This is a genomic window from Collinsella sp. AM12-1 (assembly GCF_003472325.1).
In the GTDB taxonomy this organism is placed as follows: Bacteria; Actinomycetota; Coriobacteriia; order Coriobacteriales; family Coriobacteriaceae; genus Collinsella.
Genome location: NZ_QRLS01000001.1, coordinates 288357 through 338384 on the forward strand (window position 1 = coordinate 288357; position 50028 = coordinate 338384).

The following is a 50028-nucleotide window of genomic DNA, read 5'->3' on the forward strand; positions in this document are numbered from 1 at the left end:
GGCCGCCACGAGGACGGTACCGCCGATGACGAACGTCTCGCCGATGAGGCCCGTGCGGTCACCGGTCTGGGCGAGGCTGCCGGGCTGGGCGGTATCAGTGCCGGCGAGGTGCTTCGGGGTGTATGCCGCCTGCTGCTTTGCGGCCTGCTGCTTTGCGGCCTCCTCCGCATCCTGTCGGGCAATCTCATCGGAAAGCTTCTGCTCCGCTGCGATGCGGTCGGACTTCGCCTGCTCGTAGGCAGCGAGCGCCGCATCATAGCCGGGTTGGAGCCCGTCCACCGCGGCCTGCTTCTCGTCCAGGATGGCCTTGGCGGGCGCGACCTTGGCACGTGCCTCGACTGCTGCGGCGAAAAGCGCGTTGAGGGCGTCATCCGCGTTCACATCATGGCCGGAAGCGATCGCCGCGCCGGCATCGATGGAGTTCAGCTTCGACAGCTTGGCGTCTGCCTGCGCCTTCGCCTGCTCGGCGGCGGAGACCAGGGACTCGGCGGCGATGGTATCCGCCTTCGCGGCATCGAGCGCGGCCTTGGTGTCATTGACGGCCTTTACTGCATCCTGCTCGCGCTGCTGTGCCTCTGCGAGCTTCGCGGCAAGACCGGTGAGGATGTCGAGGTTCGACTGTGCGTCCTCGAGATCGGTCTGGGAGCCGGTGAGCTTGTCGGCGGCAACGCCAGTGTCGGTCCTTGCGGCATCGACGGCACGCTGGGCATCCGCGAGGGTGCTTGCGGTGCCGTCCGCCTTTTGCTTGGCGGCTGCGAGGACCGCCGTCTTCTCGGCCTGGTCGGCTGCCGCCGCATCGTGGACGCTCTTTGCGGTATCGACCGCCTTCTTGGCGTCGGCGACGTCCTGGAAGAACTTCGCGAGGTCGGCGTTCGCATCGTCCACGCCCTGCTGCTTGGCAGCGGTGTCCTCCTTGGCGGAATCCAACTTAGACTGTGCGGTCGTTACGGCTGCGTTGGCGGCATCTAAGGAGACCTGCTTCTGCTGGACGGTCGACTTTGCCGTATCGACTGCCGCGTTGGCGACTTCGAGGTCCGATTTCGCCGCATCAAGCTCGGTCTGGGCATCCGTGACGCCCTGCTGCTTGGCGGTGACATCAGCCTTTGCGGCATCGACGGCATGCTGGGCATCGGTGACGTCCTGCTTCGCGGCATCGACACCTGCCTGTGCGGAATCCACCACGCCCTGCTTCTGCTGGACGGTTGCGGCGACACCGGCGGCTGCCTGCTTCTTGGATGCGAGATCGGCCTTGGCTGCGTCGAGTGCGCTCTTGGCGTTCTTGAGACCGTCGATGTAGGAGGTCAGCTTCTGCTCGTACTCGTCGACGGACATGGGGTTCATGTTCCAACCGGAGCCTGCCCAACCCAGGTTTGCGGTATCGAAGCTGTCGGTCTTCCAGCCGTTCATGGTTCCCTTGCTGCAGACTGCCATGCCCATATAGCCGATTTCAGGGCTGATGACATGCAGGTAGTGACCGACGGTTGCGGGATATCCGGCAACCTTAAAATGCTGGTTGACATAGGATTCAATTCCACTGTGCGACTTGTAGAAATCTGTGGCATCCTTACCGATTAGACCGGTGACGCCATAGAGCTCCTGAACCGCCTGATCGAAGAAAGCCTTTTCCTGGTCCACCCACTGCGGTTTCGGATCGGTTCCATAGTTCCATGCGAGGTTTTCGCTCGTATCAAACTGCATGGAATGCCCAAACTTGACATCGGAATAGTTCGCGTTGGCAATCGCCGCCGCAATGAGCTTGTACGTGACCTGGAGCTCAGAGAGACCGACGGACTTGCGATACTCGTTGATGGACTTCATGTACGGGATTGCCGCGAGCATGTTGTCGAGACTGGTCGCGTCGAGGCTGTTCCCCACCTCGGTGTAGTCCTTGTATGTGCAGTTCTGAATGATCTCGATGGCTGAATCGGCACCCATAGCACGGAAGAAGCCGATGGCTCCCTGCTTGAGCTGCGCGTCGGCGGAATCGAGTTTCGCCTGGGCCTCATCGACCTTCTGCTGCGCGGCGGTCACGGCGGCGTCTGCAGTATCCTTTGCGGCCTTGGCGTTCGCGAGCTCTACGTCGGCGGCTGCCTTGGCGGACTCGGCGTCCTTGAAATCCTGCTTCGCGGCATCCAGCTTGGCGACGGCGTCGGCATTCGCCTGCTTGGCCGCATCGAGGGCGGCGTTCGCGGCATCGAGGGCGGACTGGGCGGCGTTCACACCGGATTCGGCATTGGCCGCGGCCTGCTGCTTTACGGAGAGGGCCACCTGGGCATCATTCAGGTCGGCCTGTGCCGTTGCCGCAGCGGGCTGTACCTGCTCGAGCTCGGACTCGCACTGGGACTGTGCCGCTCGTGCGGCAGCGAGGGCTGCCTCTGCGTCCGCGACCTTCTGTTTTGCCGCATCATACTCTGGACCGCTCGCACCGGCCTCCGCTGCGGCGAGGTCTGCTTTCGCCTTCTCGTAGGCGGCGCTGGCGGCTGCGGCCTTCGCATCCGCCGTGTCCTTGTTCTGCCTGGCTGCAGCGAGGACAGAATCGGCGGAATCCTTTGCAGACTGGGCCGCAACCAGCTTGGACTGGGCGGCGGCAAGCGTCGCGTTGGCGTTGGCGAGCTCGGTCTGCGCCCTGCTCACGGCATCCTGGGCGTCGCGCACGGCCTGCTCGGCGGCACTGATAGCCTCCGGGGTGGCGCCTACGGCATCGGCCTTGGCTTTATCGAGGGCGTCCTTGGCATCCTGGGCCGCCTTGAGGGCGGACTGGTACGCTATGTCCTTCTCGGATGCATCCGCCTTGGCGTCTGCGAGACCCGCCTTCGCCTGCTCGAGGTCCTTGCCGGCGGCATCGGCGGCGTCCTTGCCCTCCGCGACCTGACGGGCGTACTCGTCCATCGCCGCACGGTCGGCTGCCGTGCCGGCGCTGACTGCAGAATCGTAGGATGCCTTGGCCTGGTCGCGGGCGGAAGCCGCCTCGTTGTAGGGACCGGCGGCCTCATCGTAGGATGCCTTAGCGGCGTCTTCCTTCGCCTTCGCCTCGTCGACCGCCTTCTGCAGGTCCGCGATGGTCTGTGCGGCGGATTTCGCGCCGGTACCGGATGCCGCGCCGGCATGGGCGGCGATCGGCGACATCACGGCGGGGTGCTGCGTGCCCCCGTCACCGGTCTGGGCGAATGCCGCGAACGGTGAGATGAGGCTCGATCCGGTCATGGCGGCCATGGTCGCCGCGGTGACGGTCAGACGCGCGATCCCCTTCGGGGTGTGAATCTTTTTGCCTGGCAGTGCGGCGAAGTGATCGCCGCCGGCAGCGAAATGCTTTCCCTGGGTCATTGTGCTGTTCCATTCCTTTTCCGTGCCCTATCCGACTGGGCATCAGAGTTCTTTCCAATAGAGATAATTATGCGCCTTAACTGGGATTGTTGTATATAGTCCGTTGGCTTTTATACAACAATCCATGACTCTTTTTGTCATGGATACGAAGACGCTTCATAAATCATTCGGCATGAGATGCAAAGAGCTCCGCGCTGGACTCGGGTACAGCCAGGAGCAGTTCGCCAATTTGATTGAGATGGATCGTTCCTACTACGCGAGCATTGAAGTCGGAAGAAGAAATGTCAGTCTTTCAAACCTCTGTAAAACTGCCAATGGATTCAACATGTCGATTGCTGCGCTGATGACTGGTGTCACCGATAAAACGGATTGGTCAATCAATCAGCGAACGCAGTGAGCGAATCAATCGACGGCGTAGCCGGCGGCAAGGTCACGGCACGTGACCGCGCAGCGAGCTCAGCGAGCGAAGGGGGCAGCATCGCTGTCCCCATTCTTTATCGACGGCTCAGCCGGCGGCAAGGTCACGGCACGTGACCGCGCAGCGAGCTCAGCGAGCGAAGGGGACGGCATCGCCGTCCCTATTTCTTTAATGTATATTTCTCTATTAATTGGTTTCACCAAACTGGGTATTACACAAGCTTCTGAACAGGCATTTTTATCAAAAACTCAATGCAGTCGAATCATCAAAATGGTGAAAATTTTTACCCAAATTGAGGAAGCGCTTCACCAAAATGGAACCGACTAACGGCTGTTGAAAACTTTTTATCCCCAAAATGGTGATTTCCTGTTTTCAGTGGAAAACTCGGTAAGTTAAATTATTTACTTACCAGATTTACAAACAAAAGCAGCTCTTAACCCTAAAACCAGAACAGGCCAGAAGCAAAATTAACTCCTGACCTGCGATTTTTCTGGTGCCCCCGGGCGGATTCGAACCGTCGACACCCGCTTTAGGAGAGCGGTGCTCTATCCCCTGAGCTACGGAGGCATGTTGTACTAGTGTAGCAGATTTACACCGCTACCAACGACTAGTTGCCTTTGTGGAAAAGGTTCTTGATGACGGAGGGGATGCTCTTGGCGCCCTTGGCCGTCACATCGATAAAGTCGGGTGAACGAACGAGCTTGTCCTCGTCAATGTACTTACGCACCGCGCGAAGCGTTTCCTTGTCATTGCGCGTCGAAAACGTAAAGTGGCCATTCTCTTTGGTAAAGATGGCAAAACGCGTAATCTTCTTGGTGCCGCGCAAAACCTCGGCGGCAATATAGTCGACCTCGTCCCACGGGATTTGGATATAATCCTCCGGATTGCGCTCGTTATAGTACTCAAACGCCTTATTGCCCACCATCACGTTACCGTGACTGGTAAGCCCCATCAGGCAGGTTGCCGGCGTTGCCAGATCGACCGTGCTGTTCTGAGATTGCGCCATGCGCGCCTCACCCTCCAATAAAAACAATCGGACCGCATCCAGTGTACCCACCGGGTGCGGTCCGTTTCAATGGCTCAAAAGCCCTTGCCTAGCAACTCTCGGTCTTAAGCCGAAGCGTGCTTACATGAAGCCGCAGACGCGACCGATGATGCCGACGGCGAAGAGAGCCAGGATGATGACGATCGGGCTGACCTTCTTCTTGAGGAGCTTGCAGACCAGAAGGGTCAGGCACACGGCGGCAAGGCCGGGGATGAGCTGATCGAGGTTGGCCTGAAGCGTGGTGACCTTCACCGGGTCGAGTGCGTTGGCACCGACAGAGCTGTACATCGTCAATGCCTGCTTGATGCCCTCAGAACCGGCGGGCAGGTTGGCCCAGTCGATATAGGCGCCAGCAGACTGCGTGACCTTGGAGACGACCGGGGTGAAGGAGATGGACACCCAGCGCTCGACCAGGGCGCCGATGATGAACATACCCAGGATGGAAGCACCCTCGGTGACCTTGCCCATTAGACCGCCGGAGAGGTCCTTGGCGATGGAGGAGCCGACCTTATAGCCAAACTCCTGCGTGTACCACTCGAAGGCGTAACGAATAATGTTCCACGCGAAGAAGAACAGCAGCGGACCGGCAATGCTGCCAGACAGAGCCAGGGAAGCACCCAGAGCACCCAAGATCGGGCGAAGGGTGAACCAGAAGGCGGGGTCGCCGACGCCGGCGAGCGGGCCCATCATACCGACCTTGACGCCCTGGATGGCGACGTCGTCGATCGGGGCACCGTTGGCGCGCTCCTCCTCGAGGGCGAGGGTAACGCCCATGACGGGGGAGGAAACATAGGGGTGCGTGTTATAGAACTCCAGGTGGCGCTTAAGCGCGGCAATCTGGTCGTCCTTGCTGGTGTAGAGCTTCTTGATCGCAGGGATCATTGCGTAGCACCAGCCACCGTTCTGCATGCGCTCGTAGTTCCACGAGCCCTGAAGGAACTGATGACGGAAGCAAACCTTCTGACGATCGGACTTAGAAAGCTGAATCTTGTTCTCTGCCATATGTATCACTCCCTTCCTACTCGTAATCGTTCAGAATGTCGCCGAGCGGGTCGCCGGAACCACCGCCCATGCCGCCACCCTGCTTGGCCAGGTCCTTAAGGCCAAGGTAGATGAGGGCAAGGGAGATGCCGATGAGGCCCAGGGCAATCAGCGTGAGCTGAGGGATGGCAGCCAGGACAAAGCCGAGGATAAAGAACGGCCAGGTCTCCTTGGTGGCCATCATGTTGATGACCATGGCGTAACCGACGGAAGCGACCATGCCGCCGCCGACAGCCATGCCGCCGGACAGCCAGTCGGGCATAGCGTTAAGCGCGTTGGTAACGGCCTCGGCCGGGATGATGCACAGCAGCACTGCCGGGATGGCGATACGAACACCCTGCATGAGGATGCCGGCGTACTGCCAGCGCTCGATGCCGGCGAAGTCGCCCTTCTCGGCGCAGGCGTCCATGCCGTGGACCATAGCGGTGGCCAGGGTACGGCAGATCATGGTCAGGAACAGGCCGGCGACGGACAGAGGCACGGCGACGGCGATGGCGGCGGTAACTGCCTTAGCCGAATCGGTGGCGCCACCGTTGAGGGCGAGCACCATGATGATCGAAGAAGCGACCGAGGCCAGAGCGGCGTCAGGCGCAACAGCGGCGCCGACGTTAGCCCAACCAAGAGCCATCATCTGAAGCGAGCCGCCCAGGAGGATGCCCTCCTGAAGGTGACCGGTTACGAGACCGATAAGCGTGCACGCAACGAGCGGCTGATGGAACTGGAACTGATCCAGAATGCCTTCCATACCGGCAAGCAGCGCGATAATCGCGATTAGAAGAATAGTAAGCGCGGACATGTATCGGACCCTCCTTTACTATGCTTGAGCGGCCAGTTCGGCCTTAGCTTTCTTCAACATGGCGTCGAGATCCTCGGAGGAATCCGAAGGAACCTTGCGGACCTCGAACTTGACGCCCTTGGCCTTGAGGGCCTCGAGGGTCTTGACGTCGTCATCGCCCATAGCGACGGCGTTGGTAACGACGACCTTGCCCTTGGAGTGGGCCATAGAACCGATGTTGACTTCCTTGATGTCGACGCCGGCCTCGATGGCCTTGAGCAGATCCTGCGGGTTCTCGAACAGCAGCATCGCCTTGGTGTCACCAAAGCGGGTGTCCTTGACGACCTCGGCCATCTTCTTGATAGGCACGACGTTGGCATGGACTCCCGGAGGGGCAGCCTGCTCGATCATGGTCTTGCGGAGCTCGTCGTGAGCAACGCCGTCGGAAACCACGATGATGCGGTTGGGGTTGATCTGCTTGGTCCACGTGGTGGCCACCTGACCATGAAGCAGACGGGTGTCGATACGGACGTGGGCGATCTTGATGTGCCCGTCGCCGATGACCGTTCCCGGAGGGATGGCGCCTGCAGGAGCAGCGGCGGCCGCAGCCGGCTTCTTCTCCTCGGGCTCCAGAGACTCGGGCTTGACGCGCACGCCGGCCTTAGCCTCAGTCACGAGATGTTTTGCGATCGCATGTGCAGTGTTCTTTGCGTCAAAGCGCTGCGAATATGCCTCGATGAGCATAGGCAGGTTGACACCGGTGACGATAGCCCAGGAATCATGGCCCTCGATGAGACCGCTGATCTGGTTGAAGGGCGTGCCGCCCCACAGATCAACGAGGAAGAGCACCTGCTCCTGGTCCTCGAAGGAAGCGATTGCCTCCTCGACCTTGGCGCGGAAGTCGTCGGGGCCCATGCTCGGCTCGAGCGAGACCACGGCTACAGACGGCTGATCGCCAAAGACCATCGAGCCCGTCTGCTTGATTCCAGCCGCCAAGTCACCATGGCTAGCAAGAACAATACTTACCATCACATAACCTCCTTTTTGTCTACGTAATTCCTACACGACAAAAAAGAGTATAGCTGCAAATACAGCAGAATTGTTTGAAAAACTGCAAAAGGTAGCATTATTTGTTTAAACGTCTTGTTTTGTTACAAGTTGATTACATTCCAGTATTTTGGCTGATTTGCTGCTGAGGATTGATAGCTGATCTATTTACATGACCGAATTGAGCACGCTGTTCATTATTGCCGGTTTTAAACAGACACAAATGTGCTCGCGTTGAGGCTATTTCGTTTAAACAGATGGTGCTTGACTAATGGTAAGAAATATGCTCTAGCAAAGTAGTCGTTAGGGACGTTCTTTAATGACTAGTCGTTTAAGAACGTCCCCAACGACTAAGTTAGGCGATGTGGAGGGGGTTGGCGGCGTCGACGGCATCGGGGGCATCGGATAGGCCGTCGGGGGCAGCGTCTGTCGGGTCCTCGTCGGGGGTCTCGATCTGCTTGATCATGACCTCCTGGCCCTGCAGCAGATAGGTCTCGCCGCTACCGCAATGGGGGCAGGTCTTGCCGTGCTCGACCGTCGCGTAGTCGCAGCCGCACGCCTCGCAATGCGTCACGGCCTCGACAGGCTCCACAATAAGCTCCGCGCCCTGCGTGATAGGCTTTTTATCTGCCGCCCAGCGCCAAGCATCAAGCAGCAGATCGGGAACGACGCCCGAGACCTCGCCCAGGAGCAGCGTCACGCTCGAAACGCGACTCACGCCATTGGCGCGCGCCACATTCTCGACATCGCGAATGATGTGATAGACGATTCCTAATTCATGCACTTTTTCTTCCGCCGTTCTAACGAACGGCGGTCGACTTGACGCTGCGCGAGCCCCAGACGGACGATCTGCCTTTCAATCGTCGGGCATGGGCAAAAGCCCTATGCCCTCCTCTTTCAAGGCACCTCGCCACGCTTGGGACTCGCTCGCTGTCCAACCGTTCTCTACGCCGTTCTCTTGTTTGTTGCGTTTTTTATTTCTTCCCAAATTTGATTTTGATCGCACGCTTCAAAGCGTACTTGCCGAGGCTGGGGAGCTTTTGCTCGTATTTGACCATCGTGGAGCACTCGGGGCGGTCGCGATCCAGATGGATGGCGTCAAACGCGCACTTGGTGGTGCACAGGCCGCAGCCGATGCACTTGTTGGGGTCGACGATCGAGGCACCGCAGCCCAAGCAGCGAGCGGTCTCGGCGCGCACCTGCTCCTCGGTAAAGGTCTCGACGTACTCGCTAAAGGGCGCAGCCTTCTCGCGCTCGCGGTCGACACGTGCCACCTCGCGGCTTGCGTTGTCATAGCTCTCAATCACAACATCGTCGCGGTCAAGCGCGGTGTAGCGGCGCTGGTTGCGGCCGATGGTGAGCGTGGAGCCCGGCTGCACAAAGCGATGGATGGACACCGCGGCCTCGTGACCGGCGGCAATGGCATCGATGGCAAAGCTGGGGCCAGTGTAGACGTCGCCGCCCACAAAGATGTCGGGCTCGGCGGTCTGGTACGTCTGCGGATCGGCAAGGGCACCCTGGCCGCGGCCGAGCTCCACCTTGGAGCCAGCCAGCAGGTCGCCCCACACAATGGACTGGCCAATGGACATGACGACACGGTCGGCATCGACACGGCGCAAGTCGTTCTCGTCATACTCGGGCGCAAAACGGCCCTCGTCGTCAAAGACACGCGTGCAGCGCTTGAAGGTGATACCGCACACACGACCGGCCTCGTCCAGGTGAATCTCCTTGGGGCCCCAGCCGCAGCTAATGTGCGCGCCGTCCTCAATGGCCTCGCGACGCTCCTCCTCGCTGGCAGGCATCTGGGCCTCGCTCTCCAGGCAGAACATCTCAACGTGCTCGGAACCCAGACGGCAGGCGTTGCGCGCGACGTCGATGGCCACGTTGCCGCCGCCCACCACGATGGTGCGCCCGGGCAGCGCGTCGATCTTGCCGCTGTTAACCTCGCGAAGGAAGTCGACGGCCACGGTCACATCCTCGGCATCCTCGCCCGGAATGCCGGCAAGGCGGCCGCCCTGGCAGCCAATGGCCACGTAGAAGGCCTTAAAGCCCTGCGCGCGCAGCTCGTCGAGCGTCACGTCGCGGCCGACTTCCACGCCATAGCGGAACTCGGCACCCATCAGGCGAATGACCTCGACCTCGGCCTCGATAACATCCTTCTGCAGCTTAAAGCTGGGAATGCCGTAGGTGAGCATGCCGCCCGGGCGCTCGTTTTTCTCGAACACGACGGGCTTGTAGCCCTTCTCGGCCAGATAGAAGGCGCAGGACAGACCGGCCGGACCGGCGCCGATGATGGCGATCTTCTGGTCGAAGCCGCCGGCACGCGTCGGGGTCACCACAGGTGGGACATAGCGAGTCGCGGCATCCAGATCGCGCTGGGCGATAAACTTCTTGACCTCGTCGATAGCCACGGCGGCGTCCACACGGCCGCGGGTGCAGGCATCCTCGCAGCGGCGGTTGCACACACGGCCGCAGATAGCGGGCAGCGGGTTCTCGCGCTTGATGAGCGCCAGAGCCTCGTCGCAGCGGCCCTGCGCCGCAAGCTTTAAGTAGCCCTGAACGGCAACGTGAGCGGGGCAAGCCGTCTTGCAGGGCGCGGTGCCAGACTCGTGCGTCTCGATGCGGTTGTCGTTGCGGTAGTTGGGCGACCACTTGGTGTGATCCCACTTGGTGGCATCGGGCAGCTCCTGGCGCGGATACTCGGGCACGCGGCCGCCGGCCTTTTTGCTGCAGAGCTTCTGGCCCAGTTTGGCGGCGCCGGCCGGACACACCTCAACGCAGCGACCGCAGGCCACGCACTTGTCTTTCTCGACCTTGGCGACATAGGCTGAGCGCGACAGGTTGGGCGTGTTGAACAGCTGCGAAGTGCGCAGGGCGTAGCACACGTTGACGTTGCAGTTGCAGATGGCGAAGATTTTGTTCTCACCGTCGATGTTGGTGATCTGGTGCACAAAGCCGTTGTCCTCGGCCTGGCGCAGGATGTCGTAGACCTCCTCGCGCGTCACATAATGGCCGCGGTCGGTCTCGACCACGTAGTCGGCCATATCGCCCACGGCGATGCACCAATCGGCCGGGTCGTCGGCGCAGCCCTCTCCCATCACGCGACGGCTCGCGCGGCAGCTGCAGGTGCTAGCGGCATATTTGCCATCGTATTTGTCGAGCCAATGCTCGATATGCTCGATCGGCACCGAGGTGCTCGCGGCATCGATGGCCTTCTCGACCGGAATGACATGCATGCCGATGCCGGCACCGCCGGGCGGCACCATCGGCGTGGCCTTGGACAGCGGTCCCTTGGACGCCTGCTCAAAGAACTTGGCATAGACCGGATGCTCCTCGAGCTGACCCATGCGCATGTTGAGGAACTCGGCAGAACCCGGCACCAGCATGGGCAGCACCCACTGCTTGGCGCGCTCGGGGTTTTCCCAGTTGTACTCGAGCAGACCCGTGTAGCTCATGTCGTCGAGCATCTTCTCGATATCGGCTTCGGGCATGCCGGTGAGCTTGACCATCTCGGGCAGCGTATAGGGACGGCGCATCTTCATCTTGCAGAGCACTTCGGCCTGCTCGTCGGTTGCGGCCTCGGCAAACGACCAGTACTCGTAGCCCAGCAGCTCGTCGCGGTGCAGCAGGCGGTTGGTGCAGTGCTCACACAGTTTGACGATGGCCTCGCGCGGATGCTCCGGTATCGGCGGCACGAACTCCGCGCCGATATCGGGCTCGGTATAGCTAATCCCCGGTCCGTTGAGAATCATAGTCGTCCCTTCTCTTGCCACAGCCCGGCGAGACCGCAGCGCCCCTCTTTTTTTGCAGGCCGGGCATGCCCCCATGCCTTTCACCCGCCATTGTTGACATTGTGTCAAAAATAGTATTGACGAACCGTCAACAATATTCAAGACTGTTAGGCGAACGGTCAGGCAAAAGAGGATGAAAGGCGGCAAAACATGGGCAACAACGCAGCAGATATCTCTGTGGTCGATGCCGTCCCCGCATCCGATAGCGCGGCAAAACGCCTGACGGGCGACGAGCGCCGTCGCGAGATCCTCGCCGCTGTGCGCGCCGTGAGCGCCGAGCTTGGTGTGTCCCATCTTTCGGTATCGGCCGTGACCAAGCGGGCTGGCTGCACGCGTTCGCTGTTCTACCACTACTTTGCCGATATGGATGCCGCCGTCACCGCCGTTATGGACGAGGCAATCGACGGCTTTATCGCCGAGCTCGAGCAGTGGAACGCCAGCCGCACGGTTGGCGACATCGAAGGCGCACTCGACACCGTTGCTCCGCTCTTTAAGCGCCTGGTCGTGAGCGGCCACGAGTTGCCGAGCACGCTCACCTCGAGCAGCGGCGCGCTCTACGGCGGCTTTTTGCATAACGTGGTCCAGCGCGTGGCGCAGTATATCTGCGATACCACCGTGGTGGATTTTGTCGCCCATCACGAGCTACGCATCGACCATGTCTACGAGACGTTCTACACCCTCATCATGGGGCTGCTGATGTATATCCGCACGCACCCCGATGTGCCCGACGAGACAGTCAAGGAAATCATCGCCTCGACGCTCCATATCGAGGGCTATACCGCCAAGTATCAGGAGCGCAAGCCCCAGAACTGACGACATTTGGCCAAACTGCCCGCGATCAGAAGAGGGGCCGCGGGCTTGTGAAAGGAGAGCAGCATGCTGTTCGATGTTTGGGGTAGCAATACCCTTATCCACTGGGCCGGCTGGGCCATGGTCTTTATTGGCCTGATCGTGCTCAACGAGGTCGGCCGCCGCACCAAGCTGGGCGCGGCCATCATCTTTGGCGTGGCTCCGCTGGCCATGACCATCTACTGCGTCGCTATCGCCATCGGCGTCTCACAGGGTGCCGAGTGGGCGCTCACCAACCCCACCCATGTGTACCAGAACAGCTGGTTCCACTACGCCAAGGTATACGCGGCGCTGGCCGGTTGCTGGGGCTTCATTGCCATTAAGTACCAGTGGGGCAAGATCGGCAAGGCGCATTGGTTCCGCGCGTGGCCGTTTGTGATCGTTGCCATCAACATCATGATCGCCGTCGTATCCGACTTCGAGAGCGCCTATCACTTCTTTGTCCTGGGCGAGTCCACCTGGGTCACCTCCGAGGGCGCCACGCAGCTTGCCGGCTGGAACAACGTGTTCAACGGCATCGCCGGTATCATCAACATCTTCTGCATGACCGGTTGGTGGAGCGTCTACGCCTCCGAGGATCAGACCGACATGCTGTGGCCCGACATGACCTGGGTCTACATCATCGCCTACGACATCTGGAACTTCTGCTACACCTACAACTGCCTGCCCACCCACTCCTGGTTCTGCGGCTTTGCGCTGCTGCTGGCGCCCACCGTCGCCGCCTTTATCTGGAACAAGGGCGGCTGGATCCAGAACCGTGCCTTTACGCTGGCCATTTGGTGCATGTTTGCCCAGGTGTTCCCCTACTTCCAGGAAGAGTCCATCTTTGTGACCCACTCCACGCTCGACCCCGGCGCCGCTACCGCGGTCTCGATTGCCGCACTGGTCGCCAACGTCGCCGCGATCATCTACATCGCCTACCGCGCCAAGAAGCTCGGCCGCAACCCCTACAAGCAGGATGTCTTTGAGGGCACCAGCGATTGGGAGAAGGCTACCGCTCGCCGCGCCAAGGTTGATTACGCGCACGCCGAGTAACGTGCTGGTCGCTGTTGGCACTTGAGCATAGGCCCGCCCGCCAGGATTTTCAATCCAATGTCTCGCAGAGCCCCCGGAAAGCGTTTCACTCGCTTTCCGGGGGCTTTTGTCGTTGCGTCTTATTCATCTATTCAAAAACATGCGCATATATAAAATCGGATTTCAAATCATACGGCGGCTCTATGGGCTCCCGTTTTTGGGTACAGTGTTGTCCCGATATTGAGCTTGGGGGATATATGAAAGATGAGACGATGGGTCAAGAGGATGCGGCCCAAGATGCAGAAGCTTGCGCTGAGGCCTTGGAGAGCTTAGACCGAATTTCACTCGATGAGATTGCGTTTGACGATTCGGGCGTTGATGTGCAGGATGAGCCGGAAGCCGAGGCGCAGTCCGATGATCAGGATGCAGACGATGTTGAGCCTGCCGAAGATGAGGCAGATCACGAAGACACCGAAAGCGAGGCCGACGACCAGCCCGGATCCGACACGGGCGAGGAAACCGTCTTGCTCGACAGCTTGCCGGCCGAGGATTCGCTGACCCGCGAGCTTCCTGGCCTGGGTTCCGCACCAGCCGTAGACGAGACCATCGCCATGGGCGATATTCCCCTGCCGTCCGTTCCCTCGGCACACGAAGCCGAGGTTCGCCATCGCAAGATGTCGCCCAAGCGCCGCAATCTGATGGTCGCCGGTGTCGTGGCCGTCGCGCTCGTCGCCGGCGGTGCAGGCTATGCTGCCTGGAACGGATATCAGCAAGAGCAGGCTGCCGCTGTCGCCGCCAATGCCCACACGATGATGTCAGTGCAGATTGGCGTGCATGCCGCGGGCCTCGACTGTTCCACCGGCTCCAAGATTCCCGTACAGGTGAGCGGTCAAGACGCTGATGGCTCCTCCGTGAGCGAAACGCTCTATGTTGACGAGCACGGCCGCGGCATCAAACTGCTGCCCGGCGATTACACGCTCTCCATCGCTGCCTCCCCCATCGCGGCCGACGGCACCATCTATACCGTCCCGACCACCAAGACGCAGGTCACCGTTAAGAGCGATGGACAGGATTTAAGTGCCCAGGCCACCTTTAAGCTCAAGGTGCCTTCGGCCGACACGGTGACTGACGATCAAATCGATGCCGCCGCCAAGTATGCCGAGGAGGGCGGTGCGAGCTCCGCCGCGGCTGCCAAAGTGCTCCAGCAGGCAGCAACCGCGCGGCGCGACGCCGCCGTCAATGCCGTGAGCGCGCAAAAGGCACAGGCATCCCGTGATGCTGACGCTCGCCACAAGGCAACCGACCTCTACCAGCTCGATATTCCCGTCGAGTGGTACGGCAAGGTCGCAACTTGGCAAAACGGCAGCACGCTATGCATCTATCTGGGCGACGACGCCAATACGCCGCTCATGACGCTCGTCGCCGTGCGCGATGGCGAGACCTTTACGCCCGATGAGGGCGATACGGTTTTGGGCACGGTCAGCCTGGGCAACGGTTATACCGTCTATGCCAGCGGCCCCGTCTATCCGTACGTGGTGCCCCAGACTATCAACGGGCGCACCCAGAATCCCGTGTCAACCTACCCCATGGACACGGCCATTGAGCTTGTCGAGCTTACGACCGGCAACCGCTATACGTATAGCCAGATCAAGAACGACCTGGTTGGCAAAGACGGCAACGCAGACGCCGCGACCAAACTCGAGACCGACTACCTCGCCCAGATTCTGATGCCGAGCATCAAGGCCCAGGACTAGCCAGGCGCATCATGGTGCTCCCCAACCGTGATGAAGGGGCCAGGAGGTCCTGGCCCCACAGATCCGTAGATGATTAGGCAAGGAGCCACTTCCATGCGGGAACAACGTGTACCACACCGTGTTCGCATGGAATATCGGCCTGCTCATCCATGGTAACGATTGCTGACTCGCCAAGATCGAACTGGGCCATCGAGGCATCAAGCGCGGCAATTTCGCGCTCGCGCGTTTTCTCACTTGCCATATCCACACTAACCTGGATCAGGCTATAAGCCCGCATGAGAAGTGCGTCCCCAGCCACAAAGTCCACCTCATGGCTTTTGCTCTTCTCTTTGATCAGCAGGCGGCAGACCGATCCGATCCTCACCGCGGGAGTCCTTCTTCTTAGCGCGTTGAACACTGCGGTCTCGAGCCTCTGGCCCTGGTCCAATACCGATGCGGGAGAGAATGCTCCAAACATCGCGGGATCGACAGCGTAGACCTTAGACGCAGACCGCATGTTATTTGCCAGTGAACGCGTGAACTCCGGCACGGAGAACAGCAGGTAGGCATCCTCATAATACTCAAGTAAGTCGCTGAGCGAATTACGACTGACGGGTATCTGCCTGCTCTTGAACTCGTTGTACACTTTGTTCACCGACAGCTCTCGTCCCGAAGATGCCATACACCGCGTTAGGAACAGCGATGCCAGGCGAGGGTTCTTGACGTCGTAACGCTCAACGACGTCCATAGCGACCGTTCGCGAAGCATATTCCTGTAGCAGCTGAATCGCGTCTGCGGGCGTCTGCTCAAGCGTCGCGATGAATCCCCCTCGTTCAAGATATCCGATCAGATGATGTCGAAGCAGCGCTGCATCGCTTGGGGAAAAGGTCGCATCTGGCTCGAAAACGCTCCCCGTCTTATATCGAACGTATTCCGAAAAACTCAACGGAAAAAGCTCTCGTATAAGAGAACGACCCCTGAACTCGCTCTTAAGTTCTGAGGACAGCATCTTAGAAGAAGATCCCGTCACATAGACGGTCGTTTTCTCCGTATCGACTACACGCCGCAGAAACGCACCCCATTCGGGAATTTCCTGGATCTCGTCAAAGAAAATGTAAGCGCCCTCGGTTCGAGCAGTAGGATGCAGCGCATAGAACGTGTCGAGCACGTCCGCCAGCAGCGATGGCTCATACGGGCGCAAGCGCTCGTCCTCAAAATTAAAGTAAAGCATCCGGTCAAGCTCGACGCCCCGGCCCCGAAGCCGCTGCATCTCCTGATACAGGCGATACGTCTTTCCACAACGGCGGGCCCCCACAACCACATTTACGATGTTGTCGCGCTTTGGCTCCTGTGGGTTTCCCAGATCAAGGTCTCGCTCAAAGACCTGTGGAACCCCCTGCTGTTCAAAGTCCTTTATTTTCTGGGCGATCAAGTCGTTGAATGCCATGATTCTCCAATCTTGCTCTCTAGCTAATCAAAATTATACCGATTCTTGATTAGCTAGAGAGCAAGATTACGTGCAACTTGATTAATAGAAAATCAAGTTTTACTGTTACCGAGCATCAAGGTCCAAGACTAGCAGCCCACGACACCAAATTAGCTACTTAACGCCAGGGGTCAGCTTCGAACATTGGCTCGCGCTCGGGGCGGCGATCGCTGTAGGGATCGTAGCCGTCGTCGTCCTCGTTCTCGGCACGGATGTAGGGGTCGCGCGGCTTGGGTGCCGGCTTAGGCGCAGGCTTGGGTGCGGCGGACGCGGCATCGGTCGCCGGCGCGCTTGTCTTGATCTCGTCTTTCATCTGCATAGCTCCTTGCATCGCATCCGTTCAGCATCATCGATTGTCGCACGAAAAAGGGCGGCGGACCCAATTGGATCCTCCGCCCTTGGCGTTTAGAGACGGCTGGTAGATTTTAAGGCATGCCCCATAAATCTACTCGGCGTCGGGCACCTCGTAGGTGGCCGCCGGCGTGTTGTCGCACACGACGGTAAAGCCGCCGTCCTTGTCGACATCGACCGTCACCTGATCGCCCTCGCGCACCGTGCCGTCGATGATAGCGGCGGCGATGGCGTCCACGACCTCGCGCTGGACCAGGCGCTTGAGCGGACGGGCACCGAACACGGGGTCCAAGCCACCCACGGCGAGCATCTGCTTGGCCGCCGGGGTGATGGCAAGCGTCATGCGCTCCTTGGCCAGACGCGCGCGGACGTCGGCAAGCTGGATGTCGACGATCTTCTCGATCTGCGCCATGCCGAGCGGATGGAACACCACGATATCGTCGATACGGTTGAGGAACTCGGGGCGGAAGGTCTGAGCCATGGCGGCGTCGACCTGATGGCGCATCTCCTCCTCGTCCTTACCGGACAGATCGGCGATGGCCTTGGAGCCCACGTTAGACGTCATGATGATAATCGTGTTCTTGAAGGACACCTGGCGACCCTGGCCATCGGTCAGACGGCCGTCGTCAAGCACCTGCAACAGCACGTTAAAGACATCCGGATGAGCCTTCTCCATCTCGTCGAGCAAGATCACGGAGTACGGACGACGGCGCACGGCCTCGGTGAGCTGGCCGCCCTCGTCATAGCCCACGTATCCCGGAGGCGCACCGATCAGACGCTGGACGCTGAACTTCTCCATGTACTCGGACATGTCGATACGCACGAGCGCGCGCTCGTCATCGAACAGGCACTCGGCCAGCGCCTTGGCGAGCTCGGTCTTGCCCACGCCGGTGGGACCCAGGAAGAAGAAACTGCCGATGGGCTTGTCCGGGTCGGAGAGACCCGCACGGCTGCGACGCACGGCCGCGGCCACAGCGGAGACGGCCTCGTCCTGACCGATGACGCGCTTATGCAGCTCGCCCTCCAAGCCCTTCAACTTGTCGAGCTCGCCCTGCATCATCTTGGACACGGGCACGCCGGTCCAGGCGCTCACGACCTCGGCGATCTCATCGGAGGTCACCTGCTCGTTGAGGCCCTCGCCGTCCTGCTGCTTTTGTGCCTCGAGCGCGGCCTCGGAATCCTGAATCTGCTGCTGCAGACCAGGAATCACGGAGTAGCGAAGCTCGGACGCACGGCCCAGGTCGCCGTTGCGCGTCGCGCGCTCCTCTTCGCTCTTGGCCTCGTCAAGCTGTCCCTTAAGCTCCTGCACGTGGTCGATGGCGTTCTTCTGGTTGAGCCAGCCGGCCTTTTGCACGTTGAGCTTTTCCTGGACCTCGGCGATCTCCTGGCGCAGGGCCTCCAGACGCTCCTTGGAGGCGTCGTCGGTCTCCTTCATGAGCGCCTGTTCCTCGATCTGCAGCTGGGTGAGCTGGCGCGTGGTGGCGTCAATCTCGACCGGCATGCTGTCGAGCTCCATGCGCAGGCGGCTTGCGGCCTCATCGACCAGGTCGATGGCCTTGTCGGGCAGGAAGCGGTCGGCGATGTAGCGATCGGAGAGGTCGGCGGCGGCCACGAGCGCGCTATCGGTGATATGCACGCCGTGGAAGATCTCGTACTTCTCCTTGAGGCCACGCAGGATCGAGATGGTGTCCTCGACGGTAGGCTCGCTCACCATAACGGTCTGGAAACGACGGGCGAGCGCCGCGTCCTTCTCGATGTACTTGCGGTATTCGTCGAGCGTGGTCGCGCCAATCGCATGCAGGTCGCCACGGGCGAGCGCCGGCTTGAGGATGTTGCCGGCATCCATGGAGCCCTCGGTGGCACCCGCGCCCACGATGGTGTGGAGCTCATCGATGAACAGGATGACCTTACCTTCCGATTTTTGCACTTCCTTGAGCACGGCCTTTAAGCGGTCCTCGAACTCGCCGCGATACTTGGCGCCAGCGACCAGCGCGCTCATGTCGAGCTCGATAAGGTCGCGGTCGCGCAGGGTGCTCGGCACGTCGCCGGCCACGATACGCTGGGCGATGCCCTCGACGATAGCAGTTTTACCGACGCCCGGCTCGCCGATGAGCACGGGGTTGTTCTTGGTACGACGGGACAGGACCTGAATAGTACGGCGAATCTCGTCGGTACGGCCGATGACCGGGTCGAGCTTGCCGGCGCGGGCAAGGTCGCAGATGTTGCGACCGTACTGCTCCAGCGCCTCAAACTGCGTCTTGTCCTCGGCAGACGTCACGCGGTCATCGCCGCGCAGCTCCTCGTAGACCTGCTCGATGCGTTCCTTGGTCACGCCGGCATCGCGCAGCACGCGGCCCGCCTCGCCCTTGTCCTCGGCAAGTGCCATCAGCAGATGCTCGGTCACCACAAAGCTGTCGCCCATCTTGGTGGCCTTCTTCTCGGCCTTTTCGATAACGCGGACGAGCTCGTTGGACAGGCCCATCTGCTGACCCTCGCCCGAAACCTTGGGCGCGTGGTCGATGGCATCTTGTGTGGAGCGTGCGAGCTGGGCCGGGTCGGCACCGATGCGCTCGATGATCACGGAGATATTGCGCTCACCGGCACCGAGCAGGGCGGACAGCAGGTGAATCGGCTCCACCGCACCGGCCTGCGCATCGGCAGCCGTGCTCATAGCGGTCTGCAGCGCCTCGCGCGACGTCATTGCTAGCTTATCGATTCTCATGGAATCACCTCTCTTGGGGTGGCCGCCCTACGGGGCGGCTTCACGTTGTTCGAGAAGTATTGTTGCCAGCTTTACGCGATCTTATACACAAATCTAAGTCTCTATATATAAGATTTTCTGAGTGAATTACGGATAGGGTACTGAGATGTCAGCCCGCCGCTGCCCAGGCGCGCTACCGTCTCGATCTGTAACATCTAGCAGCCATTTTTGATCCTAGATGTTACAGATCGAGACAGACCGAAAACCACCACAAAGAGGACAGGCACCTTTGTGGTGGTCGCGGTCTCTACTCCTTCGCCGAACCCGTACTTCCCGATTCGACGGTCCAGGGCATCTCATCCTCGAACAGCCATGTACGGGCAGACCCACTATCGCGTGCAGTCTGCGGGTCAGGCAAGCAGGTCTGTTTATAGGCATCTTGGATACACTGACCCATAAAATCGTTGAGCTCGGTCTGGTCGCCCTCCATGACATAGGCGACATCGCCGTCCATGATGTAGATGCCCGGCCCCTCATTGCCCTCGTAGCCCGGATCGTACGAGACATCACATAACTTTGCGCCGTTTGCAGTGTCCAGCTCGATGGAAGAGTGGCATCCGCCAACCATGTCGTTCGCTTTTGCCCGATAGGACGCATATCCATACCAGCGCTTAAAGGTTTTGCCCTTGAGCAGCTCGGACGCCCTGTCGATCAGACTAGAATCCGTGGTATAGCGCATAGCCCCAAGCTGAATATGTGGATAATTACTAATGCCCAGCGCAGCCGGTTGCTCATCAAAATCAACGGTAATGGTCTCGGGCTTGTCGTCGCCGGTCAGAAGTTCGACAGATTGAGTCACAGGCTTGACCACCGGCTCCGTCACCGCAGCAGGTAGAAACGCCATGCCGACAGTGCCCACGCCAACCACGGCAATCGCAAGCGCCAAAACAATCAATCCAATACGGGCAGGACTTCTCACAGCAAAGCACCTCGCAACGCAAACCTTCGCTACCTGCACTAATGATATCGCCAGCCAGCACTATTACCAAAAGAAGCCGCGCGCTCCTCACCACCACAAAGGGGACAGGCACCTTTGTGGTGGTTTTAGACGCTAACGGTCGACCATCTCGCGCCATGAGATTAAACTTGAATTGTTCTCTGAACATATCTATTTCTGCCCATCCTCAACAGATCTTTGTCTCGAGGAGCGCATATGAAGCCGCCTCATTCCACCGGTCGCAACGTCATCGCCATTCTCGCCATACCCATCGTGATGCTCTTCCTTATCGTCATCACGCCCTTTTCCCTTGGTATCACCTCGCCCTTCGATTTATGCGGAATGGTCGACGCCGGCTCGCGTGCCACCTCGCTCTCCTTTATCTGTCGCGGCGTGTTTTACGAAGATGGAATTCCCACCGGAAGTTGGCAGTCAAAGTTGCCACTGCTCGGTCAGATCGACGGATGCTCCCCCTATTTCTGCCTTGGACCTCAGACGCTAAACTATCTAATCGACGACCAGCCACTCGACTTCATCACCCTCGCCTACGACTACGCACCAAACACCGATGAGCGCCACATGAACCAAGTCCTCGACAAGATGCTTGGACAGTGCGGGCTCACCGAGGAGGCCGGTCGAACCATCTATAGCAACCAGAAATTAAAGCGAACAGAACTCCGCCGTGTCGGAAAAATCAAAGGGCGAAACGGGGCCGCCTACTGGGATGCCTGGGCAACACGCGACAAGGGCGAATTCGGACACAGCACCTATATGGTCACTGTCTACACCAAAGACGGAATTAAGGACAATGTTGACGATTTCGCGTCATCCAAACTCGGCATCCCCAAAACAACCAAACCCGCCAGCCCAGATGAAATTCTGTAGAGCCGCCCATTAACATGCCGCTCAACGATCACAACAGCATCGAGCTCGTCCCCACCACCACAAAGGTGCCTGCCCCCTTTGTGGTGGTTTTCAACAAAAAGAAGCCGCCCCGATAACAGAGGCGGCATCAAGCAAGTCTATTTATTAGCGTCCCTCAAGACCCAACGAGAACGCAGAAATGTAGCCCGGGGCTTACCCTTTCCCGAACGCGGCCCTCGCGAAGCGCGTGAGCGGGCGGGAAAGGGTAAGCCCCGGGCGGACAATTAAGTGCGCTACTCGGCAGCGGCCTTGAACTTGTTGTAGTTGATCAGGCAGCCGGCCTTGACGATGGCACGCTCCTCTGCCGTCATATCGGCAATATAGAGCTCAATCTGCTCGACCGCACCGTCGGCGCGCACCACGTAGGCAGCGATGCCCTTTAGGTCGCCATCGAGCGCAGTGCGAATCCCCGGCACGAAGACGTAGTCGCCCACCTCAAAGTTGGGCTCCGCCTCCATCTGGAAGGGCACCATGCCCCAGTTCATCACGTTGGAGCGATAGCGCTTGGTGGCGTACTCGTGGACGATGTTGGCCAGGCCGCCGATCACGCGCTGGCAGCTCGCGGCCTGCTCGCGGGCAGAGCCGTCACCGGGCTTCTTGGCATAGAGCATGGAGCCGTACTCGGTCGCCTTGGCGTCGGCCGCGACACCCGCGCCGGTCAGCGCCTCAAACACGCCCGCAAGCTCGGCATCGAGCGCCGCTAGGTCGCCCGCGGCCTCGCCGGCCACACGACGCTTCTCCACAGCGTCGACCTCCTTGGAGCGGCCCACGTAGGCCGGATCGCGACGGCTCAGCGTAAACTCGGCCAGACCCAGCGGGTTGGAGCGGAAGGAGCTCGTCTCGCCCGAGGGAATGAGCTCGTCGGTCGTGGTGACCGGGTCCATGATCTTGGAGCACACCTTGAGCAGGATATCGTCGCCGAGCGGCTCCATCGCGGGCCACGGCTTGATGTTGGGGCCCTCGACCAGCTCGTCGGCCGGCGCAGCCTTGCCGAAGCCCCAGTACACGCGCTTCTTGTAGGGAGCGTCGTCGAAGGCGTACTCGCAGGCCTCGTCCCAAGTCTCCTCGGGCAGGTCGGTCGCCGGGGTGAGCACGCCGCCGTTGGCCGCGGTCGCCGCAATGGAGCGGGCGTCCATCAGGGCCACAGCGCTCAGCTGGCCATTGCCCGGCTTGGAACCCTCGCGGTTGGGGAAGTTGCGCGTGGTGTGGCGGATGGACAAGCCGTTGTTGGCAGGCGTGTCGCCGGCGCCAAAGCACGGACCGCAGAACGCCGTGCGCACGATCGCGCCGGCCTCCATAAGGTCGTAGATATAGCCGCGGCGTGTAAGCTCGAGTGCCACGGGCTGGCTCGTGGGATAGACCGACAGCGAGAACTCACCGCAGCCGGTGTTGGCGCCCTTGAGCACACGGGCAGCCTGGACCACGGAGTCGTAGTTGCCGCCCGAGCAGCCGGCGATAACGCCCTGCTGCACGTGCAGCTTGCCGTCGACGATCTTGTCGAGCAGGCTAAAGTGCGTCTTGCCCTCACCGATCTTGGCGGCCTCGAGCTCCACCTCGTGCAGAATATCCTCGAGGTTCTCGTTGAGCTCGTCAATCTCAAAGCCGTTGGAAGGATGGAACGGCAGGGCGATCATGGGCTTGATGCTCGACAGGTCGACCTCGACGCAGCCGTCGTAGTAGGCGACATCGGCGGGCTTGAGCTCGCGGTAATCGTCGCCGCGGCCGTGCATGGTCAGGAATGCGTGAGTGTCCTCGTCGGTGGCCCAGATGGAGGAAAGGCAGGTGGTCTCGGTGGTCATGACGTCGACGCCGTTGCGGTAATCGGTCGTCATGCTCGCGATGCCGGGGCCCACAAACTCCATGACCTTGTTCTTAACGTAGCCCTTGGCAAAGACGGCGCGGATGATGGCAAGCGCAACGTCGTGCGGGCCGACGCCGGGACGCGGGGCGCCCGTGAGGTAGATGGCCACAACGCCGGGATAGGCGACGTCGTAGGTGTCGCGCAGCAGCTGCTTTGCCAGCTCGCCGCCGCCCTCGCCCACAGCCATGGTGCCCAGGGCGCCGTAGCGGGTGTGCGAGTCGGAGCCCAAGATCATCTTGCCGCAGCCGGCGAAGTTCTCGCGCATAAAGGAGTGGATGACCGCGATGTGCGGCGGAACGAAGATGCCGCCGTACTTTTTGGCAGCGGAGAGGCCAAAGACGTGGTCGTCCTCGTTGATAGTGCCGCCCACAGCGGACAGCGAGTTATGGCAGTTGGTAAGCACGTAGGGCAGCGGGAACTGCTCCATGCCCGAGGCACGCGCCGTCTGGATGATGCCGACGAAGGTGATGTCGTGGCTCGCCATGGCGTCGAAGCGAATCTTGAGCGCCTCGGGGTCGCCGGACGTATTGTGTGCCTGAAGGATCGAATACGCGATGGTGCCGCGCTTGGCATCCTCGGGCGTCTGCGTAATACCGCGCTCAGCAGCCTCGGCCGCAGGCACAACCTCGCTGCCGCCGCGCAGGTAGACGCCGTCCTCGTACAGCTTGACCATACTGTCTCCCACTCTGCCCAAGAGATTTGGGCGCATAGCATACATTCATTCAATATCGTGCCATAGAACAGTTGCGAGTGGGTTACGAATCTGCACGTTCACTTTATCTCGGTAAAGCACAGGACGAGTTGAGTGCCGAGGAGGCAGACTTAGACGCTCAAATGACGAGAGTGGATAATCTCCCACTTTGAGCCTGCACATAGGCCGAAAACGGGAGATTATCCACTCTCATTCTGTGGGCACTCATTTAAGTCTGTCCCCAATGAGTGCCCGGCAGCGCCGGCGGAACTATACGTCGCCACCCGTACCTAGCAGCTTGCGCATAACTTGCTCGGGGTTGACCGAGCCATCGCGCGGGGCCAGGGCGGTGATCTTCTTCTGCATCTTGTACTCGTGCAGCTCGTCCTCGAGCTGGCGCACGCGGGCGCGGAGCTTCTCGTTTTCGCGCTCGCGCTCCTCGGCACGCTCTTTCATATCGAGAATGCGTACCACGCCGGCGAGGTTGATGCCCTCGTCGGTCAGCTGGTTGATGAGCTCCAGGCGCTCGATATCGGCACGCGAATACAGACGCGTGTTGCCGCCCGAGCGCTGGGGGTTCACCAGGCCCTTGGACTCGTAGACGCGCAGGGTCTGCGGGTGCATGCCGGTCAGCTCGGCCGCCACGCTGATCATGTACAGCGGTTTGTTCCTATTGTCCTCGGCCATGCTACCTGACCCCTTTCCGTCTCGTTATCGCCCATCATAAGCCCGCGGGCGCGGGCGTGCGCCACGACCGCCCTAGTATGTCGCCTTGTAACGGTTGACCTTCTCGCGGTAGTCGCGCGTGTCGGCCTCGCGCAGCTTGGCCATGGCATCGCGCTCGTCATCGGACAGGTTCGTGGGAACCTGCACCTTGATCTCGACGAGCAGCGCGCCCGTACGGCCACGGTGCTTAACGTCGGGCGCGCCCATCTCCTTAAAGCGGAACTTCTTGCCCGTCTGGGTACCCGCGGGCACCTTCAGACGAACCGTCGCACCGCCGGGCGTCGGCACGTCCACCGTGCAGCCGAGCGCCGCCTCATAGACAGAGACCGGCACCTCCATGGTCACGTCGGCACCTTTGCGCTTAAACAGCGGATGCTCCTCCACGTGCGTGGTCACGACCAGGTCGCCGCGCTCGCCGCCGGCAACGCCGTACTCGCCGCGACGCTTGTAGCGTAGTTTGCCGCCGTCGACCGCGCCCGCGGGCACCGAGACCGTAATGGTCTGCTGCTCGCCCGTCGAGGGAATGCGATAGGTGACCTTGTGCGTCACGCCGCGAAACGCGTCCTCGGCCGTCACATCGACGGTCAGCGACAAGTCGCCGCCCTTGCGCGCGCGGCTGCGACCCGCGCCGGCACCGGCATTACCCGCAGCCCCGGCAAAGCCCGAGCCCCAATCGCTGCCCCAGGCGCCGTTGCCGCTAAAGATGCTGTCGAAGATGTCGCCCCAGCCGCTGGCGCCCGCGCCGGCACCGTAACCGCCGCCATACGCGCCACCCGCGCCCGGCATGCCGCCAAACATGAGCATCTGGTCGTACTCTTTGCGCTTCTTCTCGTCCGAAAGCGTCTCGTAGGCCTCGCTGATCTCCTTAAACTTGGCCTCGTCGCCGCCGGCATCGGGGTGATATTTTTGCGCGAGCTTGCGAAACGCGCTCTTGATCTCTTTGTCGGAGGCGCTCTTGGATACGCCCAGGATGTCATAGAAGGTTTTGCCTGCAGCCATCGTAGCTCCTCTCCTGTTACATCCGCCGCCCCTGCGGACGGCGGCTCATGCTGTCATATGGCACTTGGCCAGAAAGGGCCCCGGGTGTTGCCCCGGGGCCCTTCTCAATTACTCCTCGGTGCTCTCGGCCGTATCGACCGTAGCATCCTCGGGCGCCGCTTCGGGCTCCGGTGCGGGGCGCTTCTCGCCACCGTAGGTCACCGTCACCATCGCGGAACGCAGGATGCGATCCGCCATGCGGTAGCCCTTCTGGTACACATCGTTGACGGTCTCGTCGTACTGCGATGCGTCCTCGACGCGGCCCACAGCCTGGTGCTCGAGCGGATCGAACGCCTCGCCCTTGGGGTCGATGGGCTCAACGCCCTCGTGCGCAAACACATCGAGCAGCTTGGCATGTACCGCGTCAACGCCATCGACGAACTGTTTAAAGTCGTCGGAAAGCTCTTGGCTGCGGGCATGGTCGATCGCGCGCTCGATATCGTCGATCACCGGCAACAGCGCGGTGACAAGCTTCTCGGTCGCGCGCTCGCGCTCGGCGATGCGCTCGTTGGCGGTGCGGCGACGGAAGTTCTCCCAGTCGGCCTGCAGACGGGCGGTTCGCTCGGTAGCGTCCTTCGCCTTGTCCTCGGCGGCCTTCTGGGCCTCTGCCGCAGCATCGAGCTCACTGCGCACGTCGGCAAGCTCCTTCTGGGCCTGCTCGAACTTGAGCTTAAAGTCGTTGTCGGCGGCTTCCTCACCGGCGCGGATAGCGGCTTCCACCATCTCGTCCTCGGTCATCGTCGCCTCCTTGTTGGAATCCTCTACCTGGTTCTCGGCAGCCTCGGCGGCCGGGGCCTCGTTGGCCTCGGTAACGTCTGCGGCCTCTACGGGAATCTTCACGTCCTTCTCCTCAGAGTCAACGGGGGCGGCGCCAGCGGCAGCCGCCTCCGTGCGAGCTTTACGGGCGGACATGATTACTTGTCCTCGTCGTCCACAACCTCGTAGTCGGCGTCGACAACGTCATCGTCGGCAGGCTGGGCACCGGCGGCGCCGTCGGTCTGCTGCTGAGCGTCGGCGTAGACAACCTGAGCCAGCTCGTAGGCTACGGACTGCAGGGATTCGCCAGCGGCCTTGATGGCCTCGACGTCAGAGCCCTCGAGCGCCTTCTTGGCGTCGGCGATAGCGGCCTCGGCCTTGGACTTCACATCGGCGGAAACCTTGTCGCCCAGCTCGTTGAGGGTCTGCTCGGTGGAGTAGCACAGGCTGTCGGTCTGGTTGCGGACCTCGACCTCTTCCTTCTGCTTCTTGTCCTCCTCGGCATGAGCCTCGGCGTCCTTGACCATGCGATCGACTTCGTCGTCGGAAAGCGCGGTGGAGCCGGAAATGGTGATCTGCTGCTCCTTGCCGGTGCCCTTGTCCTTAGCAGAGACCTTGACGATGCCGTTGGCGTCGATGTCGAAGGTGACCTCGATCTGCGGCACACCGCGGCGGGCAGCCGGGATACCGGTCAGCTGGAACTTACCGAGCGACTTGTTATCGCGGGCAAGCTCGCGCTCGCCCTGGAGCACGTTGATCTCGACGCTGGTCTGGTTGTCGGCAGCGGTGGAGTAGACCTCGGTCTTGGAGGTCGGGATCGTGGTGTTGCGGTCGATCATCTTGGTCATGATGCCGCCCATGGTCTCGACGCCCAGCGACAGCGGGGTAACGTCGAGCAGCAGGATGCCCTCGACGTCGCCGGTGAGCACGCCGCCCTGGACGGCAGCGCCGTCGGCAACGACCTCGTCGGGGTTCACGGACATGTTGGGCTGCTTGCCGGTCATGGTCTTGACCAGATCCTGGACGGCGGGCATACGGGTGGAGCCGCCGACGAGGATGACCTCGGTCAGATCGGAGAGCTTAAGCTTGGCGTCGCGCAGGGCGTTGGTGACAGGCTGCTTGCAGCGCTCGAGCAGGTCGCGGGTGATCTTCTCGAACTCGGCGCGGGTCAGCGTGTAGTTGAGGTGCAGCGGGCCAGACTGGTTCATGGTGATGAACGGCAGGTTGATGGTGGACTGCTGGGCTGCGGAGAGCTCCTTCTTGGCGTTCTCGGCGGCCTCCTTCAGACGCTGCAGGGCCATGGGGTCCTGACGCAGGTCGACACCGTTCTCCTGCTGGAACTTATCGGCCATCCAGTCGATGACGCGCTGATCCCAGTCGTCGCCGCCCAGGTGGTTGTCGCCCGAGGTGGACAGAACCTCAAACACGCCGTCAGCGAGGTCGAGGATGGAGACGTCGAAGGTGCCGCCGCCCAGGTCGAAGACCAGAATGCGCTGGTCGGTGCCCTGCTTGTCCAGGCCATAGGCCAGAGCAGCAGCGGTCGGCTCGTTGACGATACGCTTGACGTTGAGGCCGGCGATCTTGCCGGCGTCCTTGGTGGCCTGACGCTGGGCGTCGTTGAAGTAGGCCGGGACGGTGATGACGGCGTCGGTGACGGTCTCGCCCAGATACTTCTCGGCGTCGGCCTTCATCTTTGCGAGCGTCATGGCGCTCACCTGCTCGGCGGTATAATCCTTGCCCTCGATATCGACGACGGCACGGCCACCCTGGCCCTCCTTGACCTCATACGGCACGGTCTTGATCTCGGAGGTGCACTCGGAGTACTTGCGGCCCATGAAGCGCTTGATGGAGAACACGGTGTTCTTGGGGTTGGTGACCGCCTGGTTCTTAGCGGCCTTACCCACGACGCGGTCGCCGTCAGCACGGAAGCCCACGACAGACGGGGTGGTGCGGTCGCCCTCGGCGTTCACGATAATGGTCGGAGAACCGCCCTCGAGGACGGCCATTGCGGAGTTAGTAGTACCAAGGTCGATACCAAGAATCTTACTCATTAGAAATTCCCTCTCTCTTTTGCGTTCGCGCCGCCTCGACGATCTGTCGCGCGGCGCTTCGGCTTGTCTTTCAGGATGTAGTGTATCCCCTTATGGGCCGGAATATACAAAATCTAAGTCAATTCATATAAGATTTCTTATTGTTGAGAGTTTAGGTTCTTAAATGCGCAGGTAGATGCGCTGAATGAGTTCTCGGCAAATCTATTGAGATCTATGTAGAGATGGCTGAGGTTTGCGTCCGGGGGTGCCTGGGGGCCGTCTTGCGGCAAGCGCATCCCGGTTTGAGCGTAGATTCCGGGTCGCAGTTTCCGTCTGAAGGCTCAACCGGAAACCGTATCCCGTTTTGAGAGCTGATACCGGGTCGCAGTTTCCGCTAGCGGGCCCAACCGGAAACTGCGACCCGGTTTTCGGCCAAATAACGGGATGCCCTTTCCGCAGGCGCGCTCAATAGGTCAATATTACAAGTCACCTATAGCTAACATTTGCGCAGCTCAACGGCCCCACCTGCGCGTTTTTTAGTAAACCTTGGCATACTCGGCGAACGGTATGAAGATGCCGGCCAGAGGGTATTGCAAACGGTCGCTCCCGTGGTATGTTTTTGCCCGAATCAAACCGGCGCGCATCGCCTGTAGCGTCGGTCAACAGAGAGGAAACTACCATGGCTCATCCCGTAATTGATGCCGACGAGTGCATCGCTTGTGGCGTTTGCGTCGACTCCTGCCCCGCTGGCGTTCTGGAGCTCCAGGACGTCGCTACCGTCGCCGACGAGGACTCCTGCGTCGCCTGTGGCGCTTGCCAGGACGCTTGCCCCGCTGGCGCGATCACCGAGATCGTCGAGGAGTAACAACTCCCCCACTTGCACACTCAAAAGTACACCGTGCACAAAAAAGGAGGCTTCCGCATCGCCGCGGAGGCCTCCTTTTGTTTGTACAGGCAGCTAATTGGGGACGGGGCTACCTTGGCAGTTGCGGTGGAATAGTTCCTGGCTCATTGCTTAGGTGCCGATTGTAGGAACTATTTCACCGCAACTTATATAGACAGTATCGGGTTAGGACAAATCATCCTCGTAGGGCATTAAATCGGCAAGGTAGCCCTTCTCCTTGAGTATGGCCTCGATCTCGTCGAGGGTCTGCTCGTCCTCCGCCGCGATGCGATGGAAGTGGTAGCCGCTCGTCACCGTTAGTAGTGGAAAGCTCTTGCCGCTCTCGATATCGTGCAGGTAGCGCTCAACATCGCGACGATTGCGGATGTCCAGGTCGGCCGTGATCTTGCCGTACACACGATGGTTGACGATCACGTTGAGCACGGCGCCACCCGCGTCGACGATACTCGTAAGCTCGTCGCCCGCCTGCTCCACGCCGTGGCGCACCTTAACAAGACGCGTGGGCACGGCGGGGCTACTCGCGGCTTCCTGCAGCACGTAGCCGCGGTTGGTCGCCACGATATCGTGCCCATCGGCACGCAACAGGGCAATATCCTGAACCACGACCTGACGGCTCACGCCAACCTCGCGGGCAAGTGCGCTGCCCGAAACGGGCTCCTTGGCTCCTTCAAGCACGCCCATGATGGCACGGCGACGCTCGCGGGCGTTCATTATTTACCGTCCAGCAGACGCAGGTGCTTAAGCGAGAGGTCGAGGATCGGCGCAGAGTGCGTCAGGGCGCCCGAGCTAATATAGTCGACACCCAGATCGGCCAGGGCGCGAATGTTGCTGGCGTCCACGTTGCCCGAGCACTCGGTCTTGGCGCGGCCATCGATAAGCTCAATCGCGGCAGCCATGTCGTCGTGGGTCATGTTGTCGAACATGATGATGTCGGCGCCGGCTTCCACGGCCTCGCGCACCATGTCCAGGTTCTCGCACTCGATCTCGACCGTCGTGGTAAACGATGCATGGGCGCGCGCCATCTCGATCGCACGCATCACGCCGCCGGCGGCGTCGATGTGGTTGTCCTTGAGCATGACGGCCGTCGACAGGTTGTAACGGTGGTTGCTGCCGCCGCCGATCTCGACCGCGGCCTTCTCGAAGACGCGCATGCCCGGCGTGGTCTTGCGCGTGTCGACGAGCACGGTCTTGGTTCCCTCGAGCGCCGCGGCCATGCTGTGCGTGTAGGTAGCGATGCCGCTCATGCGCTGCAGGTAGTTGAGCGCCACGCGCTCACCCGAAAGCAGCACGCGCGCATCGCCCCGCACCTGACCCACATGGTCGCCGGCATGCACCTCGTCGCCATCCGAAACATCGAACAACACGGAGCTCTGCGGATCCAGCAGCTCAAAGGTGCGAGCGAATACGTCCAGGCCGGCGATAATGCCATCGGCCTTGGCGATGAGCTCAACGGTAGCGGGGCGCGCCGTGGGGCACACGCTCGCCGTACTCACGTCCTCAAACGTGATGTCCTCGCGCAGAGCCTGCAAAATCAGATCATCGACGACGAGCTTCATGGTAATGGGATTCATGGTCTACTCCTCCACGGCCTGTGTGCCGGCAGCACGGGCCAAATCATCGATTGCAAGGGTCTCGGCGCTCAGGGCGCGGTGACGTCCGTCAAGCGCGGGCTCACCGGCCTGCTCCACGGTCAGCGACTCGCCGGTGCGCATACGCCAAGCAGCGCGGCGGCCCCAAACTAGGGACTCGAGCAGGCTGTTGGAAGCTAGACGATTCTTGCCGTGAACACCGTTGCAGGCCGTCTCGCCAGCGGCGTAGAGCTCGGGCATCGAGGTGCGGCCGTCCTTGTCGACCCACACGCCGCCCATAAAGTAGTGCTGCGTGGGCGTAACGGGAATGGGCTCGTCCAAGATGTCGCGACCGTCCTCCAGACAGCGCGCGCGGATGTTGGCAAAGTGCCCGGTCACCACGTCGCGCTCGACGGGGGCAAAGCTCAGCCACTCGTGCTCGGTGCCGTCCTGCTTCATCTGCTCGCGAATAGCGGCGGCGACAACATCGCGCGGCTGCAGCTCGTCGGTAAAGCGCTCGCCGGCGGCATTGAGCAGAATCGCGCCTTCGCCGCGGCAGCTCTCGCTGATCAGGAAGGTGCGGCCCGGCTGCGGCGAGAACAGTCCCGTGGGGTGGATCTGCACGTAGTCCAGGTGCTCCATCGTGATGCCGTGCTCCTGCGCGATGTAGCAGGCGTCACCGGTGAGCTGCGGGTAGTTAGTCGAATGGTCGTACACGCCGCCGATACCGCCTGTCGCCCACAGCGTGCGGCGGGCATGAATCTTAAACGGCTCGCCGGCATGCACGCCCTCGGCGGCATTTGCCAGCTCGTCGGCGGGACGAACCGAGTTGTCCTCGTCCACGGAAACGGCGACGACACCGACACACACCGTGACGCCGTCACGCTCGCCCGTCAGGATGTCGGTCATGGCCACGTGCTCCAAAATCTGCACGTTATCCAGCTTGCGAACGGCCTGGAGCAGCTTGGTCGTGATCTCCTTGCCCGTAATGTCGGCATGGAAGGCAATACGCGGACGGCTGTGCGCACCCTCGCGGGTAAAGTTGAGGCTGCCGTCGGCCTTGCGCTCAAAATCCACGCCCATCGCTAGCAGATCGTTGATGACCGAACGGCTCGAACGGATCATGATGTCGACGCTCTCGCGGCGATTCTCGTAGTGGCCGGCGTGCATGGTGTCCTCAAAGAAGGCATCGTAGTCCGAGCCCTCGGGCAGTACGCAGATGCCGCCCTGCGCGAGCATCGAATCGCACTCGTCGACAGCGCCCTTGGAGAGCATGATCACGCGCGTGCTCGTCGGCAGGTTGAGAGCCGCGTACAGGCCCGCCACGCCACAGCCGGCAATGACGACGTCGCACTCCATGTCGGGGTATTGTTTGGTTTCCACAGGAATCCTCTCCCTTGTAATGTGACATGCGGGACTGTCCCTCATGTCACATTGTTCTAGCGCGCTGCGTACTCGAGCATACGGTCGAGCGTGAGCTTGGCCTGGTCTGCCGCCTCGTCCGAGACGCCGATCTGCACCTCGCCCTCGCCCGTCTCCAGGCAGCGCACGAGCTTTTCGAGCGTGATGAGGTCCATGTTGACGCAGGTGGGCTTCACCGCGGGGAAGTGGAACTTCTTGCCGGTGCCCTGGCAGCGGCGCTCGAGCTCGTAGAGCACGCCGCGGACCGTCACGATAATGAACTCGCTGGCGTCGGACTCCTCGGCATACTTGATGATGCCGGCGGTGGAGCCGATGTAGTCGGCCTCGGCCAGGACGTCGGCCTTGCACTCAGGATGCGCCAGCACGAGCGCGTCGGGGTGGGCCTCCGTCGCGTCGACGATCTGCTCGACGGTGATGATGTGATGGCGCGGGCAGTAGCCGTTGTTGAGGATGACGTGCTTTTGCGGCACCTGCTCGGCTACGAAGCGGCCCAGGTTTTGGTCGGGGATGAACAGGACGTGCTGCTGCGGCAGCTCGGACACGATCTTGACGGCGTTGGAGCTGGTGACGCACACGTCGCTCCAGCTCTTGATCTCGACCGTGGAGTTGACGTAGCAGACCACGGCAAGGTCGTCACCGCACTCGGCGCGCGCCGCGTCGACCGTCTCACGCTTGACCATGTGCGCCATGGGGCAGTCCGCGCCCGGCTCGGGCAGCAGCACGGTCTTGGTGGGGTTGAGCAGCTTGGCACTCTCGCCCATAAACTCCACGCCGCACAGCACGATAGTCTGCTGCGGCAGGCTCTTGGCGAGTTTTGCCAGGTAGAAACTGTCGCCGACGTAATCGGCAACGGCTTGGACCTCGGGCGCCACATAGTAGTGCGCCAGGATTACCGCGTCACGTTGGGCTTTTAGTTGCTGAATGGCCTCGACGAGCTCTGCGGGCACCAGTGCCGCGCGCTCCGTTGCCGTCGTTGCCGATGCTAGGCCGGCCGCGATATCGCGTGCAAGCTCCGATGCATCCATGTTCGCGCTCTGTGCCATCAAGGCCCCTCTCTTTTGGCGAATCTTGGGGCTTTAGTATGACACCTGGCTTTACAGCTGACAAGACAGCTGTAAAGCCAGGTGTAAAGTTGGAATAAAGATTCAATCTTGGGGCGGGTCCATTTTCGAACTGGCAAGCTGAGGACAGCCGAAAATGGACCCGCCCCATGATTCGGGCAGCCCGTTTTGTCCTGGACCAAGGGGCAGTGGTCAAAAAGGGCCAAATATGAGTACTGTCACCAAATTAGTAGCATCGATTTTCCGGTCCAGAGCAGCAAAATCGCCTTGTTTGGAGCCCGATCGCGACTCTGAAGAACGAAAATCGATGCACTTTTGGCCTCTGGCACCGATTTTTGAGGCCATTTGGCTGCCACCAAACTGGTAACAGTACTCATATTTGGCCCTTTTTGACCACCGGGTTTCCGGCAGGCCCCAAAAGCGGGTCCGAATCGCTCGATCCGGGCCCGCTGGGGGTAGCGAGCACAATCGAGGTGTAAGCAGCAAGAGAGGGCCATCGCCTAGAATCGTCAGCGCCTAGATATTCAACGAGAGGAAAGACAATGGTCCGCAGCGACATGCTACCCCAGCCGGACCGGGGGCTCGGCCTCGACCGGCCCCAGACCGAGGCATTTCACCGACGAGTTCAAGAGGAAGATAGTCGATCTCCACAACGCCGGAAAGCCCAGGCGCGAGGCCATGGACGAGTGCGACCTCGACAAGAGCACCGTGGAGAGGCGGGTCAAGTCGATAAACGAGACCGGCTCGCCGCGCGCCGCCGACAACCGCACGCCCGAGTAGAACCGGATCCTGGAGCCCGAGCGCGAGAACCGCAGGCTCCGGATGGAGGTCGACGTCTTAAGACGAGCGGCGCCAGCATACGCTCGGAAGTCAGGGCCATGGCGGCCAACGGGGGGGCCGCTGCCCCATATCGGCGCAGCGCTGGCATCGAGGCCTTCTGACCTGTGTCAAGATTTCGGACACGCAAGCTCGAGAAATCAAGCGGCCATAGGCATGGCCTCGAGCTTGGGCTCGGTTCTCTCGAAGAAGGCCGCCATGGCCTCGGCCGGCACCTTGTAGCCGATCGTCGAGCGGGGCCTTCGGCGGTTGTAGTACGCCTCGATGAACTCGACCACCGCGTGCTTGGCGGAATCCCTGGTCGGGAAGCTGCGCCTGTAGTACATCTCGTTCTTCAGCATGGCGAGGAACGACTCGGCCACCGCGTTGTCGTGGCAGTTGCCGGCGCGGCTGCAGGACAGCCGCACGTCGTTGTCGCGCGCCCATTCGGCCAGAAGCCTGCTGGTGTACTGGGCGCCGCGGTCGGCGTGGAATATCGCGTTGCCGGCCACGTAGCCGCGCGATTTGGCCGACGCCAGCGCCGAAACCACGATGTCGGCGGTCATGCGCTCGGAGAGCGACCAGCCCACCACCATGCGGGTGTTGAGGTCGATGACCGTCGACAGGTACAGCCATCCCTCGCCGGTGCGCAGGTAGGTGATGTCGCCCACGAGCTTGCAGGTTGGAACGGGACTGGTGAAGTCGCGGCGCACCAGGTCGGGCCGGGGCCTGGCCTTCGGGTCGGGGATGGTGGTGCGCTTCCTGGCGTTGGGCGTGCAGCCGCGTATTCCCAGCTCGCGCATCAGCTTGCGCACCCTGTACAGGGTCAATCCGGAGAACTCGCCGGGCAGGAAGCATTTCACGAACCGGAAGCCGAACCTGCGGTCCGACTCCAGCCACACGCGCCGGACCGCCTCGCGCTCGGCCGACCAGTCTTCTCGCGGGCAGCCGTTGGAGAGCCACGAGTAGAAGCCCGATCGGCTCACGCCGAGCACGCGGGCCATCATTTTCACCGGGAATTCGGCCTTCTCCGCCAACATCATCCGGTAGCATGCGGCTACGCCTGGCTTTTGGCGAAGAAGGCCGCGGCTTTTTTCAAGAAGGCGTTCTCCATCTCGAGCTCGCGTATGCGCCTTTTCGCCTCGCGAAGCTCGCGGTCCTCGGCCTTGGGGTCGGGCCCGCCGGCAAGCTCGCGCCGGCGGCTCTGCACCCACTTGTTCACGGTCTTGGAATTCAGGCCCAGTTCTGCGCAGCATTCCGTTATCGGCCTGCCCGTCGAGATGATGTAGTCGGCGGTCTCGCGCCTGAACTCGTCGGTGTACTTGGCGGCTGGGTTGGACATAGCATACCGTCCTCTCGGTCGTCGATGAATGCATTCTAAAGGATTGGGCCTCTAGCATGCGTGTCCGAAAAGACGATACAGGTCAGACAACCCAATCAGACGTCGTCTCGAGCACGTCCTCTGCACGGTCGAGCGTGCTTCTGGCCTTGGCACCCTGTTTGAACCACGAGCGCAGGTCCTCGAGCGTGCTGCCCGCTGCGTACACCTTGATTTTGCGACCGCCTTTCGTGGTCACCGTGCAACGGTCGCCGCTCTCGCTATCCTCGTGCGCCGTGACCTTCTTGAGATAATCGCGGCGGAACGCCACGACGCGGGCGTTGCTGATCTCGATGAACCAATCGTCGTCGACAAGCGAGGTGCCCGTGGCACCTCGGCTCGCCATCTCCTCGGCGAAGGAGAAACCGAGTTCGCGCTCCTGTCTGCCGATCTCGTAGATACCACGGGCGGGCATGCTGAGCATGAGCAGAGGCAGGAGTCCCCCTATGAACAGGAAGAGGCATGGGACGAGCAGGAGCAGACGAGCACCGGCGTCGGTGAAAACAGCCATGAAGGCGATCACGAGCGAGAAGACGAGCGCCATACCGTTGAAAACAATCGTCAACGGCTTGATGGCAGACCAACACAGACCCGCCTTGGTCATCGGGCCGTCAACAGCGTCCGAGACCTCGATGCCCTCTTCCTCCAGACGGGCGAGGAGGTTGAGCGAGCACACCCCCTCGAGGCTTATCGAGCAGAACTTCCGGTCGCCCTCGAACAGGTCGATCCTCATCATCTGCGTGTGAAGCGTTGCACGGGTGATGTTGCCAAACGTCGTCTCCTTGCGGATGCCGAAGGCGTTACGCGAGAGAATTCGCTCACCGTCCACGTCGATGCGCGGGATGCTCAGCAGGGCCCAGATGGCCATGCCCGCGAGCGCCATGGCGTGACCGAACCACACAAGTTCGTGGTCCCACTCGCCCAACGAGACGCCCTGCCAGACGTAGACACCCAGCATGAGCAGTTCGAACGCGACGGCGCAGCAGGCGATGATCGTGCGAATGGCAGCGGGCATGCGCACCGTGAAGCGATCGAGGCTGTCCGTCGCCTCACTGCGCTCGCGCGCGCCGCGACGGGCGACCCATGCAGTGAGCGGACCGACGATGAACACCACCATCGCCACGCGCAGGAACGATTCGAGTATGTCGCCCATATTAACCACCATCCCAATAGAAAACGTGAATTTGGGAGACTATAGCAGAGCGAAGCGATCTGCACGGCATCGTCCGGGTGTTTTCGGCATACGGTGGAAGCTGGTAGGGGTCGGCGCCGTAACCGGATGCGCATTCGGCCTCGCCAATGCCGTCGGCGGCGAGCTTTTCGCCCGACAGGCCTATCCACTCGTCATGCATCTGCCGCTTGTCGTCTACCTGTGCGTACGCTATCGCCTGAGTCCGCTGCTCGCCATCCTGGGCGTTACCAGCGCCTACCTGAGCTGCCAGTTTAGCAACTGGATGGGCATCGCCGCATTCGCTGCCACCGATTCGCAAATCGCATATTACGCGGCGCGCATCATCACGACGCTCGGCGTCTTTGCGATCTTGCTGCATTGGGCCAGAGACATCGGTCCGCGCCTGGCGGCCAAAAGCCCCACCGAGTTGGAGATTCTGCTCATCCTGCCGCTCGTCTACTACATCTTCGACTACGCCACCAACGTCTATACCACGCTCTTCCACTCGGGCTCGGTAGTAACCGTTGAGTTTTTGGCGTTCGCCCTCTGCGCGTTCTACCTTATGTTTCTTGCCGTCTACCTTCGCGAATACGAGGCAAAGGAAATCGCCGAGCGCGAGCGCTGGATGCTCGCGACCCGCGACAGCGCGGCCATCAAAGAGCTCGAAGCCTGGCGCCAGTCCGGACGCGAGCTCTCGGTTCTCCGTCACGACATGCGCCACTACCTGCGCGGTCTAGCGGCCCTGATCGAAGAGGGTCACACCGATGAGGCACTCGAGCGCATCGACGCGCTCTGCGAGACCAACGACCGCACCGCCGTGCGCCGCTACTGCGCCAACGAAACGGTCAACATTGCGCTCTCGTCGCTTTCCGCGGACATCAACGCGCACGGCATCACCGCCGACCTGCACGCCGCCGTGCCCGAAACCGTCCACGTGGGCGATGTCGATCTATTCAGTGTGGTATCGAACGCCCTGGACAATGCCATCGCCGCGGCGAGCGCCGCCCCCGAAGGCAAGCGGTTTGTCGACCTGGACCTTCGCTACGAAGACGGTCAGCTTCTATTGCTGGTTTCCAACACGTTTGGCCGTGCGCCGCACATGGTCGACGGCATGCCCGTGGCTCAGCACACTGGGCACGGCTTTGGCACCAAGAGCATTATGCTTGCCGTCGAGCGCATGAACGGCAACTGCCAGTTCCGCATTAACGGCGACCGGTTTGAGCTGCGCGCCGTGATGTAGGGGCTGCCGCCAACCTCGCTACAGCGGTGCAGCCGCCGGGGTCAGCTGCTTAATGTAGGCCCACATGCGCTGCTTGGCGGCCTTGTCGGTGAGCGCCGCCTCAAAACCGTCGAGCGCCAGCACGCGGCGCCCCTGCACATGGGCGACCAGGCCGGGCTTGAGCATGGCGGTGTCAAAGTCATCAATTGCCACAAGCATATCGGCATAGGTCTCGCGCATGACATCGGCCGCACTGTTGTCCAGCAGCAGCACCGCCTCGGGGTCCAAGGTCTCCAGCGCCTCGCGGAACAGGTCGCACGTCAGGGCCTCGCCCGCCGCGACCGCTCCGTCGCCCGCGCCGGCGACGCTTGCCAGCACACAAAAATCCTCGGGGGCATATCCGATGGCACCGAGCGCCTTGCGCAACGCGGCGCCATCCGCGCCGGCGGCCAGCTCGCCGCCCGAGCACTCGGCTTCATCCAAATCGCCTTTGACCAGCACAATCGGCGAGCACGCGTTGCCCGCGATACGCACACCGCGATCTGCAAGCGACGCGAGCTCCTGCTCGGTCGCCTGAGCGATGGCTTCTTTTTTCTGGCTTTGTGACGTGGGCATGCGCTCTCCAATCGTTTGCGTGCCCACCATTATATAAAAGAGCCGCCCGCGAGTGGTTGCTTTGCGGGCCGCTGGGTATAAGCACGGTCGTACTGAGTTTTACGCGGCCGAGCCGCGTCGTATTATGGAGGTCACCATGGCTGACATTAAGCAGATTACCCCCGAGAACTTCGGCGCTGTCGTCAACGATAGCCTGCCCGTACTGGTTGATTTTTGGGCCCCGTGGTGCGGCCCCTGCCGCTCGCTCTCGCCCATCGTAGACGAGGTTGCCGACGAGCTGGCCGGCAAGTTGGCTGTGGCCAAGTGCAACGTCGACGACAACCAGGACCTGGCCATGAAGTATGGCGTCATGAGCATCCCCACGCTGATTGTGTTTAAGAACGGCGAGGAGATCGACCGCTCGGTCGGCGCTCTGCCCAAGGCGAGGCTGCAGGCGCTGCTGGAGAAGCATCTGTAATACGCTTGTTACTTACCCGCCGTCCATGAGCGGTTTTGTACCGCTCGCCGGACTGCCGGGTGCGGCGCGTGCGACCACGGATAGTATGGTAGTCACAAACAGCCCCCAGTGAACGGGTGCGAGTCGCACAGACTCGCACCCGTTTTCTTATGCAGTGGCGCGCAGAGCGGGCGTAGTAAAATCTGAACCGCCGGATTACCGCCTACACAAGGAGATTTCCCATGCATGATGTTGGAATGAACATGAGCCAGCTTGCCATGAGCGTCAAGCAGGTCGACGACACCATCGAGCTCGCTCACGAGTGGAGCCATCAGCTGCTGCATGCGACCGAGAATTTTGACATGGAGCGCATCGGCGCCAAGCTCGAGGCAGCCATGACCGCGCTGCACGAGGCCCACGACGCACTCGAGGGCTACGAAGAGGCCATCGAGGCCGACCACAACTCCGTCGGCTCCGTGAAGCTGGTGTAACGTGGCCGAACACGAGCACGGCTGCGGGTACGAGCACGAGCATCCGCACGGGGCGGACGGCGACGCGGGCTGCCGCTGTAGTGGCTCCGGCTCCGAGCTGGTCCGTTTTTCGGTCACCGCGCCTGACGACCTGCTGCGCCGTTTTGACGAACAGATCGCGCGCCGCGGCGACGTGGCCAACCGCTCCGAGGCAGTCCGCGATTTGATTCGCGCCTCGATCGCCAAAGAGCAGATGCGCACGCCCGATGAGCACGTTATCGGGTCGCTCACCATGATCTACGACCATCACACAGGCGACCTGACACGCCGCCTGGATGAGGTGCAGCACGACTACACCGACGAAATCGTATCGACGATGCACGTGCATCTGGATCACCACAACTGTCTGGAGATTCTGGCGCTCAAGGGTCGCGGCGAGCGCGTCTACGAACTAGCCGACCGACTGCTGGGCCTGCGCGGCGTTAAGCACGGCGAGCTCACCTGCGCCGCCACCAAGCAAAGCCTGGGGCTATAGCGCACCTGCCAAAAAGGGACAGGTTTGTTGTGGCAGGTTTAGAAGTTTTACCGACCAAAATAAACCTGTCCCTTTTTGGTCGGTTTTGATGAGGGGTGTCGCATGCGGCATGTGCATATTCATGTGACGGGCATTGTGCAGGGCGTTGGCATGCGACCGTTTGTGTATCGCGAGGCTATGGCGCATGGCATTTGCGGCTGGGTGCTCAATGCGGGCGACGGCGTGCACATCGAAGCGCATGCTCTGGCCGATGCGCTCGATGCTTTTGTTGACGCGCTTTCTGAGCATGCGCCTGCGGCAGCCCGCGTAGAGCATGTCGAGGTTGTGGACCTGGCAGCCAACGGTTGGGATGCCGACGATGAGCGGGCCTTTCGTATCGTAGCGTCGCAGGATCAGACCGTGCACACGACGCTCATCTCTCCCGATATCGCCACCTGTGACGACTGCCTGCGCGAACTGTTCGACCCCACCGACCGACGCTATCACTACCCCTTTATCAACTGCACTAACTGCGGGCCGCGCTTTACCATCATCCGCTCGCTGCCTTACGATCGAGCGGCCACCTCGATGGATTGTTTTCCCATGTGTCCCGAGTGCGCCGCGGAGTATGCCGACCCACTCGACCGGCGTTTTCACGCGCAGCCCGATGCCTGCTTTGATTGCGGGCCGCATATTACGTGGAGCGAGGCTGTGAACGGCAATGCGTGCGGGAATTCGTCCGCGACACCGGCCGTCGGTACCACACGCGAGGCCAGCGACGCTATCATCGAGCGCTGCGTTGAGCTGCTGGCCGACGGTGGCATCGTCGCCATCAAGGGTCTGGGCGGATTTCACTTGGCATGCGACGCCTCCAACGAGCAGGCGGTAGCCGAGCTTCGCCGCCGCAAACGCCGCAGCAACAAACCGCTTGCCGTTATGGTGCGCGACCTTGCCGACGTTGAACGCCTGTGCCATGTCAACGACATTGAGCGCGGCTTGCTGGCCGGCAGCATTCGCCCCATTGTGCTGCTGCGCCGACGTGCCGCTTGCGAGAGCGGCGGCTCCCCCGACGCCCTCGCGCTCGCGCATTCCGTCGCGCACGACCTTCCCGAGCTCGGTGTCATGCTCCCCTACACCCCGCTTCAGCATCTGTTGCTTGCCGCGGCAGAAACCCGCGGCATGCACGCGCTCGTCATGACCAGCGGAAATCTGAGCGAAGAACCCATCGAGACCGACGACGACCTTGCCTGGGAACGCCTCGTTGCCGCCGGCATCGCCGACGCGTTGCTCGGTAACGACCGCGCGATCCTCTCGCGCTACGACGACTCTTTGGTACGCGTGGTCGACGGCGCTGTTATGCCCGTTCGCCGCGCTCGCGGATATGCACCCCAGCCGCTGCCGTTGCCGGCGCTCGACGGCACTCCGTCCTGCGTGCTCGCCTGTGGGCCACAACAAAAAGCCACGATTGCACTCACGCGTGAAGGGACGAACGGCGAGACAACCTGTTTTGTGTCGCAGCATATCGGCGATGTTGAAAACGGCGAGACCTTCGATGCCTGGAACGCCGCGCGCACGCGCTTGGAAGATCTCTTTGACTTGGCACCCGCCGCCTTGGCCTGCGATGTACACCCCAGTTATCTATCGGGTCAGTGGGCGCGCGAGCAGGCACGGGAGCACAATCTGCCGCTTATCGAAGTCCAGCACCATCATGCGCACATCGCGAGCGTGATGGCAGAAGCGATTGTCACAGGCCAGCTTGCGCCCGAGGCGCGCGTCCTCGGCATTGCCTTCGATGGCACGGGCGCCGGCACCGATGGCACCATATGGGGCGGCGAGTTTCTTGTCGCTGGCCTTGCTGACTTTGAGCGCGCAGCGCATCTGCGCACTTGGGCCCTACCCGGTGGCGTAGCGTCCGTACGCGACGCCCGCCGCAACGCCTTTGCCCTGCTCAGTGAGCTCGGCCTGCTCGAGCACCCAGGTGCCGCTCGGCTTTTGGACAGCCTCGACGAGCAAACGCGCCGCGTGACAGCCACCATGATCGAGCGCGGCATCAACAGCCCGCGTACCAGCAGCATGGGGCGTCTCTTTGATGCCGCGGCAGCAATTCTGGGCATCTGCGACAAGGCAACCTACGAGGGCGAACCCGCCATAGAACTCGAAGCCGCCGCCTGGCGCGCGCTCAGCAGTGAAAGTGCCTGCCTCACCGGCAATATAGCCGGCTTTTCCGTAACCGAATCATCCCGTCCGGACGCCCACCATGTTCTAAACTCCAGATCGCTTATTGAGGCGCTTTTGGAGGGAATCAGGGCCGGCGCTGCGGCCTACAGGCTCGCGCTCGATTTCCATATCGCCATCGCGCGCTCTTCGGCACGAATCGCACGCGAAATCTGCGCGCGCGAAAGCATCGATACCGTCGCGCTCTCGGGCGGCGTGTTCATGAACCGACTTTTGCTTCAGCTCCTTACCCACGAACTCAAAGACGCCGGTCTTGCCGTCTTGGTCCCCCACTCCGTGCCCGTCAACGACGGCTGCATCGCCTACGGTCAGGCCGCCATCGCTCGCGCTCGCCTTGCGCAGACAGCATCGCGATAGGCCGTTTTGCCAGCCTGCGCGCCGCCGTCTCACAGGTGTAACGCGTTTGCTCGTGACTTCCGCGAGCGCTACCATCAACTGATGGGTAATTAGGCGCCTGTCCAGCGCAAAACGTATAAAAGGGGAACATTATGTGCCTTGCCGTTCCCGGTAAAGTGGTCAAACGCGACGACGACCTTAAGGCGACCGTCGACATGATGGGCATCGAGCGCCCCGTTTCGCTGCGCCTCGTGCCGACGGCACAGGTAGGCGACTATATTCTCGTGCACGCCGGCTTTGGCATTCAGATTGTCGACGAGCAGGAAGCCCAAGAGACGCTCGAGCTCGTCAATACCATGACCGAACTGGTCGAAGAAGACCAGCTGGCCACCAACCCGGCGGAGGCTTACTAGTGGCGGCCGGACAGCCGGCTCGCTCCGGTATCGACTTCTCGGCATTCCGCGATCCCAAGCTGGCTCGCGAGCTCATCGAGCGCATCCGTGAACTCGTCGGCGACCGCACCATCAACCTTATGGAAGTCTGCGGCACGCACACCGTGAGCATCGGTCGCTATGGCTTTCGCTCCATTATGCCTGCCGGGCTCAAACTGCTGAGCGGTCCGGGTTGCCCCGTCTGTGTTACCGCCAACCGCGATATCGACCATGCAATCGCGCTCGCCAAGATGGACGGCGCCATCATCACCACCTTTGGCGACATGATGCGCGTGCCCGGGTCGTCTACCTCGCTCGCCGCGCAAAAGGCGGCGGGGCGCGATATTCGCATTGTGTACTCCCCGCTCGATGCACTCGATATCGCCGAACACAACCCCGATCGCCCGGTCATCTTTATGGGCGTCGGCTTTGAGACCACGACGCCCACCATCGCCGCCGCCATTTTGGAGGCCGATGCACGCGGACTCCAGAACTTCTCGGTCTACTGTGCCCATAAGACCACGCCGCCGGCCCTGCGTGCGATCTCCAACGACCCCGAGACGACCATCGACGGCTTTATCCTGCCTGGTCACGTCGCTACCATCACGGGCCTGGCACCCTTTGGGTTTTTGGTCGATGAGTTCAATACCCCGGGTGTGGTCACGGGATTTGAACCGGTCGATATCCTGCAGGGCATCTGCATGCTGGTCCAGATGGTTGTCGAGAACAGGCCGGCGATCGACAACGCCTACCGCCGCGGTGTCAATGCGAACGGCAACCCCGTGGCGCGCCAGCTGGTCGAGCAGGTGTTTGAGCCGTGCGACACCACATGGCGCGGGCTGGGGCCGATTGCCAACTCGGGCCTTTCCATCCGCCCCGAGTTCTCGCGCTTTGATGCCCGCACTCGCTTTGACGTGCCCGTTGAGACGACGGTCGAGCCGCGTGGGTGCCGCTGCGGCGACGTGCTGCGCGGGGCCATTACGCCGAGCGACTGCCCTCTGTTCGGCCAAGCTTGTACACCCGAGCATCCCATCGGCCCCTGCATGGTGAGTTCCGAGGGCAGCTGTGCAGCATATTTCCGCTACCGAGGCTAATGGGTTCCGCCGCTCTAACGAACGGCGGGCCGGTCGACGCTGCACCTCACCCATATAATTCCGTCCTCGATTGGAGTTTTCGATATGTCCCGTACTGCCACCGATAGCACTGTCCTGTTGGGCCACGGCTCTGGCGGTCAGATGATGAAACGCATCATCGATGAGGTCTTTTTGGATGCCTTTGGGTCGCCCGAGCTGCTCGAGGGCAACGATGCCGGCGTCGCCGCGCTGCCCACGAGCGGGCGCATCGCCATGTCGACCGACAGCTTTGTAGTCTCGCCGCAGTTCTTCCCCGGGGGCAACATCGGCCGCCTCGCTGTATGCGGAACCGTCAACGACGTCGCGACCTCGGGCGCCAACGTACGCTACCTATCGTGCGGCTTTATCCTCGAAGAGGGCTATCCCATGGATAAGCTCCGCCAGATTGTGCAAACGATGGCCGAGACGGCGCACGAGGCGGGCGTGGCGATCATCACCGGCGACACCAAAGTGGTCGAGCGCGGCGGGGCCGACGGCGTCTACATCAATACCGCCGGCGTGGGCGAAGTGCCCGTGGGCGTAGCGCTCAGCGGCGCCAACTGCCAGCCCGGCGATGTCATTCTGGTATCGGGTACGCTGGGCGACCACGGTATCGCCATCATGAGCCAACGCGAGGGCTTGGCGTTTTCGAGCACCATCGAAAGCGATGCCGCGCCGCTCAACCACCTGATTGCCGATGTGCTTGCCGCAGCACCCGAAACACGCTGCTTCCGCGACCCCACGCGCGGCGGCCTGGCGTCCACGCTCAATGAGTTTGCCCAGGCCAGCGGCGTTGCCATGGAGGTCGACGAGGATGCCGTGCCTGTGCGCCCCGACGTGCAGGCAGCCTGCGAGATGCTCGGCTATGACGTGCTGCAGGTAGCAAACGAGGGCAAGATGGTTGCCGTGGTGCCGGCCGAGCAGGCCGATGCCGCGCTGGCAGCCATGCGCGCCGCGCGCTACGGCGAGAATGCCGCTATTATCGGTCGCGTGCTGCCGCTTGCCGAGGACGCCCGCCCCGCCGTGCGCGTGCGCACCGGCTGGGGCTCGACCCGCATCCTCGACATGCTCGTAGGAGAGCAGCTGCCGAGGATTTGCTAACGACAAAGGCTCAGGGCTATTAAAGATATTCAGATTCCAAACATGCCCGGCACGCATGCCAAGTATCATGGGGTGCGTTTTACAACTCAAGCGGCAGGAGCACCCATGGCAGCAGCTTTTTCCCATGTGATCTTTGATCTGGATGGCACCATCCTCAACACGCTCGAGGACCTGGCGGCCGCCGGCAACCATACCTGCGAGACGCACGGCTGGCCCACGTTTGCCGTAGACGAGTACCGCTACAAGGTGGGAAACGGCATGCTCAAGCTGGTCGAGCGCTTTATGCCTGCCGAGTATGCGGGCGACGGCCGTATGTTTGAGCAGACGCTTGCCGAGTTTAGGGCTTACTACGGCGAGCACAAGGAGGACCACACCGCACCGTACGCCGGTACGATCGAGATGCTCGACCGCCTGCGCACCGCGGGCGTGCAGCTTGCCGTGCTCACCAACAAGGACCATGTTTCGGCCGCTCCGCTTATCGAAAAATACTTTGGTTCCGAGCGCTTTGCGCTGGTGCAGGGCCGCGTCGATGCGTTTCCTCCCAAGCCCGAGGCGCCTGTTACGCTGCATGTGATGGAAGAGCTAGGCGCCGACCCGGCAACCACGCTCTATGTGGGCGATTCCAATGTCGATATCCTGACCGGCCACAACGCCGGCCTTAAGAGTGCGGGCGTCAGCTGGGGCTTCCGAGGCCGCGCAGAGCTCGAAGCAGCCGGTGCCGACTACGTGGTTGACACGCAGGAAGAGCTCGCGGCGCTGATCCTGGGCGAGTAACGCCAGCGCTGCCCAACCCAGCCGCCGCAATGCCGTTGCGCGGAAAGTAGTCGTTGGGGACGTTCTTAAACGACTGGTCAAACAATGGCAACGTCGCAGGTAGAGGACGGACAGCGAAAACGCCCCTAAGCGAGCAAGGTGACGTGAAATGAAAGGGCGCTGACCTTCTGGTCGCGCCCTTGAAATTGAACGTCAGATTGCCGCTTAGGGGCGTTTGCAGCGTCGAGCAGTTGCGGCGTTTGGTAAAACGCCGCAACGAACTACCGCGTAACTCCCCTAGTTCATCATTGCATTCATCATCTCGGTGGTTGCGGAATCGTCAGCATACCACTCGCCATCGTCATTGGCGGTGTACTTGAAGGTAACCTTGGTGTCCTTGGTCTTAGCGGCCTTGGTCACGTCGACCATGACCTGGCCGGCCATCTTGTACAGGTCGTCCTCGGAAGGCATCGTATCGAGCGCCGCGATCTTCTCCTGATACTGGGTGGCGAAATCTTCAACGATCTTGTTCATGGACTTGCAGGTAATGGTGACATCGGCAGTCGCGGTGCCCTTGTCCTCGTCGACCGTCACATCGCCGATCTTGTAGTCAAAACCCTCGAGATAGCTCTTGGCGTACTCCTTGGGATCGATGCCCAGCTGCTCGAACTCGTCGCCCGAGGCCTCTTCCAGGCCGGCGAGGAAGTCGTCGCCGCCGTTCTTGACCTCGTCAAACTGCGTCGTAAGATCCTCGGTGATGAGCTCCTCAACCGAAGGACCTCCGCAGCCGGAAAGCACAACCACGCACGCGACCAGAACAGCCATCAGGGGCGCAAGCAGCAGCTTCTTCTTCATGACATTCCTCCCAACAAGCGGCACCGCGCTTCCCGACGCGGTGCGCGTCGTAACAATAAGGCCATACTAGCCGATAACGAACACCCCCGGCAAAGCAAAGGCGCAGTCGGCTCGATTTAACGTCCGAACGGTTTACCGGTCCGCCCAACGCGCAATAAAACGTTCCGCCGCATTGCAATAAAAAAGGGCGGCCGGATAACCCGACCACCCCAAAACACCCTTATGTTGCCGCAGACTACTTGCGGACGACCTTGACGATGGCATCGCCAGCGGAGACAGCGGAGTCAGCCTCGACGGCGAGCTCGACGTCGGCGAACTCGGCGGTGTTGGACACAGCCACGACGACGCAGTCCTTGTAGCCGGCAGCGGCGATCTTGGCGCGGTCGATCTTGAGCATGGGCTGGCCAGCCTTAACGACATCGTCGGCCTTGACGAAGCCCTCGAAGCCGTCGCCGTTCATGTTGACGGTATCGACGCCAACGTGCACCAGAACCTCGATGCCGCTATCGGACTGCAGGCCCACGGCGTGACCCATGGTGACGGTCACCTTGCCGTCGCAGGGAGCGTAGACCAGATCGTCCTCGGGCCACACGGCGCAGCCCTTGCCCAGAACCTCGCCACCAAAGACGGGATCGGGCACGTCGGCCATCTTGATGACCTTGCCCTTGACGGGCGAGCACAGCACGTCGGCGCCGGCAGAAGCAGAGATGGAGGCCGGAGCAGCGGCAGCCGCGGGCTCAGCCTTCTTCTTGAACATGTCAAACAGACCCATACGTTTTCTCCTCTTGATTCAGCGCAACGTTATGCGCATGCCTATGGTGATTATAGTGCCAAATGGCCAAAATACTAAGGCGAGGGCTCGAATCGCAAGCCCTTTCAAGCCCTTCCCAAAACCTTTTCCCCAGTGGTTCTCATATTGTCGATTAACCCTCGATAAGCCGAGTATCGTCTGCGCACGGAACGGGCAGAAGCGGGCGCGCCAAACCCGACACTTCTTTTCGCGCCCACGGACCGCCGCCGCCCCGTCCCTGACACTTCCTGATACCGACCGAAACGTGCCAAAATAAACCCGTTCCTTTTTGCCAGGTTTGGCAAGTGTGGGAGTTCGCATGGATATCAAACGCAAGATTACCGAGGCGCAGGGCCTCACCCCCACCGAGCAACAACCCGGCATTGCGGCCCTTGCCATCGGCGAGGACATCCGCGGGCTTTCTATTAAGGAATTTGCCGCGCGCACCAACGTTTCCGTTGCGAGCGTGCACCGTTTTTGCAAAAAGCTCGGCCTCGAGGGCTTCAAGGATCTCAAGGTCGAGCTTATTCGCTTGACAACTGAGGCGGGAAACCGTCGCGACGTGGACATCGACTTTCCCTTCGATGCTACGTCCACCCCCGCGCAGGTCATGGAGCGTATGGAAGGACTCTACCAGACTACGCTGGCCGAGACGCAGGAGCTGCTCGACCCCGCACAGCTCGACTACGCCGCCAAGCTCATCGCGAACGCCCGACAGGTCGATATTTTCACGGGCTCGCACAACCTCTATCCAGCAGGAATGTTCCGCGATCGCCTACTCTCCGACGGTAAAAGTGCGACGTGCCACGACAATGCCGAAGCCCAGGTGCGCACGGCGCTTGCCTCGGGCCCCGACCATGTGGCAATCGCTATCTCCTACAGCGGCCTTGCCCCCAACCTCAAGGACATCTTGCCGATCATCAGCAGTCGGCATGTCCCGGCCATCGTCATCGGCACGCCTCATTGCGCGCGTATTCACCCCGGCTTTGCCGCCTACCTCACGGTGAGCGACCACGAGAGCATGACGCACCGCATCACACAGTTCGCGTGCCACATCGCCGTGCAATACGTGCTCGATTCGCTCTACAGCAGCTACTTTGCCAAAGACTACGCCCGCTGCTCCGAGTTCCTGGAGCAATCGTTTCCCTACACCCGCCTGCCCGGGCTCAAGTAGCGACGAGCGTGGATTTTTGGACGCTTAACTAACGAGCGTGGACAATCTCCCACTTTGAGGCCGTCACCGAGCCAAAACCGGGAGATTATCCACGCTCATTTTGGGTCCCCTGGGAACGCATGAGGAGGGCGGATAGACAGCCGTTATTTGCGAGGCGTCAGCGACGTAAAGAGTCCGTGTTGGTTGCAGTAAAGAAATATTCTGCCGCGCCCGGTAATATGGAAGCGCGGCTGCACCGATTGCTCTGGATAGAGCTTCTTAAAGCTGATGCCGTCCATAGTCGCATATGCCACAAAGCTAATGTAGTGATCCTTGGTCATGGGATGATCGAGCGTGACGTACCAATCGTCCTCGATGCGCTCGATGGAAAAGGCATGGTCCGCGTCCGGCTCTTCGGCCTCCTGGGGAAACATCGTGGAGCCACAGCAGCTAAAGCTGCCTTCTCCGAGCGCGTGCACAACGTTTCCGCAGATAGGGCAAACGTAAAAGACGCCTTTGAGCATATTGCCTGCACGGTTGGCGTTAGCCCGAATGTCACCAGCCAAAAGCTCAGCCACGCTTATGCCGAGTCTCTGGGCCAAAGGCTCAACGAGGGAAATGTCAGGAAGGCCGCGGCCGGATTCCCACTTGCTGACGGCTTTATCGGTCACGCCAAGGCTTTCCGCCAGGGCGCGCTGGGTGAGGCCGCGCTCTTCGCGCAGCCGCTTGATGGCATGCGCTGCCAAAAAAGTATGGGAAGCATTGGTTTGCCGTGTCTGGTTCATGGGCTGTCCAATCAAGTTGAAGAAATGGAGTGAACCGGTTCGACAGTCAGTATCCATTTGAAGGCCAGGCTCGACAACCTACGCTGCGTAGACATGCGCCAATCGAACGAGCGCGGATTTTTGGACGCTCATCCTCAGTAGTCATTTAAGAACGTCCCCAACGACTACATCAAGAACGTCCCCAACGACTACATCAGGAGTGTCCCCAGGTGCCGGCAGAAAAGGAACGTCCCCAAGTGCCGCCCCTTGCCAGCAACGGGAGTGCCGATGTCTTGGCAACGACAGACACTATGACCCAATCCGAG

General features: G+C 61.2%; 43 protein-coding genes, 1 tRNA gene and 1 pseudogene (1 of these 45 cut by a window edge). 17 read left to right on the plus strand and 28 right to left on the minus strand.

Going from position 1 to position 50028, the window contains the following annotated elements:
- Positions 1–3324 carry the 5' portion of a hypothetical protein gene (locus DW136_RS01180; protein ID WP_118288905.1) on the minus strand. It extends 42 nt beyond the left edge of the window, so only the first 3324 of its 3366 coding nucleotides appear in the window; its start codon is at positions 3322–3324; the stop codon falls past the left edge of the window.
- Between the two features lie 172 nt (positions 3325–3496).
- Here DW136_RS01180 and DW136_RS01185 point away from each other — a divergent pair, with 172 nt between their 5' ends.
- Both DW136_RS01185 and DW136_RS09885 read left to right on the plus strand, forming a co-directional pair.
- On the plus strand, positions 3497–3721 hold the full coding sequence (locus DW136_RS01185) for a helix-turn-helix domain-containing protein (RefSeq protein WP_233546510.1): 225 nt from the start codon (positions 3497–3499) through the stop codon (positions 3719–3721).
- Positions 3722–3763: 42 nt separating this feature from the next.
- Positions 3764–4069: a hypothetical protein gene (locus DW136_RS09885; protein ID WP_147351627.1), complete on the plus strand. Its 306-nt coding sequence runs from the start codon at positions 3764–3766 to the stop codon at positions 4067–4069.
- A 164-nt stretch (positions 4070–4233) separates the two neighbouring features.
- On the opposite strand, the gene DW136_RS01190 is transcribed toward DW136_RS09885, so the two are convergent.
- The 7 genes from DW136_RS01190 to DW136_RS01220 all read right to left on the minus strand — a co-directional run bounded on the left by DW136_RS01190 (position 4234) and on the right by DW136_RS01220 (position 11402).
- A tRNA-Arg gene (locus tag DW136_RS01190) sits at positions 4234–4309 on the minus strand.
- A gap of 40 nt (positions 4310–4349) precedes the next feature.
- Positions 4350–4748 carry a DUF956 family protein gene (locus DW136_RS01195; RefSeq protein WP_117564941.1) on the minus strand — a complete coding sequence of 133 codons (399 nt, stop codon included), beginning with the start codon at positions 4746–4748 and terminating at the stop codon, positions 4350–4352.
- A 120-nt stretch (positions 4749–4868) separates the two neighbouring features.
- Complete coding sequence (locus DW136_RS01200) at positions 4869–5789, minus strand: PTS system mannose/fructose/sorbose family transporter subunit IID (protein ID WP_118288907.1); 921 nt, start codon at positions 5787–5789, stop codon at positions 4869–4871.
- Between the two features lie 16 nt (positions 5790–5805).
- Entirely contained in the window at positions 5806–6624 is an 819-nt protein-coding gene (locus DW136_RS01205; RefSeq protein WP_117629683.1) for a mannose/fructose/sorbose family PTS transporter subunit IIC, read from the minus strand.
- A gap of 18 nt (positions 6625–6642) precedes the next feature.
- Entirely contained in the window at positions 6643–7632 is a 990-nt protein-coding gene (locus DW136_RS01210) for a PTS sugar transporter subunit IIB (protein ID WP_006235196.1), read from the minus strand.
- Between the two features lie 373 nt (positions 7633–8005).
- The gene (locus tag DW136_RS01215) at positions 8006–8434 is read right to left on the minus strand and encodes a hydrogenase maturation nickel metallochaperone HypA (protein WP_117583629.1); all 429 of its coding nucleotides are present in this window, start codon (positions 8432–8434) and stop codon (positions 8006–8008) included.
- 190 nt (positions 8435–8624) lie between these two features.
- Positions 8625–11402: an FAD-dependent oxidoreductase gene (locus DW136_RS01220; RefSeq protein WP_199580126.1), complete on the minus strand. Its 2778-nt coding sequence runs from the start codon at positions 11400–11402 to the stop codon at positions 8625–8627.
- 189 nt (positions 11403–11591) lie between these two features.
- On the opposite strand from DW136_RS01220, the gene DW136_RS01225 reads away from it, so the two are divergent.
- The 3 genes from DW136_RS01225 (at position 11592) to DW136_RS01235 (ending at position 15058) form a co-directional block, all read left to right on the plus strand.
- Complete coding sequence (locus tag DW136_RS01225) at positions 11592–12254, plus strand: TetR/AcrR family transcriptional regulator (protein WP_117583630.1); 663 nt, start codon at positions 11592–11594, stop codon at positions 12252–12254.
- A gap of 63 nt (positions 12255–12317) precedes the next feature.
- Complete coding sequence (locus tag DW136_RS01230; protein WP_117759084.1) at positions 12318–13325, plus strand: DUF5692 family protein; 1008 nt, start codon at positions 12318–12320, stop codon at positions 13323–13325.
- Between the two features lie 236 nt (positions 13326–13561).
- On the plus strand, positions 13562–15058 hold the full coding sequence (locus tag DW136_RS01235; protein ID WP_118288908.1) for a hypothetical protein: 1497 nt from the start codon (positions 13562–13564) through the stop codon (positions 15056–15058).
- Positions 15059–15131: 73 nt separating this feature from the next.
- Here the strand turns inward: DW136_RS01235 and DW136_RS01240 are convergent, their stop codons facing one another.
- The 4 genes from DW136_RS01240 to DW136_RS01255 all read right to left on the minus strand — a co-directional run bounded on the left by DW136_RS01240 (position 15132) and on the right by DW136_RS01255 (position 20554).
- Positions 15132–16484 carry an ATP-binding protein gene (locus tag DW136_RS01240; protein ID WP_118288909.1) on the minus strand — a complete coding sequence of 451 codons (1353 nt, stop codon included), beginning with the start codon at positions 16482–16484 and terminating at the stop codon, positions 15132–15134.
- Between the two features lie 157 nt (positions 16485–16641).
- Entirely contained in the window at positions 16642–16836 is a 195-nt protein-coding gene (locus tag DW136_RS01245) for a hypothetical protein (RefSeq protein WP_233546507.1), read from the minus strand.
- Positions 16837–16968: 132 nt separating this feature from the next.
- A complete protein-coding gene (gene clpB / locus DW136_RS01250; protein WP_055310051.1) occupies positions 16969–19596 on the minus strand; it encodes an ATP-dependent chaperone ClpB in 2628 nt (875 codons plus the stop codon).
- A 286-nt stretch (positions 19597–19882) separates the two neighbouring features.
- Complete coding sequence (locus tag DW136_RS01255) at positions 19883–20554, minus strand: hypothetical protein (RefSeq protein WP_147325196.1); 672 nt, start codon at positions 20552–20554, stop codon at positions 19883–19885.
- A 234-nt stretch (positions 20555–20788) separates the two neighbouring features.
- Here DW136_RS01255 and DW136_RS01260 point away from each other — a divergent pair, with 234 nt between their 5' ends.
- Positions 20789–21457, plus strand: coding sequence for a hypothetical protein (locus tag DW136_RS01260; protein ID WP_117583635.1), 669 nt, complete (start codon positions 20789–20791; stop codon positions 21455–21457).
- 272 nt (positions 21458–21729) lie between these two features.
- On the opposite strand, the gene DW136_RS01265 is transcribed toward DW136_RS01260, so the two are convergent.
- From DW136_RS01265 to dnaK, 5 genes are all read right to left on the minus strand, one after another.
- Positions 21730–24030, minus strand: coding sequence for a hydratase (locus tag DW136_RS01265; RefSeq protein ID WP_118288911.1), 2301 nt, complete (start codon positions 24028–24030; stop codon positions 21730–21732).
- A gap of 288 nt (positions 24031–24318) precedes the next feature.
- Positions 24319–24735: a heat shock protein transcriptional repressor HspR gene (locus DW136_RS01270; protein WP_117634482.1), complete on the minus strand. Its 417-nt coding sequence runs from the start codon at positions 24733–24735 to the stop codon at positions 24319–24321.
- A gap of 72 nt (positions 24736–24807) precedes the next feature.
- Positions 24808–25773, minus strand: coding sequence for a DnaJ C-terminal domain-containing protein (locus DW136_RS01275; protein ID WP_118288912.1), 966 nt, complete (start codon positions 25771–25773; stop codon positions 24808–24810).
- Between the two features lie 108 nt (positions 25774–25881).
- Positions 25882–26724: a nucleotide exchange factor GrpE gene (locus tag DW136_RS01280; RefSeq protein ID WP_118288913.1), complete on the minus strand. Its 843-nt coding sequence runs from the start codon at positions 26722–26724 to the stop codon at positions 25882–25884.
- 2 nt (positions 26725–26726) lie between these two features.
- Positions 26727–28619 (minus strand): molecular chaperone DnaK, encoded by a 1893-nt coding sequence (gene dnaK, locus DW136_RS01285; protein ID WP_117564548.1) that lies wholly within the window; start codon positions 28617–28619, stop codon positions 26727–26729.
- A 658-nt stretch (positions 28620–29277) separates the two neighbouring features.
- On the opposite strand from dnaK, the gene DW136_RS01290 reads away from it, so the two are divergent.
- A complete protein-coding gene (locus DW136_RS01290) occupies positions 29278–29463 on the plus strand; it encodes a DUF362 domain-containing protein (protein WP_006235216.1) in 186 nt (61 codons plus the stop codon).
- 204 nt (positions 29464–29667) lie between these two features.
- On the opposite strand, the gene DW136_RS01295 is transcribed toward DW136_RS01290, so the two are convergent.
- From DW136_RS01295 to DW136_RS01325, 7 genes and pseudogenes are all read right to left on the minus strand, one after another.
- The gene (locus DW136_RS01295) at positions 29668–30213 is read right to left on the minus strand and encodes a transcription repressor NadR (RefSeq protein WP_089573639.1); all 546 of its coding nucleotides are present in this window, start codon (positions 30211–30213) and stop codon (positions 29668–29670) included.
- Positions 30213–31073, minus strand: coding sequence for a carboxylating nicotinate-nucleotide diphosphorylase (gene nadC / locus DW136_RS01300; RefSeq protein WP_118256336.1), 861 nt, complete (start codon positions 31071–31073; stop codon positions 30213–30215). Before nadC ends, DW136_RS01295 begins: the two co-directional genes overlap by 1 nt.
- Positions 31074–31076: 3 nt before the next feature.
- On the minus strand, positions 31077–32453 hold the full coding sequence (locus DW136_RS01305; protein ID WP_233539761.1) for an L-aspartate oxidase: 1377 nt from the start codon (positions 32451–32453) through the stop codon (positions 31077–31079).
- Positions 32454–32509: 56 nt separating this feature from the next.
- Positions 32510–33535, minus strand: a complete 1026-nt coding sequence (gene nadA, locus DW136_RS01310) for a quinolinate synthase NadA (RefSeq protein ID WP_118288914.1) — start codon at positions 33533–33535, stop codon at positions 32510–32512.
- A 995-nt stretch (positions 33536–34530) separates the two neighbouring features.
- The gene (locus tag DW136_RS01320) at positions 34531–35583 is read right to left on the minus strand and encodes an IS3 family transposase (RefSeq protein ID WP_158566293.1); all 1053 of its coding nucleotides are present in this window, start codon (positions 35581–35583) and stop codon (positions 34531–34533) included.
- Positions 35484–35711, minus strand: a pseudogene (locus DW136_RS10090) (transposase); the annotation flags it as partial. The gene DW136_RS01320 and the pseudogene DW136_RS10090, both read right to left, overlap by 100 nt.
- Positions 35712–35793: 82 nt before the next feature.
- Positions 35794–36900 (minus strand): hypothetical protein, encoded by a 1107-nt coding sequence (locus tag DW136_RS01325; protein ID WP_233503821.1) that lies wholly within the window; start codon positions 36898–36900, stop codon positions 35794–35796.
- Between the two features lie 193 nt (positions 36901–37093).
- On the opposite strand from DW136_RS01325, the gene DW136_RS01330 reads away from it, so the two are divergent.
- A complete protein-coding gene (locus tag DW136_RS01330; RefSeq protein WP_158571416.1) occupies positions 37094–38158 on the plus strand; it encodes a sensor histidine kinase in 1065 nt (354 codons plus the stop codon).
- An 18-nt stretch (positions 38159–38176) separates the two neighbouring features.
- Here DW136_RS01330 and DW136_RS01335 read toward each other — a convergent pair whose 3' ends face one another.
- Positions 38177–38752, minus strand: a complete 576-nt coding sequence (locus tag DW136_RS01335) for a hypothetical protein (protein ID WP_117564541.1) — start codon at positions 38750–38752, stop codon at positions 38177–38179.
- 136 nt (positions 38753–38888) lie between these two features.
- On the opposite strand from DW136_RS01335, the gene trxA reads away from it, so the two are divergent.
- From trxA to DW136_RS01375, 8 genes are all read left to right on the plus strand, one after another.
- Complete coding sequence (gene trxA, locus DW136_RS01340) at positions 38889–39209, plus strand: thioredoxin (protein ID WP_117564566.1); 321 nt, start codon at positions 38889–38891, stop codon at positions 39207–39209.
- Positions 39210–39430: 221 nt separating this feature from the next.
- On the plus strand, positions 39431–39679 hold the full coding sequence (locus tag DW136_RS01345) for a hypothetical protein (RefSeq protein ID WP_118080198.1): 249 nt from the start codon (positions 39431–39433) through the stop codon (positions 39677–39679).
- Position 39680: 1 nt separating this feature from the next.
- Complete coding sequence (gene nikR / locus DW136_RS01350) at positions 39681–40193, plus strand: nickel-responsive transcriptional regulator NikR (RefSeq protein WP_199580128.1); 513 nt, start codon at positions 39681–39683, stop codon at positions 40191–40193.
- Positions 40194–40295: 102 nt separating this feature from the next.
- Entirely contained in the window at positions 40296–42764 is a 2469-nt protein-coding gene (gene hypF, locus DW136_RS01355; protein ID WP_118288915.1) for a carbamoyltransferase HypF, read from the plus strand.
- A 131-nt stretch (positions 42765–42895) separates the two neighbouring features.
- Positions 42896–43156: a HypC/HybG/HupF family hydrogenase formation chaperone gene (locus DW136_RS01360; RefSeq protein ID WP_118288916.1), complete on the plus strand. Its 261-nt coding sequence runs from the start codon at positions 42896–42898 to the stop codon at positions 43154–43156.
- On the plus strand, positions 43156–44268 hold the full coding sequence (gene hypD / locus DW136_RS01365) for a hydrogenase formation protein HypD (protein WP_233546508.1): 1113 nt from the start codon (positions 43156–43158) through the stop codon (positions 44266–44268). The genes DW136_RS01360 and hypD overlap by 1 nt, the downstream gene beginning before the upstream one ends.
- Before the next feature lie 84 nt (positions 44269–44352).
- Entirely contained in the window at positions 44353–45387 is a 1035-nt protein-coding gene (gene hypE / locus DW136_RS01370) for a hydrogenase expression/formation protein HypE (RefSeq protein ID WP_118093985.1), read from the plus strand.
- Positions 45388–45492: 105 nt separating this feature from the next.
- Positions 45493–46161 carry an HAD family hydrolase gene (locus DW136_RS01375; protein WP_118288917.1) on the plus strand — a complete coding sequence of 223 codons (669 nt, stop codon included), beginning with the start codon at positions 45493–45495 and terminating at the stop codon, positions 46159–46161.
- Between the two features lie 276 nt (positions 46162–46437).
- Here the strand turns inward: DW136_RS01375 and DW136_RS01380 are convergent, their stop codons facing one another.
- Positions 46438–46995 (minus strand): hypothetical protein, encoded by a 558-nt coding sequence (locus tag DW136_RS01380; RefSeq protein ID WP_117629668.1) that lies wholly within the window; start codon positions 46993–46995, stop codon positions 46438–46440.
- Between the two features lie 235 nt (positions 46996–47230).
- Positions 47231–47767, minus strand: coding sequence for a PTS glucose transporter subunit IIA (locus DW136_RS01385; protein WP_117629667.1), 537 nt, complete (start codon positions 47765–47767; stop codon positions 47231–47233).
- Positions 47768–48104: 337 nt separating this feature from the next.
- On the opposite strand from DW136_RS01385, the gene DW136_RS01390 reads away from it, so the two are divergent.
- A complete protein-coding gene (locus DW136_RS01390; protein ID WP_117716169.1) occupies positions 48105–48959 on the plus strand; it encodes a MurR/RpiR family transcriptional regulator in 855 nt (284 codons plus the stop codon).
- 143 nt (positions 48960–49102) lie between these two features.
- On the opposite strand, the gene DW136_RS01395 is transcribed toward DW136_RS01390, so the two are convergent.
- The gene (locus DW136_RS01395) at positions 49103–49780 is read right to left on the minus strand and encodes a helix-turn-helix domain-containing protein (protein ID WP_233508976.1); all 678 of its coding nucleotides are present in this window, start codon (positions 49778–49780) and stop codon (positions 49103–49105) included.
- Between the last annotated feature and the right edge of the window lie 248 nt (positions 49781–50028).

Coding starts and splice junctions, on each gene's coding strand:
- DW136_RS01185 (WP_233546510.1), top strand. CDS start 3,497: ATGAGATGCAAAGAGCTCCGCGCTGGACTCGGGTACAGCCAGGAGCAG.
- DW136_RS01195 (WP_117564941.1), bottom strand. CDS start 4,748: ATGGCGCAATCTCAGAACAGCACGGTCGATCTGGCAACGCCGGCAACC.
- DW136_RS01200 (WP_118288907.1), bottom strand. CDS start 5,789: ATGGCAGAGAACAAGATTCAGCTTTCTAAGTCCGATCGTCAGAAGGTT.
- DW136_RS01205 (WP_117629683.1), bottom strand. CDS start 6,624: ATGTCCGCGCTTACTATTCTTCTAATCGCGATTATCGCGCTGCTTGCC.
- DW136_RS01210 (WP_006235196.1), bottom strand. CDS start 7,632: ATGGTAAGTATTGTTCTTGCTAGCCATGGTGACTTGGCGGCTGGAATC.
- DW136_RS01220 (WP_199580126.1), bottom strand. CDS start 11,402: ATGATTCTCAACGGACCGGGGATTAGCTATACCGAGCCCGATATCGGC.
- DW136_RS01225 (WP_117583630.1), top strand. CDS start 11,592: ATGGGCAACAACGCAGCAGATATCTCTGTGGTCGATGCCGTCCCCGCA.
- DW136_RS01230 (WP_117759084.1), top strand. CDS start 12,318: ATGCTGTTCGATGTTTGGGGTAGCAATACCCTTATCCACTGGGCCGGC.
- DW136_RS01235 (WP_118288908.1), top strand. CDS start 13,562: ATGAAAGATGAGACGATGGGTCAAGAGGATGCGGCCCAAGATGCAGAA.
- DW136_RS01240 (WP_118288909.1), bottom strand. CDS start 16,484: ATGGCATTCAACGACTTGATCGCCCAGAAAATAAAGGACTTTGAACAG.
- DW136_RS01245 (WP_233546507.1), bottom strand. CDS start 16,836: ATGAAAGACGAGATCAAGACAAGCGCGCCGGCGACCGATGCCGCGTCC.
- clpB (WP_055310051.1), bottom strand. CDS start 19,596: ATGAGAATCGATAAGCTAGCAATGACGTCGCGCGAGGCGCTGCAGACC.
- DW136_RS01260 (WP_117583635.1), top strand. CDS start 20,789: ATGAAGCCGCCTCATTCCACCGGTCGCAACGTCATCGCCATTCTCGCC.
- DW136_RS01265 (WP_118288911.1), bottom strand. CDS start 24,030: ATGGTCAAGCTGTACGAGGACGGCGTCTACCTGCGCGGCGGCAGCGAG.
- DW136_RS01270 (WP_117634482.1), bottom strand. CDS start 24,735: ATGGCCGAGGACAATAGGAACAAACCGCTGTACATGATCAGCGTGGCG.
- DW136_RS01275 (WP_118288912.1), bottom strand. CDS start 25,773: ATGGCTGCAGGCAAAACCTTCTATGACATCCTGGGCGTATCCAAGAGC.
- DW136_RS01280 (WP_118288913.1), bottom strand. CDS start 26,724: ATGTCCGCCCGTAAAGCTCGCACGGAGGCGGCTGCCGCTGGCGCCGCC.
- dnaK (WP_117564548.1), bottom strand. CDS start 28,619: ATGAGTAAGATTCTTGGTATCGACCTTGGTACTACTAACTCCGCAATG.
- DW136_RS01290 (WP_006235216.1), top strand. CDS start 29,278: ATGGCTCATCCCGTAATTGATGCCGACGAGTGCATCGCTTGTGGCGTT.
- DW136_RS01295 (WP_089573639.1), bottom strand. CDS start 30,213: ATGAACGCCCGCGAGCGTCGCCGTGCCATCATGGGCGTGCTTGAAGGA.
- nadC (WP_118256336.1), bottom strand. CDS start 31,073: ATGAATCCCATTACCATGAAGCTCGTCGTCGATGATCTGATTTTGCAG.
- nadA (WP_118288914.1), bottom strand. CDS start 33,535: ATGGCACAGAGCGCGAACATGGATGCATCGGAGCTTGCACGCGATATC.
- DW136_RS01325 (WP_233503821.1), bottom strand. CDS start 36,900: ATGGGCGACATACTCGAATCGTTCCTGCGCGTGGCGATGGTGGTGTTC.
- DW136_RS01330 (WP_158571416.1), top strand. CDS start 37,094: ATGCATCTGCCGCTTGTCGTCTACCTGTGCGTACGCTATCGCCTGAGT.
- DW136_RS01335 (WP_117564541.1), bottom strand. CDS start 38,752: ATGCCCACGTCACAAAGCCAGAAAAAAGAAGCCATCGCTCAGGCGACC.
- trxA (WP_117564566.1), top strand. CDS start 38,889: ATGGCTGACATTAAGCAGATTACCCCCGAGAACTTCGGCGCTGTCGTC.
- DW136_RS01345 (WP_118080198.1), top strand. CDS start 39,431: ATGCATGATGTTGGAATGAACATGAGCCAGCTTGCCATGAGCGTCAAG.
- hypF (WP_118288915.1), top strand. CDS start 40,296: ATGCGGCATGTGCATATTCATGTGACGGGCATTGTGCAGGGCGTTGGC.
- DW136_RS01360 (WP_118288916.1), top strand. CDS start 42,896: ATGTGCCTTGCCGTTCCCGGTAAAGTGGTCAAACGCGACGACGACCTT.
- hypE (WP_118093985.1), top strand. CDS start 44,353: ATGTCCCGTACTGCCACCGATAGCACTGTCCTGTTGGGCCACGGCTCT.
- DW136_RS01375 (WP_118288917.1), top strand. CDS start 45,493: ATGGCAGCAGCTTTTTCCCATGTGATCTTTGATCTGGATGGCACCATC.
- DW136_RS01380 (WP_117629668.1), bottom strand. CDS start 46,995: ATGAAGAAGAAGCTGCTGCTTGCGCCCCTGATGGCTGTTCTGGTCGCG.
- DW136_RS01385 (WP_117629667.1), bottom strand. CDS start 47,767: ATGGGTCTGTTTGACATGTTCAAGAAGAAGGCTGAGCCCGCGGCTGCC.
- DW136_RS01390 (WP_117716169.1), top strand. CDS start 48,105: ATGGATATCAAACGCAAGATTACCGAGGCGCAGGGCCTCACCCCCACC.
- DW136_RS01395 (WP_233508976.1), bottom strand. CDS start 49,780: ATGGATACTGACTGTCGAACCGGTTCACTCCATTTCTTCAACTTGATT.